Source organism: Pseudomonas sp. S2_F07 (genome assembly GCF_054668325.1).
Genome location: NZ_CP162758.1, coordinates 1,828,495 through 1,886,165 on the forward strand (window position 1 = coordinate 1,828,495; position 57,671 = coordinate 1,886,165).

Annotated in this window: 44 protein-coding genes and 3 pseudogenes (2 of these 47 only partly in view); 24 read left to right on the forward strand and 23 right to left on the reverse strand. The window is 60.1% G+C overall.

Features of this window, described 5'->3' with window-relative positions; translation table 11 throughout:
- The 3 genes from AB4O40_RS08250 to AB4O40_RS08260 form a co-directional block, all read right to left on the reverse strand.
- On the reverse strand, positions 1–1,816 hold the 5' portion of the coding sequence (locus tag AB4O40_RS08250) for a TonB-dependent siderophore receptor (protein WP_056722525.1). Its footprint begins 608 nt before the window's first position; only the first 1,816 of its 2,424 coding nucleotides appear in the window; its start codon is at positions 1,814–1,816; the stop codon falls past the left edge of the window.
- Between the two features lie 98 nt (positions 1,817–1,914).
- Positions 1,915–2,898: a FecR family protein gene (locus tag AB4O40_RS08255; protein WP_460055064.1), complete on the reverse strand. Its 984-nt coding sequence runs from the start codon at positions 2,896–2,898 to the stop codon at positions 1,915–1,917.
- A 145-nt stretch (positions 2,899–3,043) separates the two neighbouring features.
- Complete coding sequence (locus tag AB4O40_RS08260) at positions 3,044–3,544, reverse strand: sigma-70 family RNA polymerase sigma factor (protein ID WP_460055061.1); 501 nt, start codon at positions 3,542–3,544, stop codon at positions 3,044–3,046.
- A 233-nt stretch (positions 3,545–3,777) separates the two neighbouring features.
- On the opposite strand from AB4O40_RS08260, the gene tynA reads away from it, so the two are divergent.
- Positions 3,778–6,066 (forward strand): primary-amine oxidase, encoded by a 2,289-nt coding sequence (tynA, locus tag AB4O40_RS08265; protein ID WP_460160142.1) that lies wholly within the window; start codon positions 3,778–3,780, stop codon positions 6,064–6,066.
- Between the two features lie 172 nt (positions 6,067–6,238).
- Here tynA and AB4O40_RS08270 read toward each other — a convergent pair whose 3' ends face one another.
- Positions 6,239–6,586 carry a DUF6124 family protein gene (locus AB4O40_RS08270; RefSeq protein WP_056722534.1) on the reverse strand — a complete coding sequence of 116 codons (348 nt, stop codon included), beginning with the start codon at positions 6,584–6,586 and terminating at the stop codon, positions 6,239–6,241.
- A 595-nt stretch (positions 6,587–7,181) separates the two neighbouring features.
- On the opposite strand from AB4O40_RS08270, the gene AB4O40_RS08275 reads away from it, so the two are divergent.
- From AB4O40_RS08275 to AB4O40_RS08290, 4 genes and pseudogenes are all read left to right on the forward strand, one after another.
- On the forward strand, positions 7,182–9,917 hold the full coding sequence (locus tag AB4O40_RS08275; protein ID WP_460055055.1) for a type VI secretion system Vgr family protein: 2,736 nt from the start codon (positions 7,182–7,184) through the stop codon (positions 9,915–9,917).
- Positions 9,918–9,919: 2 nt separating this feature from the next.
- Positions 9,920–10,696, forward strand: a complete 777-nt coding sequence (locus AB4O40_RS08280; RefSeq protein WP_201783873.1) for a hypothetical protein — start codon at positions 9,920–9,922, stop codon at positions 10,694–10,696.
- A 65-nt stretch (positions 10,697–10,761) separates the two neighbouring features.
- Positions 10,762–11,145 carry a hypothetical protein gene (locus AB4O40_RS08285; RefSeq protein WP_156385722.1) on the forward strand — a complete coding sequence of 128 codons (384 nt, stop codon included), beginning with the start codon at positions 10,762–10,764 and terminating at the stop codon, positions 11,143–11,145.
- Positions 11,146–11,765: 620 nt separating this feature from the next.
- A pseudogene (locus AB4O40_RS08290) lies at positions 11,766–11,993 on the forward strand (DUF6124 family protein); the annotation flags it as partial.
- A gap of 218 nt (positions 11,994–12,211) precedes the next feature.
- Here AB4O40_RS08290 and feaR read toward each other — a convergent pair.
- The 3 genes from feaR to paaY form a co-directional block, all read right to left on the reverse strand.
- Positions 12,212–13,126 carry a transcriptional regulator FeaR gene (gene feaR / locus AB4O40_RS08295; protein ID WP_056722536.1) on the reverse strand — a complete coding sequence of 305 codons (915 nt, stop codon included), beginning with the start codon at positions 13,124–13,126 and terminating at the stop codon, positions 12,212–12,214.
- A 101-nt stretch (positions 13,127–13,227) separates the two neighbouring features.
- A complete protein-coding gene (gene paaX / locus AB4O40_RS08300; protein ID WP_008003007.1) occupies positions 13,228–14,151 on the reverse strand; it encodes a phenylacetic acid degradation operon negative regulatory protein PaaX in 924 nt (307 codons plus the stop codon).
- A gap of 139 nt (positions 14,152–14,290) precedes the next feature.
- A complete protein-coding gene (gene paaY, locus AB4O40_RS08305; protein ID WP_414912794.1) occupies positions 14,291–14,887 on the reverse strand; it encodes a phenylacetic acid degradation protein PaaY in 597 nt (198 codons plus the stop codon).
- A 349-nt stretch (positions 14,888–15,236) separates the two neighbouring features.
- Here paaY and paaF point away from each other — a divergent pair, with 349 nt between their 5' ends.
- The 15 genes and pseudogenes from paaF (at position 15,237) to paaZ (ending at position 31,802) form a co-directional block, all read left to right on the forward strand.
- Positions 15,237–16,010 (forward strand): 2,3-dehydroadipyl-CoA hydratase PaaF, encoded by a 774-nt coding sequence (paaF, locus tag AB4O40_RS08310; RefSeq protein ID WP_056722539.1) that lies wholly within the window; start codon positions 15,237–15,239, stop codon positions 16,008–16,010.
- Positions 16,011–16,061: 51 nt separating this feature from the next.
- On the forward strand, positions 16,062–16,853 hold the full coding sequence (paaG, locus tag AB4O40_RS08315) for a 2-(1,2-epoxy-1,2-dihydrophenyl)acetyl-CoA isomerase PaaG (RefSeq protein ID WP_056722541.1): 792 nt from the start codon (positions 16,062–16,064) through the stop codon (positions 16,851–16,853).
- Between the two features lie 3 nt (positions 16,854–16,856).
- The gene (paaH, locus tag AB4O40_RS08320; RefSeq protein ID WP_056722543.1) at positions 16,857–18,374 is read left to right on the forward strand and encodes a 3-hydroxyacyl-CoA dehydrogenase PaaH; all 1,518 of its coding nucleotides are present in this window, start codon (positions 16,857–16,859) and stop codon (positions 18,372–18,374) included.
- The gene (paaI, locus tag AB4O40_RS08325; protein WP_046042837.1) at positions 18,367–18,816 is read left to right on the forward strand and encodes a hydroxyphenylacetyl-CoA thioesterase PaaI; all 450 of its coding nucleotides are present in this window, start codon (positions 18,367–18,369) and stop codon (positions 18,814–18,816) included. Before paaH ends, paaI begins: the two co-directional genes overlap by 8 nt.
- Positions 18,809–20,020: a 3-oxoadipyl-CoA thiolase gene (gene pcaF / locus AB4O40_RS08330; protein ID WP_460055046.1), complete on the forward strand. Its 1,212-nt coding sequence runs from the start codon at positions 18,809–18,811 to the stop codon at positions 20,018–20,020. The genes paaI and pcaF overlap by 8 nt, the downstream gene beginning before the upstream one ends.
- A 99-nt stretch (positions 20,021–20,119) precedes the next feature.
- Positions 20,120–21,445 carry a phenylacetate--CoA ligase PaaK gene (gene paaK, locus AB4O40_RS08335; protein ID WP_056722547.1) on the forward strand — a complete coding sequence of 442 codons (1,326 nt, stop codon included), beginning with the start codon at positions 20,120–20,122 and terminating at the stop codon, positions 21,443–21,445.
- 1,059 nt (positions 21,446–22,504) lie between these two features.
- Positions 22,505–23,494 (forward strand): 1,2-phenylacetyl-CoA epoxidase subunit PaaA, encoded by a 990-nt coding sequence (paaA, locus tag AB4O40_RS08340; RefSeq protein ID WP_056722549.1) that lies wholly within the window; start codon positions 22,505–22,507, stop codon positions 23,492–23,494.
- Between the two features lie 132 nt (positions 23,495–23,626).
- Entirely contained in the window at positions 23,627–23,908 is a 282-nt protein-coding gene (gene paaB, locus AB4O40_RS08345) for a 1,2-phenylacetyl-CoA epoxidase subunit PaaB (protein WP_007943393.1), read from the forward strand.
- Positions 23,909–23,916: 8 nt separating this feature from the next.
- Positions 23,917–24,678: a 1,2-phenylacetyl-CoA epoxidase subunit PaaC gene (paaC, locus tag AB4O40_RS08350; protein WP_460055041.1), complete on the forward strand. Its 762-nt coding sequence runs from the start codon at positions 23,917–23,919 to the stop codon at positions 24,676–24,678.
- Positions 24,665–25,198 (forward strand): 1,2-phenylacetyl-CoA epoxidase subunit PaaD, encoded by a 534-nt coding sequence (gene paaD, locus AB4O40_RS08355; RefSeq protein ID WP_056722553.1) that lies wholly within the window; start codon positions 24,665–24,667, stop codon positions 25,196–25,198. The genes paaC and paaD overlap by 14 nt, the downstream gene beginning before the upstream one ends.
- A 34-nt stretch (positions 25,199–25,232) precedes the next feature.
- Positions 25,233–26,309: a 1,2-phenylacetyl-CoA epoxidase subunit PaaE gene (paaE, locus tag AB4O40_RS08360; protein ID WP_223541393.1), complete on the forward strand. Its 1,077-nt coding sequence runs from the start codon at positions 25,233–25,235 to the stop codon at positions 26,307–26,309.
- A gap of 126 nt (positions 26,310–26,435) precedes the next feature.
- The gene (locus tag AB4O40_RS08365) at positions 26,436–26,744 is read left to right on the forward strand and encodes a DUF485 domain-containing protein (protein WP_046042846.1); all 309 of its coding nucleotides are present in this window, start codon (positions 26,436–26,438) and stop codon (positions 26,742–26,744) included.
- Positions 26,741–28,387 carry a cation acetate symporter gene (locus tag AB4O40_RS08370; protein WP_056722557.1) on the forward strand — a complete coding sequence of 549 codons (1,647 nt, stop codon included), beginning with the start codon at positions 26,741–26,743 and terminating at the stop codon, positions 28,385–28,387. Before AB4O40_RS08365 ends, AB4O40_RS08370 begins: the two co-directional genes overlap by 4 nt.
- Positions 28,388–28,421: 34 nt before the next feature.
- Complete coding sequence (locus AB4O40_RS08375) at positions 28,422–29,675, forward strand: OprD family porin (protein ID WP_460055036.1); 1,254 nt, start codon at positions 28,422–28,424, stop codon at positions 29,673–29,675.
- 58 nt (positions 29,676–29,733) lie between these two features.
- Positions 29,734–31,802 (forward strand): annotated as a pseudogene (paaZ, locus tag AB4O40_RS08380) (phenylacetic acid degradation bifunctional protein PaaZ).
- Positions 31,803–31,920: 118 nt separating this feature from the next.
- On the opposite strand, the gene AB4O40_RS08385 reads toward paaZ, so the two are convergent.
- The 3 genes from AB4O40_RS08385 to AB4O40_RS08395 are packed head-to-tail and all read right to left on the reverse strand — an operon-like array spanning position 31,921 to position 35,390.
- On the reverse strand, positions 31,921–32,829 hold the full coding sequence (locus tag AB4O40_RS08385) for a helix-turn-helix domain-containing protein (protein WP_460055033.1): 909 nt from the start codon (positions 32,827–32,829) through the stop codon (positions 31,921–31,923).
- Positions 32,826–34,244: an aminotransferase gene (locus tag AB4O40_RS08390; protein WP_409078897.1), complete on the reverse strand. Its 1,419-nt coding sequence runs from the start codon at positions 34,242–34,244 to the stop codon at positions 32,826–32,828. The genes AB4O40_RS08385 and AB4O40_RS08390 overlap by 4 nt, the downstream gene beginning before the upstream one ends.
- A 39-nt stretch (positions 34,245–34,283) precedes the next feature.
- A complete protein-coding gene (locus AB4O40_RS08395; RefSeq protein WP_056722567.1) occupies positions 34,284–35,390 on the reverse strand; it encodes a polyamine ABC transporter substrate-binding protein in 1,107 nt (368 codons plus the stop codon).
- Positions 35,391–35,607: 217 nt separating this feature from the next.
- On the opposite strand from AB4O40_RS08395, the gene AB4O40_RS08400 reads away from it, so the two are divergent.
- Both AB4O40_RS08400 and AB4O40_RS08405 read left to right on the forward strand, forming a co-directional pair.
- Complete coding sequence (locus tag AB4O40_RS08400; RefSeq protein WP_460055029.1) at positions 35,608–36,390, forward strand: enoyl-CoA hydratase-related protein; 783 nt, start codon at positions 35,608–35,610, stop codon at positions 36,388–36,390.
- On the forward strand, positions 36,387–37,568 hold the full coding sequence (locus AB4O40_RS08405) for an acetyl-CoA C-acyltransferase family protein (protein ID WP_223541391.1): 1,182 nt from the start codon (positions 36,387–36,389) through the stop codon (positions 37,566–37,568). Before AB4O40_RS08400 ends, AB4O40_RS08405 begins: the two co-directional genes overlap by 4 nt.
- A 159-nt stretch (positions 37,569–37,727) precedes the next feature.
- Here AB4O40_RS08405 and AB4O40_RS08410 read toward each other — a convergent pair whose 3' ends face one another.
- The 11 genes and pseudogenes from AB4O40_RS08410 to AB4O40_RS08460 all read right to left on the reverse strand — a co-directional run bounded on the left by AB4O40_RS08410 (position 37,728) and on the right by AB4O40_RS08460 (position 51,604).
- Complete coding sequence (locus AB4O40_RS08410; protein ID WP_460160143.1) at positions 37,728–41,096, reverse strand: ImcF-related family protein; 3,369 nt, start codon at positions 41,094–41,096, stop codon at positions 37,728–37,730.
- A complete protein-coding gene (locus AB4O40_RS08415) occupies positions 41,089–42,078 on the reverse strand; it encodes a hypothetical protein (protein ID WP_056722751.1) in 990 nt (329 codons plus the stop codon). Before AB4O40_RS08415 ends, AB4O40_RS08410 begins: the two co-directional genes overlap by 8 nt.
- A 140-nt stretch (positions 42,079–42,218) precedes the next feature.
- The gene (locus AB4O40_RS08420) at positions 42,219–42,482 is read right to left on the reverse strand and encodes a PAAR domain-containing protein (protein ID WP_056722572.1); all 264 of its coding nucleotides are present in this window, start codon (positions 42,480–42,482) and stop codon (positions 42,219–42,221) included.
- On the reverse strand, positions 42,479–44,809 hold the full coding sequence (locus AB4O40_RS08425) for a T6SS phospholipase effector Tle1-like catalytic domain-containing protein (protein ID WP_460055025.1): 2,331 nt from the start codon (positions 44,807–44,809) through the stop codon (positions 42,479–42,481). The genes AB4O40_RS08420 and AB4O40_RS08425 overlap by 4 nt, the downstream gene beginning before the upstream one ends.
- Positions 44,797–45,331, reverse strand: a pseudogene (locus AB4O40_RS08430) (DUF3304 domain-containing protein). The gene AB4O40_RS08425 and the pseudogene AB4O40_RS08430 overlap by 13 nt, the downstream one beginning before the upstream one ends.
- The gene (locus AB4O40_RS08435) at positions 45,324–46,367 is read right to left on the reverse strand and encodes a DUF2235 domain-containing protein (protein ID WP_082562900.1); all 1,044 of its coding nucleotides are present in this window, start codon (positions 46,365–46,367) and stop codon (positions 45,324–45,326) included. The pseudogene AB4O40_RS08430 and the gene AB4O40_RS08435 overlap by 8 nt, the downstream one beginning before the upstream one ends.
- Positions 46,355–46,882, reverse strand: a complete 528-nt coding sequence (locus AB4O40_RS08440; protein WP_056722576.1) for a DUF3304 domain-containing protein — start codon at positions 46,880–46,882, stop codon at positions 46,355–46,357. Before AB4O40_RS08440 ends, AB4O40_RS08435 begins: the two co-directional genes overlap by 13 nt.
- Positions 46,883–46,967: 85 nt before the next feature.
- Positions 46,968–47,501: a DUF3304 domain-containing protein gene (locus AB4O40_RS08445; protein WP_460055021.1), complete on the reverse strand. Its 534-nt coding sequence runs from the start codon at positions 47,499–47,501 to the stop codon at positions 46,968–46,970.
- A gap of 141 nt (positions 47,502–47,642) precedes the next feature.
- Positions 47,643–48,416: a hypothetical protein gene (locus tag AB4O40_RS08450; RefSeq protein WP_414918410.1), complete on the reverse strand. Its 774-nt coding sequence runs from the start codon at positions 48,414–48,416 to the stop codon at positions 47,643–47,645.
- Complete coding sequence (locus AB4O40_RS08455; protein ID WP_082562902.1) at positions 48,413–49,201, reverse strand: DUF4123 domain-containing protein; 789 nt, start codon at positions 49,199–49,201, stop codon at positions 48,413–48,415. The genes AB4O40_RS08450 and AB4O40_RS08455 overlap by 4 nt, the downstream gene beginning before the upstream one ends.
- A complete protein-coding gene (locus AB4O40_RS08460) occupies positions 49,202–51,604 on the reverse strand; it encodes a type VI secretion system Vgr family protein (protein WP_460055017.1) in 2,403 nt (800 codons plus the stop codon). It lies immediately after the preceding gene.
- A gap of 334 nt (positions 51,605–51,938) precedes the next feature.
- Here AB4O40_RS08460 and AB4O40_RS08465 point away from each other — a divergent pair, with 334 nt between their 5' ends.
- Both AB4O40_RS08465 and AB4O40_RS08470 read left to right on the forward strand, forming a co-directional pair.
- Positions 51,939–53,060: an HlyD family secretion protein gene (locus AB4O40_RS08465; RefSeq protein WP_460055016.1), complete on the forward strand. Its 1,122-nt coding sequence runs from the start codon at positions 51,939–51,941 to the stop codon at positions 53,058–53,060.
- Entirely contained in the window at positions 53,057–54,649 is a 1,593-nt protein-coding gene (locus tag AB4O40_RS08470) for a DHA2 family efflux MFS transporter permease subunit (protein WP_056722586.1), read from the forward strand. The genes AB4O40_RS08465 and AB4O40_RS08470 overlap by 4 nt, the downstream gene beginning before the upstream one ends.
- A gap of 12 nt (positions 54,650–54,661) precedes the next feature.
- Here AB4O40_RS08470 and AB4O40_RS08475 read toward each other — a convergent pair whose 3' ends face one another.
- Together AB4O40_RS08475 and AB4O40_RS08480 are read right to left on the reverse strand one after the other, a co-directional pair.
- Positions 54,662–55,102, reverse strand: a complete 441-nt coding sequence (locus tag AB4O40_RS08475) for a carboxymuconolactone decarboxylase family protein (RefSeq protein ID WP_056722587.1) — start codon at positions 55,100–55,102, stop codon at positions 54,662–54,664.
- 273 nt (positions 55,103–55,375) lie between these two features.
- A protein-coding gene (locus AB4O40_RS08480; RefSeq protein WP_460055012.1) for a putative mucin/carbohydrate-binding domain-containing protein crosses the window boundary here: on the reverse strand, positions 55,376–57,671 show its 3' portion. The gene runs 308 nt beyond the window's last position; the window shows 2,296 of its 2,604 coding nt (coding positions 309–2,604); its start codon lies beyond the right edge, outside the window; the stop codon is at positions 55,376–55,378.

The following is a 57,671-nucleotide window of genomic DNA, read 5'->3' on the forward strand; positions in this document are numbered from 1 at the left end:
ACACGTCATCGTTGTAGCGCGTACCGATCTCGTAGGTCTTGGCCTTTTCCGGCTCCAGGCCGTTGGCGGGCTCATCACCGATACCGCCCTGCCCCAGCTGGAAATACTGCAGCGCGCCGAATGAGGTTTCGTAGTTGGCGAACAGTTTCCAGGCATCGGACATGTGATACATCACGCTCAGGGCCGGCAGCGGTTCGTTGCTTTCGATGCTGCGTTTTTTCTCCGGCACCCGCTTACCGGCGTTATCCAGCACCGGGCGGTCGTGCCAGTCGGTGCTGATGTGCTCGAAGCGAATACCCGGGGTGACGGTCCAGTTGCCAACGTCGATCTTGTTGTCGACGTAGACCGAATTGGCCTCGGTGCCACCGGTGCGGTCCTGATAGACATGGCCGTCCGCCCCCGGACGCACCACTGGCTGGTTGTCGACCAGCGCCACTCGGCTGGCCTCTTCGTGCATGGCCTCTTTCAGGTAGCGATAACCGACACTGACTTCCTGGGTGGTCGGGCCCACATCAAACACATGGGACACCCGTGGTTCGATACCGTAGGTGTAGTAGCTGCGCGGATAGGAGTTGAGTGTGTTCAGGTCCCGCGAGGCAATGGTGCTGCCACGAAAGCTGTCGGTGTAATAGGTCAGCACTTCGGCCTGGGTGCGATCGTCGATCTGCCGCGCCCACTTGAACGACACATCCTTGCGCCGGCCGCTGAAGCTGTCGTAGTCGCGTACCGACTGGAACGGGTCGGCGTCGTACTGCGCCTGGTTCAGGCCGCCGGGCATGTCGGCCTTGGCATCGTAGTAGTGGAAGTTGAGGCTGAAATCGTCGACATCGGTCGGCGCCCAATGGGTCTTGAGGATCACGTCGTCGATGTCGTTGCCGTTGTTGCTTTCACGGTAACCGTTGCCGTTCACCCCGGAGTACAACAACGCCACGCCCATGCCGTTGTCGGCGGTACCACCCATGAACGCGGTGTCGATGTGCTTCCAGCCACCGTGCCGGGAAGTTTCCAGGGTGGTGCCGATTTCCGCCGAGGCTTGCTCCGGGATCGCGCGGGTCACGAAATTGATCACGCCACCGACGTTTTGCGGCCCGTAGCGTACGGAACCGGCACCGCGCACCACGTCGATGCTGTCGAGGTTGCCGGAGGAAATCGGCGCCATGGACAGTTGCGGCTGGCCGTAAGGCGCGAACGCCGCCGGGATGCCGTCGATCAGCACGGTGGAGCGTGGCGACAGGCGCGAAGTCAGGCCGCGCACGCCGACGTTCAGGGAAATGTCGCTGCCACCGGTACCGTTGGCGTCCTGCACTTGCACGCCCGGGACACGTTTGAGTACGTCGCCGACGTTCATCGCGCCCTGCTCGACCATGGCTTCGCGGCGCACCACGGTGCGTGCGCCGGGGTGGTTCTGCACCACGGCGGCATCGGCGTCGCCGAGCCAGTCGCCGACCACCTTGATGTCAGTCACGCCCAGTTCCAGTGGGCCGTTGGCCGCCGAAGCGGGCGCCGGCATCAAGGTCACCGAACCTTCATCAATCTGGTATTGCAGGCCGCTGCCTTGCAGCAACTGGCGCAACGCGTCTTCCGGGGAAAGGTTGCCATCCACCGCCGGGGCCTGCTTGCCGGCAACCAGTTCAGGGCTGAAGAACACCTGAAGCGAGGTTTGCTGGCCCAACTGACTCAGGGCTTGTCCCAGAGGTTGCGCCGGGATACGGATGCCATCGGCGGCAAAGGCCTGGGGCAGCGCAATATTGACCGCGAGCGCAAGGGCCAGCGGCAACCAGGGGAGTTTGTTGTTTTTAGCGGTGGAGATTTTCACGTCGAACGTAATCCTGTGGATCGCAAGAGTGTGCGTTTGTTAATGCAAACCAGTTGCAGTTGAACAGGAAGACGATGAACTCGAAAAAAACCTGAATTTTATTTTGAAATTATTTCCTGGCTGCCATCGCCAAGGGTGCGCACGGCCACCGGCAGGATGCTCGGCAAGGCCTTGAGCAGCGCATCGGTGTTGTCGGATTTGAACACGCTGGTCAGGCGCAGATCGCCCACCGCTGCGCTGGCGACCTTGAGCGGCTTCTCGCGATAGCGCGAGACCTGCTCGGCGACATCGGCCAGGCTGGCGTTGTTGAACACCAGTTTGCCGCTGCGCCACGCGGTCATTTCCGCCGGGTTGACGGCATAGGCGGCGGCAACTTTGCCCTGGGCATCGACGTGGGTGCCGAGGCCCGCCGTCAGATTGATGAAATCGTTATCGCCGGCATCGCGCCCTTGAACCTTGACGGTGCCCTGCTCCACCACCACCTGGGTTTCGCGGGCGCCATGGCGCACGTCGAAGCGGGTGCCGGTGACCGTGACCTTGCCGCTGCCCGCCGCGACAACAAAGGGTCGGCTGGTGTCATGCTCGACGCTGAACATCGCTTCGCCTTCGGTCAGCTCAACGTGGCGTTGCCCCTTTTCAAAGCGCACCTGGATCCGGCTGCGGCTGTCCAGGTCGACCACCGAGCCGTCCGGCAACGCCACATGGCGGCGCTCATTCAGGGCTGTTGAAAACTCGGCGGTGTAAGGCACCGGATAATTCAGGCCGCTGAACAAGCCCAGGCCGAGCGCCACGGCCAGCACGCTGGCGGCCACCGCATAGCGCAGCACCGGACGAGGTTTTTTCAGCACCGGCGGAGATTCACACAGGGCCTGCAAACGCGCGGCCGGCACCAGGTCGGCGGCACTCCACAAGCCCTGGAGCACTTCGAATTCGTTGCGGTGCTGGGGGTGTTGGTCCAGCCAGAGCTCAAACCGGTGCCGCACTTCGACATCCACAACAGGCTCCTGCAAACGCACAAACCACTGCGCCGCGTCATCGCGAACCGCTGTCTGCCCGCACGCACAATCACGAGTATCCATCATGGAAGTTCCTGTTTGGCTGGGGAGGAGAATTCACGCCGCATCCTGGTGTAGGAGCTGCCGCAGGCTGCGATCTTTTGGCTGCTTTGAGACCGCTGAAGATCAAAAGATCGCAGCCTTCGGCAGCTCCTACGCAAGCCACCACACATCATGATTGCAGTCCTTCAAGGCGATCACGCAGGTGCCGAAGCGTGCGGATCATATACTTTTCCACCATGTTCCTGGACAGTCCCAGGCGTTCGGCGATTTCTGCCTGGGTCAGGCCCTCGATTTTCTGCCAGACAAACACCTTGCGGCAGTTGACCGGCAACTCGGTGAGCGCCTGCTCGATGGAATCAGCCAGCTGGATCGCATGCATGAAATGCTCCGGGTCGCCGGTCGGCGACTCACTGAGATCAATCGCCTCCGACTCCATGGCGCCCCGCCGGTCCTCACGCCGATAACCATCCACGGCAATATTGCGCGCGGTCTGGTGCAAATACGCCCGGGGCTGTTGCACCACCGCCGAATCGGACTCAAGCACCCGCACGAAGGTGTCGTGGGCCAGGTCCTCGGCCTGCTGACGATTCCTCAGGCGACGGGGCCAGGTGCCAACCAACTCTTCGTAATGCTCGAAAAAGCCGTGTCTGCGGGGCAGCTTGAGGGTCATTGCGGCGTGCTGTGGAGACGGGGCGTGAATAGTAATGCTTCCTATTAACTTGAAGCAATGGTTTGCGGCCCCGTGGACGGGTACTTTGTCTGCTTGCCAATCTGCCTTCCGTCAGGAATGCTCAATTGCGGCACGCAACCAAAGAAATCTGGCAGGCATTCAAATGCAGCCATTGACGGGTTGTAACAAAGTGCAGGAATGCCCGTACCCGGCTTTTCCCCAGGAATTCACCCATGTTCAGCCCCAATGCGTCGCCCAAAAGAACACCGCTTGCCCGTCTGGCCCTGGCCATCACCCTGAGCACCCTCGGCCTGCCTTTCTGGGCGAACACTGCCCAGGCCCACGGCGGTCAAGCAGAAATGGTGCCGCTGCAAGCGGGCCTTGAGGAGTTTGGCGCCACGGTGAAATGGGACGATTACGCCAATCTGTTCACCATTGCCAAGGACGGGGTCTACCTCAAGGTCAAGCCCGACAGCAAAGTGGCGATGCTCAACGGCAAGCGTATCGAGCTGACGGTGCCGGTGGTGTTCAAGGACCATACGGCGTTCATGTCCAAGGACTTTATCAACCAGGTGTTCCAGTCCGGGCTGGACAAGACCTTCGTCGTCGAGACCCGCCCCAACCCGCTCAATCCCCTGAGTGCAGCCGAAATCAACACGGCCGTGGACATCGTCAGGAAATCGGAAAACTACAAGCCCGGTTTCCGCTTCACCGAAGTCTCGGTCAAGGAGCCGCCGAAGGATCAGGTGTGGAACTTCGTCTTCACCGGGCAGAACGTCGCCCAGGCGCGTGAGGCTTCAATCGTGGTGCTCGACGGCAAGCACGTGATCGAAGCCCTGGTCGACCTCGACAAGAAAGAACTCAAATCCTGGAAACCGATCGAGGGCGCCCACGGCATGGTACTGCTGGACGATTTCGCAACGGTGCAAACCGCCGTCGAGACCAGCCCGGAATATGCACAGGCCCTGGCCAAGCGCGGCATCGACGACGTGAAGAAGGTCGTAGCCACGCCGTTGACCGTCGGCTACTTCGACGGCAAGGACGGCCTGGCGCAGGACAAGCGCCTGCTGAAAATCGTCAGCTACCTCAATACCGGTGACGGCAACTACTGGGCGCACCCGATCGAGGGCCTGGTGGCGATTGTCGACCTGGAACAGAAAAAGCTGATCAAGATCGAAGACGAAGCGCTCATTCCGGTGCCGATGAAACCCACGCCTTATGACGGGCGCGGACGCCAGGGCGTGGCAGTCAAACCGCTGGAAATCATCGAGCCCGAGGGCAAGAACTACACCATCAGCGGCAACAGCATTCACTGGCAGAACTGGGACTTCCACGTTCGCCTCGATTCGCGGGTCGGCCCGATCCTGTCCACCGTCACCTACGACGACAAGGGCAGGAAGCGCAAAATCATGTACGAAGGTTCGCTGGGCGGCATGATCGTGCCTTACGGCGACCCGGACGTCGGCTGGTACTTCAAGGCCTACCTCGACTCCGGCGACTACGGCATGGGCACCCTGACGTCACCGATTGCCCGTGGCAAAGACGCGCCGCAAAACGCCGTGCTGCTGGACGCGACCATCGCCGACTACACCGGCGCACCGACCGCGATCCCGCGCGCCATGGCGGTGTTCGAGCGCTACGCCGGCCCCGAATACAAACACCAGGAAATGGGCCAGCCCAACCTCAGCACCGAGCGCCGTGAACTGGTGGTGCGCTGGATCAGCACCGTGGGCAACTACGACTACATCTTCGACTGGGTGTTCCAGCAGAACGGCACTATCGGCATCGACGCCGGCGCCACCGGCATCGAAGCGGTCAAGGGCGTGAAGTCCAAAACCATGCACGAAGACACCGCCGTGGAAGACACGCGCTACGGCACCCTGCTGGACCACAACATCGTCGGCACCACGCACCAGCACATCTACAACTTCCGCCTCGACATGGACGTGGACGGCGAGCAGAACTCACTGGTGGAAGTGAACCCGGTCGTGTTGCCGAACGACCGTGGCGGCCCGCGCACCAGCACCATGCAGACCGAAACCAAAGTCGTCACAACCGAGCAACAGGCGGCGCAGAAATTCGACCCGTCGACCGTGCGCCTGCTGACCAACTTCAGCAAGGAGAACAAGGTCGGCAACCCGGTTTCCTATCAGTTGATTCCCTATGCCGGCGGCACCCACCCGGTGGCCAAGGGTGCCAACTTCGGCCAGGACGAATGGCTCTACCACCGCCTCAGCTTCATGGACAAGCAGCTGTGGGTGACGCAATACAACCCGGAAGAAAAATACCCGGAAGGCAAGTACCCGAACCGCTCGGACAAGGACTCGGGCCTGGGGCAGTTCACCCAGGACAACCACTCCATCGAGAACACCGACGATGTGGTCTGGCTGACCACCGGCACTACCCACATCGCCCGCGCCGAAGAGTGGCCGATCATGCCGACCGAGTGGGTGCATGTGCTGCTCAAGCCGTGGAACTTCTTCGATGAAACGCCGACGCTGAACCTCAGCTCGCCGAAGTAAACAGGTCGTATGCAATACCTGTGGGAGCGAGCTTGCTCGCGAAAGCGGTGTATCAGATGACAATGATGTCGACTGACACTCCGCTTTCGCGAGCAGGCTCGCTCCCACAAGGGTCCATCAGTATTCAGGCAATTCCATCAGTGTGTCCCGCAACATCCCGATCGCTGATCCTCTACCCAACCGCATCGATCCGGTCCAGCGCCCGGTTCACCGCCAACTCCCCCAACAGGATGACTTGCGCGATGCCCAGCAGGGTATTGCGACTTGTCCCATCCGTTCGATCCGCCAGATCCATGGTCATGACATTGGCCGATGCCAGTGACTCGCAGGCATGGGCCAGCAGGGTTGCGGTATCGAGTTCCGGGTTGACGAAAAACATCGCGCACAGTTTGCGTGGAGTGGCTCGGATGTCGGCGGCTGAGGGGATGCGGTCGGCGGGTTCGTGGGGGGTGTTTGAGTCGAATTCTACTGATGAGGATGTCGGACCGGTGTCCGGCGGATTCGGTGTGACCTTGAACATGGGAATTTTCTCCAGTAAGGGCCACAACCATCTCGCGACTAAACAAAAGGGTGGTGGCCGTGCGCAAGTTAGTCGACCGGTAAAGTTTCCCAAAACCCGGCGCGCCCGAAGACGCCATGCGCACAGCCACCATCAAGTGCAGGCGGATGCCTGACTGGATGACACTGGTACAACCGAGGAAAACTAGCCGGGCGACTAAACCCGATCACTGACAATCAGTGACGCGGAGCAAGTTACCGAGCGGTCCCAAAGCGCACAAGCCGGCGGATTCTGGGGTAACTGTAGGCAACGACGCAAGGCGCTGTGGCTTTCACGAAGTAACCTTGAGGGCTTTTAAACAAGCAGGCTTTGCGCTCTGCAGTAGCGTTCGATCCGAACGGTTCAACCCTGTCGAAAAGCAGCCGCTGCACCTGGCGCCGACAAAATCGCGAACGGTCCTACAGGTACGCAGCATCAACACTCGGATGCATCCTACGCGAGCGTCGGAATCTTCCTATATCAACCTTTTTTACCTTCCTGAAAGCTGTCGAGCGCTTGAACGCGGGCGGCAACGAAGCCTCCCCGCCTGCATCGATAGACTAGGGAGGTCTGCAACATGCACCCCGTATTGCCCGTTTTCTTCGACCACAGCCGCCACACACTCTGGGTCCGAGAGGTAGACGCCCCCCTCGACGTCCTGGCCTTCCACGGCGAAGAACACCTCAGCCAACCCTTCAGCTACCACATCGAGTTCACCTCCAGCCAGCTCGACATCGACGCTGAACTCATGCTCGGCCAACCCGCCAGCTTCAGCCTGCACGCGCTACCGGAAAAGGTCTCGTCGCTGATCTTCGAGCCGTCCGAGGTCAAGCCGCTGCGCACCTTGCACGGGGTGATCGGAGGCTTCAAACGCCTGTCCGGTTCCGTCGACGAGGCGCGCTACGAAGTCACCCTGCAACCGCGTCTGGCGCTGCTCGCGCGGGGCCGGCAATACCGGATCTACCAGCACCGGTCGGTGCCGGAAATCGTCGAGCACATCCTGCGCAGTCGCCACGATTTCAGGGGCCAGGACTTCCTCTTCCACCTGCACCGCGAATACCCCCGGCGCGAGCAGGTGATGCAATACGGCGAAAGCGACCTGGCCTTCATTGCCGGGTTGCTGGCCGAAGTCGGCATCTGGTACCGCTTCACCAGCGACGAACGCCTGAGTATCGACGTCGTCGAATTCCACGACTCCCCGCGCGCCTACCAGTTCGACGTCGAACTGCCGCTGCGTCCGCTCTCCGGGTTGAGCAGCAGCGGCGAGGACAGCGTCTGGGCCTTGCAGTCGGAACACCAGGTGGTGGAGCAGCACGTGAACATCCGCGCCTACCACCACCGTGACTCCCGCGCGCACCTCGACGGCGACATCGACCAGACGCGCGGCGCCAAGGGCACCTACGGCGAGGCCTATCACTACGCCGAACCCTACACCGCGCTCGGCGACCGCCATGCCTTCCCCGAAGACGTGCAGTGCGAAAGCGGCTACTTCTATGCGCGCCTGCGCCACGAGCGTTACCTCAACCGCCGCACCCGCCTGCGCGGCATGAGCAGCAGTCCCCGCCTGGCGCCGGGGCAGGTGCTGGAAGTCACCGACGGCGCGCCCCAGGCCTTCGCGCCGCGGGCGGTGATCATCGCGCTCAAGGCCGGCGCCGCCCGCGACCGCAGCTTCGAGTGCAGCTTCCAGGCCATCCCCTATGCGCAGACGGTGTGCTTTCGCCCTGATGTGCCGCCAAAACCCTTGATCGCCGGCACCGTGCCGGCCCGGGTGACCAGCGCGCAGGCAAACAACCCCTACGCCGATACCGACGCCGAAGGCCGCTACCGGGTGCAATTCCTGTTCGACCGCGACACCTGGGACGCCGGTCGCGAAAGCACCTGGCTGCGCCTGGCCCGGGCATACGCCGGCGACACCCACGGCTTGCACCTGCCGCTGATCGCCGGCACCGAAGTGGCGGTGGCCTTCGAACAGGGCGACCCGGACCGGCCCTACATCGCCCACGCCTTGCACGACAGCCAGCACCCCGACCACGTCACCATGTACAACGAAAAGCGCAACGTGCTGCGCACCCCGGCCAACAACAAACTGCGGCTGGACGATACCCGCGGGCAGGAGCACATCAAGCTCAGCACCGAACACAGCGGCAAGAGCCAGCTCAACCTCGGGCATGTGGTGGATGCCGAGCGGCAGAAGCGTGGCGAGGGGTTTGAGTTGCGCACCGATGCCTGGGGGGCGATTCGGGCGGGCAAGGGCATTTTCATCAGCGCGGACAAACAGGAGAAGGCTCAGGGCGTGCAACTCGACATGGACGCCGCCATAACGCAGCTGGAAAGTGCATTGTCGCTGGCGCGATCCCTGGCCGAGGCGGCCCGCGGGGCCAAGGTCACCCCCGGCGACACCGCCAGCCAACAGCGGCTGACCCAGGCCCTCAATGGCTTGGCCGAACCGGGCCTGTTGCTGCATGCCCCGGCCGGTATAGGTCTGCTCAGCCCTGAGGCGGTGTGCCTGTCCTCGGGTAGCGAAAGCGTGGCCATCGTTGCCGCGCACAACGTCGATCTCAGCGCCGGCCAGAACATCACCGCCACTGCCGAGGATGGAATCAGCCTGCTCGCGCACAGTGCGGACATGCAGCTCAAGGCGACCAAGGGCAACCTCGATTTGCATGCTCTTGAGGGCCTTCTGAACGCCCTGGCGAAGGGCGATATCAGGATCGAGAGCGTGGATGGCCGAGTGCACATCCGCGCTGAGAAAGAGCTGATATTGGAATGCGGAGGGGTCTTTGTCCGCTTGAAGGACGGCGACCTCGACCAGGGCGCCCCCGGCAATATCTATCACCGTGCCAAGCATGTGCAAAAGCTCGGACCTGCCAGTCTGGATACACCAACAACACCGCTACCCGGAGGCTACTCCGGGGAATACGTCCTGAAAGATGAGGCTCAGGAACCGGCAGCATTTACACGCTACCGGATCACTACTGAACAGGGCGAGGTGTTTACCGGTGTAACCGACAAGGAAGGGCGAACCATGAGCGCTCATACCTTGTTGCCGGGCGGGCTGAAGATTGAGTTTCCGCAGTCAACAAAATGGATCAGTTTTTCTGCCCCGCCTGAATTGAACTACCAGGGCATAAAGTGCACAGCCACCATGGATGACGGGGCGACTCTGCAAGGTGAATTTGATAGCGATAATAAGGTGAACTTTTATTCTTTTTCTGGAAAATCTTGCGTCAAATTTGAAGTGGAGTGCCCGAACAAGCAAGAAAACACGATCATCAGTGGCACTGAAAAATTGCTAAAGGAACTTGCGGAGTAACTATGATGGATTCTTTTTATCGCCACTATCTTGCTGGAAAAATACACGAAATTGATGATGACACTCTAGAAAAAGCTATTGAAAGCTTTGAGGGGGCGGCCCTAAAGTTTTCTGCAGATTTTATAAGTGACGCAAGGCAGCGTGATAATTACAATCGAAATGTAAGCAGGGTTAAAGCTGAAGTTCTAACCCAGGTGAAGTCCGGCAAAGTCTCGGTCAAGGAGGCGGCAGAGTTCTGCTACGAGATGCGAAACAAAATTATGATTGAGGTCCGAGCGAAAACCTCTTCGCATGGATTATCCATCGCAGAACGTAAAAAAATGATTTCTAAAACCTTAGAGGATCTGTTGGATAGTAAGGCAATTGACAAATTTGGCAAAAAGTTCGTTGATCTGGAACTTCGTCAAAAAACATCAATTCACTATGAGATTATTGAGTCTTCGGCGCGGCCGAATGCTCAGTACAATACGCGAAATAAGGTGTTAAGGGTCGCTGGTAAGGTGTTGATTGTTGTTACTATTACCTATGCTGCATACGAAATCGCGAACGCGGAAAATAAATCGAAAGAAGTGATCAAACAAGGGGCTGTAATTGGAGGGGGTGTGGTGGGGACTATTTTGGCAGGCAGTGCCGTTATTGCAGTGTGTGGGCCAGGGGCACCGGTATGCACAATTGCACTACTGCTTGCCGGGGGCACTTCATTTAGCTGGCTTGCATCAAGTACGGTGAATTTTTTCGATGAGGAATTAGATGAGTTCACCAAGTGGCAGATTAACTAATGTTGGCGTCAGATTTGTTGGGGCTGCGAACTGAAAAATAGTATAAAGGGGCAGAGGGTGATCAATTGACTTTTACTGTTTTAAAATTGTCTTTGTTTTTTGGGCCTTTGATGCTGGCTTTAACGGGTGTTGCTATTAATTGTTATATCGCATTTCGCGACTTGGATGTGGTGCTGGGTAATTTTAAAAATAGTCATGTAATAACTTCATTCGGGGGTGGCGGACGTTCATTTTTTTCACGCTGTATATTGGCATCTATTGTGTCAGGTGGTGTGCTTTGGCCCAGCAGGCATATACGAAATGGCACGCTTGACCCTGAAGAGTTGGCTCGATTACCAGTCTCAATAAAATGCCGTATGAAGTGGGCGGTAGTGCTCGTTTATTCGGGCGTAATATGCCTTTTTGCGGTATTCATTGGTGCTGAGATTTTTAGGAGGTCGGTTGCATGAGAAAACCAGCCGGACGGCTAAGTGACTTTCCAAGAAGACAGCATCGAAACAGAAATTATTCAGAGAAAGTTGCTTGTCGGCTACCGAACTACCAACCAGCAGGGGCAGGTGTTCAAGGGGTTGGCCGGTGGCGATATACATACCTGGAGATAAATACCGTGCTACCGGGTGTGCCTAAGTTCGAGTTTCAAAAAGAGCCGTTAGAGTCGGGTCCGGGGTACTGGATGACAATTGATCACAATTATGTGCTTGTCGGACATGACTGTAGGATCAGGAGCAAGGCTACACCGCCCTGCGTCGCTGCCTACAACTACGCCAGAATCCGCCGGCTTGTGCGCCTTGGCCCTGGTCTTTATCGTTTCCGTGTCGCTGCTAATTTAGCGACCCGAACAGTTACAGGGGCATCAGCACTACAGTCTTGATTGCATACGTATTTATGTCTGCAATCTGATTATGGCGGCTGTGCGTCGGAGACCTTTGGGTCTGCCGGGTTTGCCTGTAACCGGTTCGCTAACCTTCGTACAGTCGCCACCCTTACTTGTTTAGCGACAGGTCTTGGTGGTTCCAATGTCTACAGGAGCTCCACCACGCCCAAACCCACACCCAATCCCCCCGAATCAATATCCGACAACCCTGCCGCCAATCTCCACCTAAAACCCGCCATCCTCAACACCTGCGCCCCCCACAACCCCAGCACAATGTTCGTCATTGCCTCGGACATCAGTACTGAAGACCTGCTGGCCCACGCCTGCGAATCCCTGGCATCCGCCAGCATCATGGCCACCGATTTCGCCACGTTCGTGGATGGCACTCAACGCAGCATGTTGTTGGGTATCCAGCAGGTGATCAGGCACGTTTATTACGCGAGAGTCGATATAAACGTTACGAATCCAACAGGGCAAAGTGTCTTGTTTTACGACGCGTTTTTTTGTGTAGTTCAGAAGCATGATGATGGACTTTTTTATCTGCAATACATATACGATCAAAACGGAAAGGAAGTCGGGCCTTCACTTTGTCCAGTATAGGATGAAGCTCCCACAGGGGGTATTCGGTGATCCGAAGCCCATCAACCATGCCGCTTGCGATACTCCCCCGGCGCAATGCCGAAGCGCGATTTGAACGCAGTGGAAAAGTAGCTCGAATCGGAAAACCCCCACGAATACCCCAGCACCGACAACTTCTCCTCCTTGCCTGACCGGCGCAGGGATTCGGCGCACAAATCCAGGCGTCGGTTCTTGATGTAGCGCGCCACCACCAATCCTTTCTTGGCAAACATCCGGTACAGGCCACGGGTGGACATGCCGACTTCCCGCGCCAGCCATTCCGGGCACAGGTCTTCGGAGCGAATGTTGTCGTCGATGCAGGTCAGCGTCTTGCGGAAGATCCGCTCATGGGCATCGCTGCTGTCGTCGGTCTGGCTGATCGCCGGGCGCAGCAGGCTGACGATCGCTTCCAGGGTCGCTTCGCTTTCCTGGCGGGTCAGGTGCTGCTGGCGGGTGGCATCGAGGATCAGCCGGTGCGAGAGCATTGCAATGGGCGATGTGGCGGCGATCCGGTGGCCGCACTTGACCTGATTGAAGCGCAGGGTTTGCTCGACCAGTTGATACGGCAGGATCAGCGACAACTGCCGGGAGTTTTCGCCGTAGGTGAAGTCGCTGGGCCGCGCGGCATCGATCAGCGTGATGTCGCCGGGGGACAGCAAGACCTTGTCGTTGCCCTGGGCCATGCCCGCTGTGCCTTCGAGCTGGAACACCGCGAAATACTTGCCGCCCTCGCCCGCCGCGACCTCCTGGGGCGTACGGTACAAACGCGCCTGGCACGCGTCGACGAAACTGAGCTTGAGCGCGTCGCTCTGGTATTCGCGGATGCGCCCGGCAAATTCGCTGCCCAGGGGTTGTGCGTTGAAGGCGCCACAGATCTGGTTGATCTGATGGATCCACTGGTCGAACCCATCATGGCGCTGTGCTGTTGTAGAAATCATGTCAGGCCTCACGCAGGCTTATTTTTATTGTCTACGTCAATCCACACGACATCGGATGCTTCGAATCTCCTGAACCGCACCATTCCCTGAACAATGACGTGCTATTTCAGTCCGCCAAAACGCCGATAGAAGCTTTCACCCACATCCGGCAACGGGCCGTCGGCCGTTTCCAGCGCGGCGTTCAGCCATTCTTCGGCCTTGGCATAGATCAAACGGTAAATGTTGCGGCACAACTGGCGGGCGGCGCGGCCTTCCCAATCGCCGGGCAGCAACTCATCCGGCAGTTGCGGGTCGCGCAGCAGCAGCTTGCGGTACTCGTGAATCAACAGCACCCGCGCCAGGAAACAGTCGGCCGGTTGCAGGTTTTCCTGCTCGCGCAGGGCTTGCCATAGCGGTCGGAACAACTGGATGAACTCGCTGTAGTGCGCGGCCAGTTCCTCGATGTTCCAGCTCTCGCGCACCTGCAGGCGCAGCGCCTTGGAGGCCAGTACGTCCTGGGCGGTGGTTTCGAAGACGATGGTGTCCTCCTGGACGCCGAGGTCGAGCAGGGTCGCGTTGACGTCGGAACGGTCGCTGCGCGGACAGGCCAGCACCACCGGCGAAATCGCGCCGAAGCCCTGCCACTCCAGCTCCTCGCGCACCTGTTTGCGTTTGTCCTGGGTCAGCTGCGAGAGCATCACCAGGCACCAGGAACCGTCCCAGGCCGGCATCGTGGTGCTGTAGACCCGCTTGAAGGCCTTGTCGAAACGCCGGCGACCGGTGCCGGTCAGGCTGTAGTAACTGCGACGACCGACTTTCTCGGCGGTCAGCCAGCCTTCCTTGGTCAGGCGGAAAATAGAGGTACGGATCAGCCGCTCGTTGATGCCGATGGGCTCGAGCAACTGAATCAGGCTGCCCAGCCACACAGTGCCGCCATGGGGTTCGATGGCATCCCCGTACAACGTGATGATCAAGGAACTGGCGCGGATCGGCGTCTGCTCCTGGAAGCGGGTAATCAGATGGTTCAAGGGAGTCAGGGACGACATGGGCGTTCCGTGGGAAAAAAGAAAAGGAATATACCGAAACTCCGTAGGAGCTGCCGAAGGCTGCGATCTTTTGATTTTGTTTTTTGAAAGATCAAGATCAAAAGATCGCAGCCTTCGGCAGCTCCTACAGGGGTGGTGTTCATGAGGTACTGTCCTTTGGCCGCAACCCACTGTCACTGATCCGCGGGCGATCAGGCTCCGGTTCGCTCAGCGGTTCGCAGACCTGCATCTGCGTCAGGCAACGCTGGGCCAGTTGCTGATATTCCCGGGTGCCGGCCTGTTTCCATGCCACTTCCTGATCGCTGAGGCTGCGCTTGATGCTGGCCGGTGCGCCCATGACCAGCGACTGCTCCGGGCATTCGAAACCGGCCTTGACGAACGCCGCCGCCGAAACGAATGAACGCGGGCCGATCCGGGCGTTGTCCATCACCACCGCATTCATGCCCACCAGCGCATCGGCGCCGATCCGGCAACCGTGCAGCACCGCGCCGTGGCCGATGTGGCCGTTGCGTTCGACCACGGTGTCGCTGTCGGGAAAACCGTGCATCACGCAGGTGTCCTGCAGGTTGGCGCCCTCCTCCAGCACGATCCGCCCGAAGTCACCGCGCAGACTGGCCAGCGGACCGACATAGCAATGGGGGCCGATGATCACGTCACCGATCAATACGGCGGACGGGTGCACATAAGCGCTCGGATCAACCACCGGAGTCAGGCCATCAAGGCTGTAGCAGGTCATGGAAGCTTCCTTCACAAAGCGATGCAAATAATGACTCATCTTGTATCACATCACTTTTAACAGCACAAAGACTAAAAACCGTATCACTTGAAACGCACCTTTCCGACGAATACCCGTGCTCCCCTAAAATCGCCATAAAACCCAATGTTTTCTGGGTAAAACCCGCTATCCACCACCTTTAAGCAGAAAGCCTTAAAATCAAAACCACCACCAATAAGACACATTAAATCTATTTTTGTATTGCATTTACGTATCACGTTATAGCTATACTTGGGCAAAACCGGCCCCCTGCGGCCGATCCAATAACGAGCCGGCACCACGCCGAGCGTGCACCGTGAGAGCATCCGCCATGCCTCTGACCCTTGCCGTCGAATTGATCGAGCCTGGCGTCCGCCTGATTACCCTGCAGCGCCCGCAAGCCCTGAACGCCCTGACCACCGAGTTGCTGGGCGAGCTGGCCGCTGAACTGAACATCGCCCAAGCCGACCCCGACACCCGGGCCGTGGTCCTTACCGGCAGCCGCAAGGCCTTCGCCGCCGGTGCCGACATCAAGGAAATGGCCGAGCGCAACCTGGTCGGCATCCTCGACGACCCGCGCCAGGCTTCGTGGCAAACCATCACCTGCTTCAGCAAACCGCTGATCGCCGCGGTCAACGGCTTCGCCCTCGGTGGTGGCTGCGAACTGGCGATGCACGCCGACATCATCATTGCCGGTGAAGACGCCCGCTTCGGCCAGCCGGAAATCAACCTCGGAATCATGCCCGGCGCCGGTGGCACCCAACGCCTGCTGCGTGCCGTCGGCAAATCCATGGCCATGCAAATGGTGCTGACCGGCGAGCCGATCGACGCCCGCCAGGCCCAGCGCGCCGGCCTGGTCAGCGAAGTCACCCAGCCGGAATTCACCGTCGAGCGCGCCCTGCACATCGCCCGCAGCATTGCGGCCAAGGCACCGTTGGCGGTGCGCCTGGCCAAGGAAGCACTGCTCAAGGCCATGGACACCGACCTGGCCAGCGGTCTGCGTTTCGAGCGCCACGCCTTCACCGTGCTGGCCGGCACCCGCGACCGCGACGAGGGCATTGCAGCCTTCCAGGAAAAACGCAGCCCGACTTACACCGGGCAATAAAGCGGCCACTGACATCCGAATTCGAACGACTGCCAAGAGAACGCCAAGACCATGAACTTCGAACACATCCTGTTTTCCATCGACGCCGGCGTCGCGCTGCTCAGCCTCAATCGGCCGGAACAGCTCAATAGCTTCAACACCCAGATGCACGGCGAAGTGAAGGAAGCGCTCAAGCAAGTGCGGCAGAACCCGGACGTGCGCGTACTGCTGCTGACCGGTGAAGGGCGCGGCTTCTGTGCCGGGCAAGACCTGAGCGACCGCAATGTCGCGCCGGGCAGCGCCGTGCCGGACCTGGGCGAGTCCATCGAGAAGTTCTACAACCCGTTGATCCGCCAGTTGCGCGACCTGCCGCTGCCGGTGATCTGCGCGGTCAACGGTGTGGCGGCCGGGGCTGGCGCCAACATTCCGCTGGCCTGCGATCTGGTACTGGCGGCACGTTCGGCCAGTTTCATCCAGGCGTTCTGCAAGATCGGCCTGATCCCGGACTCCGGCGGCACCTGGACCCTGCCGCGTCTTGTCGGCATGGCTCGGGCCAAGGCTTTGACACTGCTGGGCAATCGCCTTAGCGCCGAACAAGCCGAGCAATGGGGCTTGATCTACCAGTGTGTGGACGACGCCGATTTGCGCGACGAAGCGCTGAAACTGGCCCGCCACCTGGCGACCCAGCCGACCTACGGCCTGGCGCTGATCAAGCGCAGCCTCAACGCCAGCCTGAGCAACAGCTTCGACGAACAGCTTGAGCTGGAAAAAGACCTGCAACGCCTGGCCGGGCGCAGCGAGGACTACCGTGAAGGCGTCGGTGCCTTCATGGAAAAACGCGCCCCAAGTTTCAAGGGGCGCTGAGTCATGAGCGCACTGAACACCAACGCACGCATCGCCGTGATCGGCGCCGGGGCCATGGGTGCCGGTATCGCCCAGATCGCGGCCCAGGCCGGCCATCCGGTATTGCTGCTGGACAATCGTCCCGGCGCTGCTGCTCAAGCGATTGAAGGCATTGATCGGCAACTGGGCAAGCGAGTCGAGAGCGGCAAGCTGTCCGCCGAATCGCGCAGCGCGACGATTGCCCGCCTGCAAGCGGTGGAAGCCATCGAAGTCCTGGCCGACTGCGACCTGATCATCGAAGCCATCGTCGAGAACCTCGAGGTCAAGCGCGCGCTGTTCCGCCAGCTCGAAGGCATCTGCGGCGAGCATTGCATCCTCGCCAGCAACACCTCGTCGCTGTCGATCACCAGCATCGCCGCGCAGCTTGAACATCCACAACGCCTGCTCGGCCTGCACTTCTTCAACCCGGCACCGGTCATGGCGCTGGTGGAAGTGGTCTGCGGCCTGGCCAGCGATCCGGCGCTCGCCGAGTGCCTGTACGACACCACCAGGGCCTGGGGCAAAAAACCGGTGCACACCCGCTCCACGCCGGGCTTTATCGTCAACCGCGTGGCCCGGCCGTTCTATGCCGAAAGTCTGCGTCTGTTGCAGGAAGGCGCGGCCGATTGCCCGACCCTGGATGCGCTGATGCGCGAAGCCGGTGGTTTTGCCATGGGCGCGTTCGAACTGACGGATTTGATCGGCCACGACGTCAACTACGCCGTGACCTGCTCGGTGTTCGACGCCTATTACCAGGACACGCGCTTCCTGCCGTCGCTGATCCAGAAAGAACTGGTGGACGGCGGGCGCCTGGGACGCAAGAGCGGCCAGGGTTTCTACAGCTACGCCCAAGGCGCGGAGCGCCCGCACGCCACTGAAATCAGCAGCGCTGCAAAGGTCGGGGTTTGTGCCGTGGAAGGCGACCTCGGTATCGCCAAAGGCTTGCTCCCACGCTTGCATGAACAAGGCGTCGAGATCGTCCAGCGCGACGGCCAAGGCTTGCTGCGGGTCGGTGATGCCGTGCTGGCCTTGAGCGACGGGCGCACGGCCTGCCAGCGGGCTCGCGAAGACGGGCTGCGCAACCTGATCCTGCTGGACCTGGCGTTCGATTACGGCAATGCCAAACGCATCGCCATCAGCCATGCGGCAGGCATTGATCCGCAGGCCCTCGAACAAGGCGTTGCCCTGCTGCAACGGGCCGGCCTCAAGGTCAGCCTGCTCAGCGACAGCCCGGCCCTCGCCGTCCTGCGCACCGTGGCGATGCTCGCCAACGAGGCCGCCGACGCCCTGCTGCAAGGCGTGGCCTCGGCCGCCGACATCGACCTGGCTATGCGCGCCGGGGTCAATTATCCGCAAGGGCCGCTGGCCTGGGCCGATGCCATTGGCCTGTCGCACATTCTTGAAACGCTGGAAAACCTGCAAGCCAGTTATGGCGAAGAACGCTACCGGCCGTCGCTGCTGCTGCGCCGTCGCGTCGCCGAAGGGAGAACATTCCATGACTAACCATGAATCCATGACCCTGGCCAGTGAATGCGCGCAATCGCTGTTCCAGCGCGACGCCGCCAGCCAGGGCATGGGCATGCGCCTGCTCTCGGCCGGGCCCGGTTGCTCGCGAGTGGGCATGACCGTGCGCGCCGACATGGTCCAGGGCCACGGCACCTGCCACGGCGGCTACCTGTTCGCGCTGGCTGATTCGGCGTTCGCCTTTGCCTGCAACAGCTACAACGAAGCCACCGTGGCCATCGGTTGCAGCATCGACTACATCGCCCCGGCACGCCTGGGTGACACGCTGAACGCCGACTGCATCGAGCAGAGCCGTTCCGGTCGCACCGGCAACTATGACGTGCGCATCGAAAACCAGCAGGGCCAGTTGATCGCCCTGTTCCACGGCAAATCCTACAAAGTGCGCGGCCCGGTGCTGACGCAGGAGACCCCCAATGAATGACGCCTTGATCATCGACGCAGTCCGGACCCCGATTGGCCGTTACGCCGGCGTCCTGAGCAGCGTGCGCGCCGACGACCTCGGTGCGGTGCCCCTGCGCGAACTGCTGCGCCGTCACCCACAAGTGGACTGGAACACGGTCGATGATGTGATCTACGGCTGCGCCAACCAGGCCGGCGAAGACAACCGCAACGTCGCGCGCATGTCGGCGTTGCTGGCCGGGTTGCCGGTCAGCGTGCCGGGCACCACCCTCAATCGCCTGTGCGGCTCCGGACTCGATGCCATCGGCACCGCCGCCCGGGCCATTCGCAGCGGCGAAACCGGGCTGATGCTGGTCGGTGGCGTCGAATCCATGTCCCGCGCGCCGCTGGTGATGGGCAAGGCCGAGCAGGCGTTTTCCCGGTCGGCCGAAATCTTCGACACCACCATCGGCTGGCGCTTCGTCAATCCGCTGATGAAAAAGGCCTACGGCATCGACTCCATGCCGGAAACGGCAGAGAACGTCGCCGAACAGTTCAACATCTCCCGGGCAGATCAAGATGCGTTCGCCCTGCGTAGCCAGCAACGCGCTGCTGCCGCCCAGGCCAACGGACGTCTGGCCGGGGAAATCGTCGCGGTGGAAATCCCACAGCGCAAAGGCCCGGCCAAAGTGGTCGAGCACGACGAACACCCGCGTGGCGACACCACCCTTGAACAGTTGGCCAAACTCGGCACGCCGTTCCGCGAAGGCGGCAGCATCACCGCCGGCAACGCCTCCGGAGTCAACGACGGGGCCTGCGCCCTGCTGCTGGCCAGCCCGGAAGTCGCCAAACGCCACGGCCTGACCGCCCGTGGTCGGGTCGTGGCCATGGCCACTGCCGGCGTTGAACCACGGATCATGGGCATCGGCCCGGTGCCGGCCACCCGCAAGGTGCTGGAGGTGGCCAACCTGAGCCTGGCCGACATGGACGTGATCGAACTCAACGAAGCCTTCGCCGCACAAGGCCTGGCGGTGCTGCGCGAGCTGGGCCTGAGCGACACCGATCCACGGGTCAACCCCAACGGCGGCGCCATCGCCCTGGGCCATCCACTGGGCATGAGCGGCGCACGTTTGGTCACTACTGCCCTGCACGAACTGGAAGAACGTAACGGCCGCTACGCCCTGTGCACCATGTGCATCGGTGTAGGCCAGGGGATCGCGCTGATCATCGAGCGTCTATCCCACTAAAGAATCGCGATTCCCAAGGAGCCGAGAGGTATCCTTGGGGCATGCACTCAAAGCCCTTGTGCAAAAGGGCTGGAACACAAAAACAATTCGAGTGAACACATGAACATGCCAATAGCCAAAGCCGTGCTGGATCCTGTGCTGGACCCGCTGGAAACCGCCAGCATCGACGAGTTGCGCCAGCATCAGCTGGAGCGCCTGCGCTGGAGCCTGAACCACGCCTACAACAACGTGCCGCTGTACCGTCAGCGTTTCGATGCGTTGGGCGTGCACCCGGACGACATCAAGTCCCTGGACGACCTGGCGAAATTCCCTTTCACCACCAAGTCCGACCTGCGGGACAACTACCCCTATGGCATGTTTGCCGTGCCGATGCACGACATCGTGCGCCTGCACGCCTCCAGCGGCACCACCGGCAAACCCACCGTGGTCGGCTACACCCAGAATGACATCGACACCTGGGCCAACGTGGTGGCGCGCTCGATCCGCGCTGGCGGTGGCCGACGTGGCGACAAGGTGCACATTTCCTATGGCTACGGCCTGTTCACCGGCGGCCTCGGCGCGCACTACGGCGCCGAACGCCTGGGTTGCACGGTAATTCCGATGTCCGGTGGCCAGACCGAAAAACAGGTGCAACTGATCAAGGATTTCCAGCCGGACATCATCATGGTCACGCCGTCCTACATGCTCAACATCGCCGATGAAATCGAGCGCCAGGGCATCGACCCGCACAAACTGGCCCTGCGCCTGGGCATCTTCGGCGCCGAGCCGTGGACCGCCGAACTGCGCAGCGCCATCGAACAACGCCTGGGCATCACCGCCCTGGACATCTACGGCCTGTCGGAAATCATGGGGCCAGGTGTCGCCATGGAATGCGCGGAAACCAAGGACGGCCCGACCATCTGGGAAGACCACTTCTACCCGGAAATCATCGACCCGGTCACCGGCGAAGTGCTGCCGGACGGGCAGATGGGCGAACTGGTGTTCACGTCCCTGAGCAAAGAAGCCCTGCCGATGATCCGCTACCGCACCCGCGACCTGACGCGCCTGCTGCCGGGCACCGCACGGCCGATGCGACGCATCGACAAGATCACAGGGCGCAGCGATGACATGCTGATCATCCGCGGGGTCAACGTGTTTCCGACGCAGATCGAGGAACAGGTTCTGAAAGTCAAACAACTTGCCGAGTGCTATGAGATCCATCTGTATCGCAATGGCAACCTGGACAGCGTGGATGTGCATGTCGAGCTCAAGGCTGAGCACCAGCACCTGACCGATGAACAGCAGAAGGCTGTTTGCGGGGAGTTGAGCAAGCACATCAAGACGTACATCGGGATCAGTTCGCGGATTGTTTTGCAGCCGTTTCATTCGATCAAGCGGTCGGAGGGCAAGGCTTGCCACGTGCTGGATAAACGTCCTAAAGCATGACTGCTGCACCCTTTATGGCCCCGCTTTTTGCGGGGCTTTTTTTTGCCGGGGCTTTACTGGCTCTGGAGCCGAGCGCAATCCCTGTGGGAGCGAGCTTGCTCGCGATGGCTTTGTGTCAGTCGATGATTGTTTTGTGGGTGTACATATCCGTTGCTGCGGTAACGGCCACTTAGGGTTTCGCTCTTACAGCGAGTCACTTGGAAAAGCGGAACGCCGCCCGGCCCCAAGTAACCAAGGGCTCTTGCCCCTGACATTCGGCCTCACGAGGGGGCGTACACCGCAACAGCGTCCGAGGTGGCCTACCGGCCGGCCTGTTTGCTGGGGTCGTTCGTCTGGGAGGTACCTGGTCAGCCGGTAGACCGCTATCGTCGGAACGCCGCCCGGACCAAGCTCACTCCCGCAGGTACTCAGTACATCAGCAAGATTTCGGTCGGCTGGCAGGCCGTCTTCGCGAGCAAGCCCGCTCCGACAATTGGACCGTATGCAGCAGCAAAACCAGGTCGGCTGGCAGGCCGCCATCGTCGGAACGCCGCCCGGACCAAGCTCGCTCCCACAGAAGAGCAAAAGCAGAGCAGCTCACACCGCGCCGCTTCTCACCACTCATCAGGCCGAGCGTTAGCTCGCCTGCAGCTCTTGATCTTGATCCACCCGCCCCCTCGGCAGGCTGAGCGGAGGCGTTCATCCGGGGATGGGCGCGCAGCGCCGTTCGGCGCAGCCGAACACATCGAGAGGAGGTCGAGCGAAGCCGACCGGAGGCGATGCCCCCGGATGAATGCCGGAGCGAAGGAACCCCGAGCCTTAGCGAGGGGCCGTACGTTCGGGGCGAGCGTTTTTTTGCTTACTTTTTTTAGGCGCTTGTAAAAAAAGTAAGTCGCCGTAAGGGCGAAACCGCCAGCCGCCGCTACCCAAGAAACGGATATGTACCCCCTCCCAAAGAACCACCCCCCCAAAGCGATACAAAAAACAAATACGACACGTCATTTTGTGTTTGATATTAAATTCTGTATCGCTTATAAAGTCCCCCATGCCCCAGAACAGATTCAAGGCGGGAACTCAAAAATGTACGCACAGCTCGTAGAAACAGGCGTCAAGCGCATCAAGGACCTCTCGGAGATGTCCGAACAGGAACGCGCCTTCCAGGAAAAAATCGATTCAGAAATCAAGATCGAAGCCAAGAACTGGATGCCAGATGCCTATCGCCAGACCCTGGTCCGGCAGATTTCCCAGCACGCCCACTCCGAAATCGTCGGCATGCTGCCCGAAGGCAACTGGGTCACCCGCGCGCCGTCGCTCAAACGCAAACTGCAACTGATGGCCAAGATCCAGGACGAAGCCGGCCACGGCCTGTACCTGTACAGCGCCATGGAAACCCTGGGCGCCGACCGCGACGAAGAAGTCGCCAAGCTGCACAGCGGCAAGGCCAAGTACTCGAGCATCTTCAATTACCCGACGCTGAACTGGGCCGACATGGGCGCGGTGGGCTGGCTGGTGGATGGCGCGGCGATCGTCAACCAGGTGGTGCTGCAGCGCACCTCCTACGGCCCGTACTCCCGGGCGATGATCCGCATCTGCAAGGAAGAGAGCTTCCACCAGCGCCAGGGCTACGAAATCCTCCTGACCATGATGCGCCACGGCAACCAGGCGCAAAAAGACATGGTCCAGGACGCGATCAACCGCCTGTGGTGGCCGTCGCTGATGATGTTTGGCCCGAGCGACGAACACTCGCCGAACAGCGCCCAGTCCATGGCCTGGAAAATCAAGCGCCAGAGCAACGACGAACTGCGCCAGCGCTTCATCGACCAGACCATCCCGCAACTGGAGCTGCTGGGCTGCACCTGCCCCGACCCGGACCTGAAATGGAACGCCGAACGCGGTCATTACGACTTCGGCGAAATCCAGTGGAACGAATTCTACGAAGTGCTCAAGGGCAACGGCCCGTGCAACCAGGAACGCGTCGCCACCCGCCGCAAGGCGATTGAAGACGGTGCCTGGGTCCGTGAAGCCGCCGTCGCCCACGCCCGCAAAAAACAAAACAAGAACGCCGCATAAGGCAATCCGCCCCCCTGTAGGAGCTGCCGAAGGCTGCGATCTTTTGATCTTGATCTTCAGCGGTTTCGAAGCCGCCAAAAGATCGCAGCCTGCGGCAGCTCCTACAGAAGCAATCGATGTGGAGTAACTGAAATGTCCGAGTGGACCCTCTTCGAAGTCTTCGTGCGCAGCAAGCACGGCCTCAACCACAAGCACGTCGGCAGCGTACATGCCGCCGACACCACCATGGCCATCGAGAACGCGCGCGAGCTCTACACCCGTCGCAGTGAAGGCGTGAGCCTGTGGGTGGTGCCTTCGGCATTGATCACCGCCTCGTCGCCAGACGAAAAAGACCCGCTGTTCGATCCGTCGGACGACAAGGTCTACCGCCACGCCAGCTTCTACGAGCTGCCGGCCGAAGTCGGGCACATGTGAGGTCGACCATGGACAACAAGACTGATCTGATCGAATACCTGCTGCGCCTCGGCGACAGCACCCTGATCCAGGGCCAGCGCCTGTGCCAATGGTGCGGCAAGGCCCCGGCGCTGGAAGAAGAGCTGGCGCTGATGAACGTCGGCCTCGACCTGGTGGGCCAGGCGCGCAACTGGCTAGAATACGCCGCTGAACTGCTGGACGACGGCCACGATGCCGATCACCTGGCGTTCCGTCGTGACGAGCGCGCTTATCGCAACCTGCTGCTGGTGGAACAACCCAACGGGGACTTCGCGGTGACCATGCTCAAACAGTTCCTGTATGACGCCTGGCATCTGCCGGTGCTGCAGGGCCTGAGCCAGTCCAGCGACGAACGCATTGCCGGGATCGCCGCCAAGGCGGTGAAGGAAGTGACTTACCACCTGCGCCGCTCCGGCGAGTGGATCGAGCGTATGGGTGACGGCACCGAGGAAAGCCACAAGCGCATGCTCGCGGCCATCCCCGAAGTCTGGCGCTTCACCGTCGAACTGATCGCCTTTGATGCCAGCGAGCAGCACTTGTGCGAAGCCGGCATCACCCCGGACATCGCCAGCGTGGCCGCCCAGTGGCAGGCCAAGGTCGAGCAGATTTTCACCAGCGCTACCCTGCCCGTTCCTGCGGCGCCGAACTACTTCTATCTGAATGCACGCAAGGGCCTGCACACCGAACACCTGGGCATCCTGCTGGCCGAAATGCAGTTCCTGCCACGAGCGTACCCCGATGCAACCTGGTGAGCTGATCGCCAGCGACCTCGGTGCCCGGCCGGCTCAACCGACCGACCTGGCTGCCGCGTGGGCGATTCTGGCAGAGGTCATGGACCCGGAAGTGCCCGTGGTCAGCGTGGTCGACCTGGGCATCGTCCGGGACCTGGACTGGCAGGCCGGCCACCTGCACGTGGTGGTCACGCCGACCTACTCCGGTTGCCCCGCCACCGAAGTGATCGAGAGCGACATCCGCGAAGCGCTGGAACTCGCCGGATTCAAGGCGCCGCAATTGGAGCGCAAGTTGACCCCGGCCTGGACCACCGACTGGATCAGCGCCAGCGGTCGCGAACGCCTGCGCGCCTACGGCATCGCACCGCCCGAGGGCAGCACCAGCAAACGCAGCCTGCTCGGCGAAAGCCCGCAGGTTGTGTGCCCGCAATGCGGCAGCGCCCACACCGAGGTCCTCAGCCAGTTCGGCTCCACCGCCTGCAAGGCGCTGTACCGCTGCGTCGATTGCCGGGAACCGTTCGACTATTTCAAGTGCATCTGAGCGGCGAATCGGCCGTCCCAGCTGGAGAACAACAATGAGCAAATTTCACAGCCTGACCATCAAGGACGTGCGCGCCGAGACCCGTGACGCGGTGTCCATCGCCTTCGAGATTCCGCAGCACTTGCAGGACAGCTTCCACTTCACCCAGGGCCAGCACCTGGTGATGCGCACCCAACTGGACGGCGAAGAAGTACGCCGCTCCTATTCGATCTGCACAGGGGTCAACGACGGTGAACTGCGCATTGCCGTCAAACGTGTCACCGGCGGACGTTTCTCGGCGTTTGCCAACGAACAGCTGAAAGCCGGACACACCCTGGAAGTGATGCCGCCCGCCGGGCACTTCTGCGTCGAACTCGACCCGGCACGCCATGGCAATTACCTGGCCGTGGCGGCGGGCAGCGGCATCACGCCGATCCTGTCGATCATCAAGACCACCCTGCAAACCGAGCTCCACAGCCGCGTCACCCTGCTGTACGGCAACCGCTCCAGCTCCGGCGCGCTGTTCCGCGAGCAGCTCGAAGACCTGAAAAACCGCTACCTGCAACGCCTGAACCTGATCTTCGTGTTCAGCCGCGAGCAGCAGGATGTCGACCTGTACAACGGCCGGATCAACGCCGACAAGTGCGAGCAACTGTTCAGCCGCTGGCTCGACGTCAAAGCCCTCGACGCGGCATTCATCTGTGGCCCGCAGGAAATGACCGAGACCGTGCGCGACAGCCTCAAGGCCAAGGGCATGCAACCTGAGCGCATCCATTTCGAACTGTTCGCCGCCGCCGGCAGCGAGCAAAAACGCGCCGCCCGCGAAGCCGCCCGGCAAGTGGATGCGGCGGTCAGCCAGATCACCGTGATCAGCGACGGCCGCGCCCTGGCCTTCGACCTGCCGCGCAACAGCATGAGCATCCTCGAAGCGGGCAACGAGCAAGGTGCGGAGCTGCCCTACTCGTGCAAGGCCGGCGTGTGCTCGACCTGCAAGTGCAAGGTCATCGAAGGCGAAGTGGAAATGGACAGCAACCACGCCCTGGAAGACTACGAAGTGGCCGCCGGCTACGTGCTGTCGTGCCAGGCCTTCCCGATCAGCGACAAGGTGGTGCTGGATTTCGATCAGCTCTGAAAGATCGCAGCCTTCGGCAGCTCCTACAGGGGATGTGCTTGCCCGGATGCCTGTGTAGGAGCTGCCGCAGGCTGCGATCTTTTCAACCGTTTCACCCAAAACAAAAACAACAAAGGAGCGCGCGTCATGACACCCCAGGAAGTAGAACTCATTCGCCAGCACCCGGATTTCATCCAGCTGGTTCGCCGTAAACAGAAGCTGTACTGGTCACTGAGCCTGGCCATGCTGGTGATTTACTACGGCTTCGTGCTGTTGGTGGCTTTCTCCCCTTCTACCCTCGGCCAATCCTTGAGCGGCGGCGTGACCACCGTGGGCATGCTGGTGGGTGTCGTCATCGTCGGGCTGGCCTTTGCGCTGACCGGGTTCTATGTCTATCGCGCCAACAACGTGATCGACCCGCTGAATGAAAAACTCAAGCAGGAGTGCGCCCGATGAACCGCCTTCTCGCGCTGTTCCTGCTGCCGCTGGCGGCTGTCACTGATGTTGCGATGGCCGCCGACGGCGCGTCCCGTCCGCTGAACTGGAACGCCATCGGCATGTTCCTGGTGTTCGTACTGTTCACCCTTGGCGTCACTCGCTGGGCGGCACTTCGCACCCGCTCAACCAGCGACTTTTACACCGCTGGCGGCGGCATGACCGGTTTCCAGAACGGCCTGGCGATTGCCGGCGACATGATCTCGGCAGCCTCGTTCCTCGGCATTTCCGCGATGATGTTCCTCAATGGCTACGACGGTTTGCTCTACGCCTTGGGCGTGCTGGCCGGCTGGCCGATCATCCTGTTCCTGATTGCCGAACGCCTGCGTAACCTGGGCAAGTACACCTTTGCCGACGTGGTTTCCTATCGCCTGGAACAGACCCCGGTGCGCCTGACCTCGGCCTTCGGCACCCTGACCGTGGCCCTGATGTACCTTGTGGCGCAAATGGTCGGCGCCGGCAAGCTGATCGAGTTGCTGTTCGGCATCGACTACCTCTATGCGGTGATGCTGGTCGGCGTGTTGATGGTGTTCTACGTGACCTTCGGCGGCATGCTCGCCACCACCTGGGTGCAGATCATCAAGGCGGTGATGCTGTTGTTCGGCACCAGCTTCATGGCGTTCATGGTGCTCAAGCACTTCGGTTTCAGCACTGAGGCGATGTTTGCCGGTGCCACCGCCGTGCATGCCAAGGGCAACGCGATCATGGCCCCCGGCGGTTTGCTGTCCAACCCGATCGACGCGATTTCCCTGGGGCTGGGCATGATGTTCGGCACCGCCGGCCTGCCGCACATCCTGATGCGCTTCTTCACCGTCAGCGATGCCAGGGAAGCGCGTAAAAGCGTGTTCTACGCCACCGGTTTCATCGGCTACTTCTACTTGCTGCTGATCATCGTCGGCTTCGGCGCCATCGTCATGGTCGGCACCGATCCGGCGTTCCGTGACGCCAGCGGCGCGATCATCGGCGGCGGCAACATGATCGCCGTGCACCTGGCCCAGGCAGTAGGCGGCAACCTGTTCCTCGGCTTCATCTCGGCGGTCGCCTTCGCCACCATCCTGGCGGTGGTTGCCGGGCTGGCGCTGTCCGGCGCCTCGGCCGTGTCCCACGACCTGTATGCCTGCGTGATGCGCAAGGGCCAGGCGAGCGAGCAGCAAGAGATGCGCGTGTCGCGAATCGCCACCCTGTGCATCGGTGTGCTGGCGATCATCCTCGGCCTGCTGTTCGAATCGCAGAACATCGCCTTCCTCTCAGGCCTGGTGCTGGCCATCGCCGCGTCGGTGAATTTCCCGGTGCTGTTCCTCTCGATGTACTGGAAAGGCCTGACCACCCGCGGCGCGGTCCTCGGCAGTCTGTCCGGACTGGTTTCGGCGATTGTGTTGCTGGTGCTGAGCCCCGCGGTGTGGGTCAACGTGATGCATCACGACAAGGCGCTGTTCCCGTACTCCAACCCGGCACTGTTTTCCATGAGCCTGGCGTTCTTCAGTGCATGGCTGTTTTCCGTCACCGACACCTCGCCCCGTGCAGCCCTTGAGCGTGGCCGTTATCTGGCGCAGTTCATCCGCTCGATGACCGGCATCGGTGCCACCGGCGCCAGCAAACACTAAACGACGACCGAACAGTTGGCAGGGAATAAAAATAATGACACCCGCACGTACCACGTCTTACCCATCACTGTTTTCACTGGCCGCCGCATTGACTCTGCCCATGATCGCGCCTTGCGCCATGGCCGACTTCATCGGCGACAGCAAGGCCCGTATTGATATGCGCAACCAATACATCAACCGTGACTTCCGTCAGGACAACGCGCCGCAATCCAAGGCCGAAGAATGGGCCCAGGGATTCACTGCGCGCATTGAGTCCGGGTTCACCGACGGCACCTTCGGTTTCGGTCTCGACGCACTGGGGGAGCTGGGGCTCAAGCTCGACTCCAGCCCGGACCGCCGTGGTACCGGCCTGCTGCCGTTCGGCCCGCAGAGCCATGAGCCCGACGACAATTACAGCGAACTGGGCCTGACCGGCAAATTGCGGGTCTCCAAAAGCGTGTTGAAGCTCGGCACCCTGCAACCCTTGTTGCCAGTGGTGACCTACAACGACACACGCTTGTTGAGCTCGACCTTTGAAGGTGGCTTGCTGACCAGCCAGGAAATCGACGGCCTGACGGTAAATGCCGGACGCCTGACCAAGGCCAACCTGCGCGACTCCTCCAGCAACGATGACATCGGCTACGCCGCCGCCACCAGCGATAGCTTCGACTTCGGCGGCGGCAGCTACGCGTTCAGTCCGCAACTGAACCTGAGCTACTACTACGGCAAGCTCGACCAGATCTATCGCCAGCAATTCGCCGGACTGGTGCATACGCAACCGCTGGGCAACGGCTTCAACCTGCGCAGCGACCTGCGTTATTTCGACAGCCGGGGCGACGGCGCCGAACGGGCCGGGCGCATCGACAACCGCAACTTCAACGGCATGTTCACGCTGTCCCACGGAGCCCACAAGGTCAGTGCCGCCTACCAGCAATTGTCCGGCGACAGCGCCTTTCCGTTCCTCAACGGCGGCGATCCGTACGTGGTCAACCTGGTGACCTTCAACACCTTTACCCGCGCCGACGAGGATTCCTGGCAGCTGCGTTACGACTATGACTTCGCGGCGCAAGGCATTCCCGGCCTGACCTTCATGACCCGCTACACCGACGGCAGCCATGTCAACGCGGGCAGGGTCGACAACGGCAGCGAATGGGAGCGCGACACCGATATCAACTACGTCATCCAGAGCGGTGTGTTCAAGAACGTCAGCCTGCGCTGGCGCAACGTGACCTTCCGTTCCGGCAATGGCTTGACGACCGACCTGGATGAAAACCGGCTGATCGTCGGCTACACCCTGGCGCTTTGGTAATTCCCGAATGGCGCGGTCGCGACCGCGCCACACCCCTTCATAACCAGGAGCAATCGTGATGTCTCACGCCCCTACCCTGCATGCCCCTACCCTGCAGAGTTTCATCGCCGGTCGCTGGATCGGCCAACAGGGCGCACAAGTGCTGCGCAGTGCCATTGACGGCCATGAAATCGCCCGCACCCATGAGGAGCGCCCGGACTTCGCCGAGGCCATCGAACATGGCCGTCGCCAGGGCATCAGCGGCTTGATGGCGCTGGACTTCCAGCAACGCGCCCAGCGTCTCAAGGCTTTGGCCTTGTACCTGAGCGAGCGCAAAGAACAGCTCTACGCGATTTCCCACCACAGCGGCGCGACCCGCGCCGACAGCTGGATCGACATCGAGGGCGGCAACAGCACGCTGTTTACCTATGCCAGCCTCGGTTCGCGGGAGCTGCCGTCGGGCAATATTGTCCACGAAGGCCCGGCCATGCAGCTGAGCAAAATGGGCACCTTCGCCGGCACTCATATTCTGGTGCCTCGCGGCGGTCTGGCGGTGCACATCAACGCGTTCAACTTCCCGATCTGGGGCATGCTGGAAAAGTTCGCCCCGAGCTTCCTCGCCGGCATGCCGTGCATCGTCAAACCGGCCAGCGCCACCAGCTACCTGACCGAAGCCGTGGTGCGCCTGATGGACGAATCCGGCCTGCTGCCAGCGGGCAGCCTGCAACTGATCATCGGCAGCACCGGCGACCTGCTTGACCGCCTGCAAGGCCAGGACGTGGTGACCTTCACCGGTTCCGCCGACACCGCGGCCAAGCTGCGGGTCAACCCGAACCTGATCCGCAATTCGGTGCCGTTCAACGCCGAAGCCGACTCACTGAACTGCGCCATTCTCGCCCCGGACGTGACCCCGGATGATGAAGAGTTCGAGCTGTTCATCAAGGAAGTCGCCCGGGAAATGACCACCAAGGCCGGGCAGAAATGCACCGCCATCCGCCGCGCCATCGTGCCGGCCAAACACATCGATGCAGTTGCTACCCGCTTGCGTGATCGCCTGGCCAAAGTGGTGGTCGGTGATCCGTCGGTGGAAGGCGTGCGCATGGGCGCACTGGCTTCCCACGACCAGCACAAAGACGTGGCCGAACGCCTGGAAGCGCTGTTGCAGAGCAGTGACATGCTGTTCGGTGCCCGCGATGGTTTCGAACCCCGTGGTGAAAATGTCGACAAAGGCGCGTTCTTTGCTCCGACCCTGTTGCAGGCCCGCGACCCCCATGCCGAGGGCGGTGCCCACGACATCGAAGCGTTCGGCCCGGTCAGCACCCTGATGGCCTACGACGATCTGGACGAAGCACTGGCCCTGGCCGCGCGCGGCAAAGGCAGCCTGGTGGCCAGCCTGGTGACCAAGGATCCGCAAATCGCCGCCAAGGCCATCCCGGTCGCGGCGGCCTGGCACGGTCGTTTGCTGGTACTGGATCGCCATTGTGCCGGCGAATCCACCGGCCACGGCTCGCCGCTGCCACAACTCAAGCACGGCGGCCCGGGGCGTGCCGGCGGTGGTGAAGAACTCGGCGGCCTGCGCGCGGTGAAACACTACCTGCAACGCGCGGCGGTGCAAGGTTCGCCAACCATGCTGGCGGCGGTCACCGGTGAGTACGTGCGCGGGGCCAAGGTCATCGAGACCGAGGTACATCCGTTCCGTCGCCACTTCCAGGACCTGCAGATCGGCGAATCGCTGCTGACTCACCGCCGCACCGTCACCGAAGCGGACCTGGTGAATTTCGGCTGCCTGTCGGGCGACCACTTCTACATGCACTTCGACGACATCGCCGCCAAGGAATCGCAGTTCGGCAAGCGCATCGCCCACGGCTACTTCGTACTGTCGGCGGCGGCCGGCCTGTTCGTCTCCCCGGCGTCGGCCCGGTGCTGGCCAACTACGGCCTCGACACCCTGCGCTTCATCAACCCGGTCGGCATCGGCGACACCATCCAGGCGCGCCTGACCTGCAAACGCAAGATCGACCAGGGCAAGAAGAGCCCGCAAGGCGTTCCGCAAGGGGTGGTGGCTTGGGATGTGGAAGTGACCAACCAGTTGGGAGAGTTGGTAGCCAGTTATGACATTTTGACTTTGGTGGTCAAGCGTGAGGACTAATCCTTAAAGTCAAAAGATCGCAGCCTGCGGCAGCTCCTACAGGGATTGGGTGCATTCGCGAAATGGCGGTTGTACCGGATCGGTGTAGGAGCTGCCGCAGGCTGCGATCTTTTGCTTGTTAATGCCTGCGCAACCACTCGATAAACAGTGCAAACAACTCCGACTGCGAACCCACCTCCAGCTTCAGGTACAGGTTCTTGCGGTGCATGCGCACGGTTTCCGGTGAGATGTTCATCTGGCTGGCCGTGGATTTCACCGAATGCCCGCGCAACACCATGTGCGCCACCTGCCGCTCACGCTCGGTGAGCAAGTCGCTGCCGAAATGCTCGAACGCCGACTGCACCCGGTGCTTGAGATCATCGCGCACGCCCTGCTCTTTATCGCACTGGATCTCGCCACTGCGCAGCAATCCACGCTGACTGAACTCGCTGATGAATTCACGCACCAGCGGTTCCACGGCGCGCAGCAGGTTCAGCTGTTCGGCGCTCAGGCATTCACCGCCGAAGCCCTGATAGAGGCTGACGGAAATCTTCGTGTCATTGCCGGTATCGACGATGTAGTAGCTGTCTTCCGAACAGCCAGCCTTCAGGTAATAGGATTTGTAGTAGTCACTGTCGAAGAAATTGTCCGGGGCAATTTCCTCCAGGTGATAGAAGCCTTGCGCCAAGCCCTGCTCCACCGCCAGGCAGAACGGGTCGAGCAAATAACCCCCGGCAAAATAGCGTTCCAGGATCGACACCTGATACTCCTGGGCGATCCCGCGCTGATGCAGCAACTGGGGCGCGCGGTCCTTGCGCTCCAGGCTGATCATCATCGACTCGACGGACACCAGTTGCGCCAACGCTGACGCCAGGTGTTGCAGGGCGTCGGGCTCATCGACATGGGCGAATGCCTCGCGCATTCCCCCATGCCATTTGTGCAATGCCCCGAAGGGCACCGCGATCAGCGTATCGTCGTCTGGTTTGCTCATGCCCCGCAGTCTAGCGGCTGGACAAGCCCTTGGTAACAGCCTGACTGACGAAATCATTGGCCCGCGTACTGTCCGCTCGCTTCAAGCTCGGCGGCCACCTCCAGAATGCATTCGCGCAGGGTCTCGACGATTTCATCGACCTGGGCAAACGTCAGGATCAATGGTGGCGACATCACGTTGAGGTGCATGATCGGCCGCACCAGCAAGCCCCGGGCCTGGGCCCGCACATGGATTTTCTCGCCAATGTTGATCTCGTCGGGGAACAGCGCCTTGGTGCGTTTATCGGCGACGAACTCCACGCAGGCCATGAGTTTCTGGCAGCGCACATCCCCCACCAGCGGCAAGCCTCGCAGGGTTGCCAGGCGCTCCTCCAGATAAGCGCCCACCGTATCGACATGGGCCAGCAGGTTTTCCCGCTCGATGATCTCGATGTTCTTCAGCGCCGCCGTGCAGCACACCGGATGCCCGCTGTAGGTGAAACCGTGGGTGAAGCAGCGGCCCTTGCCCGGTTCGGCGATGACTTTCCAGATGCGTTCGGAAAAGATGCACGCACCCAGTGGCAGGTAGGCCGAGGTCAGGCCCTTGGCGGTGGTGATGATGTCGGGCTGCACGTCGAACACATCATAAGAGGCAAAGAACTTGCCCAGGCGCCCGAACGAGGTCACCACTTCGTCGGCGACGAACAAAATGTCGTAGCGCTGGCAGACGTCCCACATGCGCTTGAGATAGCCCTGGGGCGGAATGATCACTCCGCCCGAGCCCATGATCGGCTCGGCGAAAAACCCGGCGACCTTGTCCGCGCCAATCGAGAGGATCTTGTCTTCGAATTCCTTGACCAGGAACTCGAGGAACTGCGCCTCGTCCATTCCATCAGGGGCGCGGTACGGGTTGGGGTTGGAGACGTGGTGGATCAGCGGGTTGGCGTAATCGAACTCCGGCACCCGGTCGGCCGCCTTGTTGCCGATCGACATGGTCAGGGTGGTGGAGCCGTGATAGGCGTTGAACCGTGCGATGACGTGCTTCTTCTCGGGTTTGCCACGGCAGTTCTGGTAGTACTGGATCAGCCGGTAGGCAGTGTCCACGGCGGTGGAGCCGCCGGTGGTGAGGAACACATGGTCGAGGTCGCCGGGGGCCAGGCTTGCGAGTTTTTCGCACAGCTGAATCGCCACGTTGTTCGACATGTCGGAAAACGGATTCGAATAGGCCAACTGACGGACCTGGTCAGCGATGGCCTCGGCCATTTCTTCACGGCCCAAACCGATGTTGGTGCACCACATGCCGCCCACCGCATCGAGAAAGCGGTTGCCTTGGGTGTCGTAGATATAGGCGCCATCGCCTGCGACGATGTTCAAGGAACCCTGCTCGGCGTGTTCGTCGAACACGTGATAGCCGTGCATATGGTGAGCCTTGTCGGCCTTGACCAGCCGGGACTCGTCCGCTGGGGAAAAAACGCTGCGTGTAGGCGTTGCCATAAATAAACCTCTAATCGAAATGACTAACGATCGAACCCATCAGATGCCGCTTTTCACCGTGCTCCAGACCCGGGTAATCGCCCGCATGTCCTTGGCGTCCTGGGTCTTCTGCGGAAACAGCCGCTCGCGAGTTTGCGCATCGGGATAGATCGCCGGGTTGTTGCGCACATCGGCGTTCAACAACGGCGTGGCGGCGGCGTTGCTGTTGGCGTAGTTGATGAAATCGCTCACGTCCGCCATCACCTGCGGCTGCATCAGGTACTCGAGAAACTTGTGGGCATTAACGACGTGGGGCGCGTCGGCGGGGATGTACAGGTTGTCGAACCAGATCAGCGAGCCTTCCTTGGGGATGAAGTAGGCCAGGTCGATCTTCTTCTTGGCTTCCGCGGCGCGGGCCATGGCGGTGGCGTAGTCGCCGGACCAGGTCATGGCCATGCACACGTCGCCGTTGGGCAGGCTGGTCAGGTAATTGACCGAGTCGAACTTGCGGATGTACGGCCGTACCGACAGCAGCAAGTCCTGGGCGGCTTTCAGATCCTCCGGTGCGGCGCTTCTCGGGTCGCGTCCCAGGTACTTCAGGGCCATGGGGATGACTTCGGTCGGGGCATCGAGCAGGGTCACGCCGCAATCGGCGAAGCGCGAGACGATCTTGGGGTCGAAGATCATCGCCAGCGAGCCGATCGGCGCGTCCGGCATGCGTTCCTTGATCTTGTCGACGTTGTAGGTGACGCCGTTGCTGCCCCAGGTATAAGGCGCCGAGTAGGCGGTGCCCGGGTCATACCCTTGCAGATCCTCCAGGACTTTCGGGTCCAGGTTGGTCCAGCCCGGCAGCAGCTTCTTGTCCAGCGGCTGGAACACCTTGGCCTTGATCAGCGGTGGCGCCAGGGAGGCGTTCAACACGATCAGGTCATAACCGGAGTGGCCGGTGAGCAGCTTGGCCTGTACCGTTTCATAAGAATCGAAGGTGTCGTAGACCACCTTGATACCGCTGGCCTTTTCGAAATCGGCGATGGTTTTTTCACCGATGTAGTCCGCCCAGTTGTACAGCCGCAGCGTATTACTGCCGTCCACCTCGGCGGCGTAGGCATGAAAGGTCAGCGGTACAACAAACAGACTGGAAATCACCTTAAGCAGCGTCTTGCCCATAGCAAATGCACCTTATAGCGAGTTCGGCTCTGGATGAGCGGATGCCCTCACTATTGGTCGATTCGCCGGGCGCGGCCATACCCCGAATGGGTGTGTGTCGCTTTTTGGCGCACCGGCATGGCAAAAAGCGGCAGTGCAGTTGACCCGTTTTGCCATAGATCCGGAGTTTGTCCGGCGCTTAAAGTGGCAGCCCTGAACCGACCCTGCAGAGCCTGCGATGACCGACCTGATCAAACACGAGCAACGCGACGGCGTGTTGACGCTGACCATCGACCGTCCGGACAAGCTCAACGCACTGAACAACGCTATGTACACGCAACTGGCCGAGCTGTTGCTGGCCGCCGACGAAGACCCGCAGACCGGCGTGATCATCCTCACCGGTGGCCCGGCGTGCTTCACCAGCGGCAACGACCTGGTGGATTTCCTGCAAAATCCGCCCACTCATCTGGACGCCCCGGCGTTCTATTTGATGAAGGTCGTTACGCGCCTGCAAAAACCGCTGATCGCGGCAGTCTGCGGGGCGGCCATCGGCATCGGCACCACCTTGCTGCTGCATTGCGATCAGGTACTGGTCACCCGCAACGCCAAGCTGCGCATGCCGTTCGTCAACATCGGCCTGTGCCCCGAATTCGGCGCCAGCCTGTTGCTGCCCCGCCGCCTCGGCCACGCCCGCGCCGCGAGCCTGCTGCTGTTGGGCAACGGCCTGGACGGCAACGAAGCGGTGGCCTGGGGCCTGGCCAACGAAGCCTTCGATGACGGCGAACAATGCCTGGCGGCGGCGACAAAAATCGCCCAGCGCTTCCTGGCCGTCCCCCAGCAAGCCTTGCGCCAGTCCCGGCAGCTGATGAAACAGGCTTCCCTGGCCGAACTGGAAGCCACCCTGCGCGAAGAAAACACGCTGTTCATTCAGCGCCTGAACACCGACGAGGCGAAAACCGCCTTGAACGCCCTGCTCAATCGCAGTACAGATAAGAATCCACCGAAAGGAAACCAGCCATGAACACTCCAGAAATCTACGTCGTCAGCGCCGCCCGTACCGCCATCGGTACATTCGGCGGTTCGCTCAAGGACGTGCCACCGGCCGACCTCGCGACCACGGCCGTAAAGGCCGCCCTGGAGCGAGCCGCCGTGGACCCGGCGCTCGTTGGCCATCTGGTGATGGGCAACGTGATCCCGACCGAAACCCGCGATGCCTACATCTCCCGCGTCGCGGCGATGAACGCCGGCATTCCGAAGGAAACCCCGGCCTACAACGTCAACCGCCTGTGCGGTTCGGGCCTGCAAGCGATCATCAACGCCGCCCAGACCCTGATGCTCGGCGATGCCGACATCGTCGTCGGTGCCGGTGCCGAATCCATGAGCCGCGGCCCGTACCTGATGCCATCCGCCCGTTGGGGTTCGCGCATGGGCAACGCCCAGGTCATCGACTACATGCTCGGCATCCTGCATGACCCCTTCCATGGCATCCACATGGGCATCACCGCCGAGAACGTCGCCGCACGCAACGGCATCACCCGCGAAATGCAGGACGCCCTGGCATTCGAAGACCAGAAACGCGCGGCCCACGCGATTGCCAACGGCTACTTCAGCGAGCAGATCGCGACCGTGGAAATCCAGGATCGCAAAGGCGTCAAACTGTTCAGCGTCGACGAGCATCCGCGCGCCACGTCCCTGGAACAGCTGGCGGCGATGAAGCCTGCGTTCAAGAAGGACGGCTCGGTCACCGCCGGCAACGCCTCGGGCCTCAACGACGGCGCCGCCGCACTGGTCATGGCCAGCGGCAACGCGGTCCAGGCCAACAACCTGAAACCCCTCGCCCGCCTGGTCAGCTACGCCCACGCCGGCGTAGAACCGGAATTCATGGGCCTGGGCCCGATCCCGGCCACCCGCCTGGCGCTCAAGCGCGCTGGCCTGACCGTCGCCGACCTGGACGTGATCGAAGCCAACATCGCCTTCGCCGCCCAGGCCTGCGCCGTCAGCCAGGAACTCGATCTTGATCCGGCCAAGGTCAACCCGAACGGTTCGGGCATCGCCCTGGGCCACCCGGTGGGCGCAACCGGCGCGATCATCGCCACCAAGGCCATCCACGAACTGCACCGCACCGGCGGCCGTTACGCGCTGGTGACCATGTGCATCGGTGGTGGCCAGGGGATTGCGGCGATTTTTGAACGCGTCTAAGCAACAGCTGTAAAAAAGGCCGGTGATCGCGCAGATCACCGGCCTTTTTTACATTTCCGCGAGCCGATTGTTTGCTACCTGACCACCGGCAGTAAAAATCAACTACCTGACCCACTCCATCGCACGCTTCACCAACAAATATGTTGCCAGGGGTCGAAATCAGCGCGGCACCTTTTCACCCTCGGCAAGAAAAATCTGCGTCGGCAGCTTGAAGCCGCGCAGCTTGAGCAGCGCCAGCGGTCCCGCGCCCAGTTCGGTGCGCAGGTGCCAGGTCAGGCCCAGGCCGTCCGGGGCCTTGAGCTGCACGCGGTAGTGGCTGTCGCCGTCGTCCAGCGTGGTGACCCGAGCCTGTTCCAGAAGGCGGATCAAGCCCCAAGTGCCTTGGTAATCACCAAACAGACGCTCGCCGGCCTGCACGCTGGTCCAGGTCAGGCTCACCCCCGGACGGTCGCTGTAGCCTGGCCAGCTGAAGCGTTGCCAGCTTTCCTTCTGGTTGAAGTAGTGGTGTTTTTCGCCGTTGAGGATGAAGGTGGTCTGCACCACGTCGCGCACCGGCTTGGCCCGTAGCTCGAACCCCAGGCCGAGACCGCCGTCGGTGAACAGCACATCGGCCAGGTGGCTGAGCTGATTGAGCGCCGCGAGAAACCGCGGGTTGATGCGCAAGCCCTGGCTGTGCCGCGAGTCGGCCACCCAGCGCTGGCCTTCCTTGCGCAACACACCGCCCAGTTGCTGTTGCAGGAACTGCTCGATGCGTCCGGAGTCGGCACGGATCATTTGCCCCAGCATCGGCAATGACGCATCGCTGGTGGTCGCCACGAACGGGTAACGCCCGGCAAACGCGCCGTGCCAGTCGCTGACGATCGCCCGTTGCCACTGGCGATTGAGGCTTGCCGCCGACGGCTGCAGCACCCTTTGCCAGGCCTGTTCCAGCGGCTGCACGAACAGGGTCTGGCCGACCCCGCCCCACTCCGCCCCCAGGCTGGCGGCGATCAGGCTGCCGTAGGCGCGGGTGTCGGTGAGGTCGACGCTTTTGCCCTGGAACACGGTTTGCGCCAGGGCCTGGGTCATCTCCTGCGGATCGGCGGCGCTGCTTACCTGTTGCAGCTTCAGGCGTACCCGGGTGACTTGGGTGAGGAAGGCCTGCAGGCTCAGCCGGTCGTTGTCGTTCTTGCCTTCGGCCTCCTTGCCCAACAGCGCCAGCAGCGGACCGAAGGTGGCGTCCAGCGGACCGCTCGCGCCGCGGACTTGTTGGTCGATCAGCGGCACCTTGTCCTGGGTCATCAGCTTCTGCGCGGAGTGGATCAACGACGCACCCAGGGCCGGGCCGCGAGTGCCGGCCTGGCCCTGATACGCCAGGGTATTCATCAGCGCGATCAGCGGCGACTGGCGCACGTCGCTCATCAGGGTCAACTGGTCGATCACCTGATCCAGGCTGCCTGCCGGTTGCCAGTCCAGGCGATTGAGGAAGTCCAGCCAGGCGCTGGCGTAGTCCTGAAAGTAGCGCTCGGTCAGGCGTTCCTTGAGTTGCTCCGGGCTCAAGTCGGCGGCGAGGCTGGCGGGATTGTCGCTGAGCACCCAGTCAATCTCCTCGCGGCGCGCCTCGGCCACCTCGTCGATGGCTTGGCGGACCTGGCCCTCCCAGGCCTGGCGGGTGAGCACCCCGGGCACGCTGGCCGTGGTGGTGAACAGCGCGCGGGCGTCGGTGTCGCCGACCATCTGCGGCAAGCTCAGGGCCGGGTAGTGATTGGCCGCCGCATCGAGCACCTGGCGGTACAGGCTGGCTTCGGCATTGCGCTGGCCAAGCTGGCCGAGCAGTACCTGACGGGCCTGGGCCACCAGCGTCGGGTCAGCCTCGATACGCCAGGCCGGATGGGCGGCCAGTTGCTCGGCATAAAACTGCCAGAGGCCGGGTGACAGGCCCTGCCAGAGCCCCGGCGTCATGTCGGCGCGCTGCGCCTGGGTCTCGACCAGCACCTTGGCGAGGAAAGCCGCGTCGGCTTTTTCCGGGCGCGCCATCATCAGGTAGGCCTTGAGCTGCGCGTAGGCTTGCGGGGCACGCCTGGCGCGTTCGGGGCTGTCCGGCGGCAACTGGATCAGCGCCTTGAGTTGCTGCTGCAGCCTGGCCACGGCCGGGTCGCGCAGCAACCGCTGGTTGGCGTCGACGTAGCGCGGCCACAGCGTCGCCAGCAATGGGTCGTTCTGGTTGAGGCCGAAGCGCAGGTACCAGGGCGTGCCGTGCTCGGCGCGGTAGTCCAGGCGCCCCAGCTCGCGGGTCAACTCGTTGAACGCCAGCAGTTGTTCGTCGGGGCTCTGCGACTGTTCGAGAGAGACCAACGTGCTCTGCATCTGGGCAATGTGCACGCGGTTGCTGGCGAAGGACAGCAGCAGGCCGGCGCCCCAGATCAGCGCCAGCCCCATTGCTAGTGAATAACTGATCCGCGTGGCGCCCCAGCCCAAACGGCGACGGTGAACAGTCTTGTCACCGAGCACGCCCTCCCAGGGCGGTGTGGCGTGCCAAAAGTGCTCAGTATTTCCCTTTTTTTCTTCGCCACCCGGCACCGGCAGGCTGAACCACAACCCGCGCAACGGCACGCCACGGGCAAACACCCGGAACAACGGCGTCAGCGCCTGCCGCCAACGGGCAATGCCCTCGACCTGCAAATCGCGGGACAGGCGCAGCAGGAAGTCATGATGAATGGCTCCATGCATCTGCGCCCATCCGGAGTCGCGCAGGGGTTCCAACAGGTCTTGCAGAGCATTCTCCACGGCCACCGGCGTCAACCGTGTCGGCAACAGACAACCCACCGCCTGGGTCTGGCGTGTTTTCTGGTCCCACTGACTGTCGCAGACCTGCCACAGGTGCAGCGGTAACTGCCAGCGCAGCTTGTGGGCCAGGGTTTGCAGGTGGCGTATGCCATGGTCCATGGCGCGGGGGTCGGCGCTTTGTGGTTTGTCGAGGGCCCAGATGACGCCGTCAAGGGGGCGCCAGCGGGTCAGGTTGCGCCACGCTTCGAGGCGTGAATCATCGAATTTGCTTTGCAGGCTACCGCCCCAAAGCAGGATGGTGTCGTGACCTTCCAGCCATTTTTGTACTGCCAGTTTGGGGGCGATGGCTTCGACCTGCTCGGGTTCGCCGACGACCAACAGAAAGCGAACCTTTGGCCGTTTGAGAAAACTGTAGTTCTCGCGCAGGTGCTCCTTTAATTCGGGGAACCAGGAAATGTCGGGGGAATCGCTCGGTTTGCTCAAGGGTGAAACCGGTGTTTCAGCGACCATTCCGATTATCCGATTCGACCGAGTCCCTGCCAGCCGATCCCAGGCCAGCAGAATGGTCGGGCAGGTCCAGCCGATGGCAAACCAGATGCCGAAACCGCGCAGCGCCAAGTCTTTGAGCGACAGTTGCGGCCAGCCGAAGTGAGTGCCGCTCAAGGCATACAGCAGACAACCCAGTATCACCAGTAATGCCAGGATCAGCAGATAACCCAATCCCACGCGAATCAAAGAACCCTTGTACTTTGCGTTATTCATTGCCATGAGGCACCGCCATTCCAATAGCCAATCGCTTGTTTCCATCCTGACTCAGCCAACCGCAAGGTTGTCCGGCCTTCCCCGCCTGTAACAGCGCCAGGGACATACCAATGAATGGTGCGATATGCGCCAGTCCCCCCCAGTGTCTTGCCAATTGATGTTCGCCAGCCGACCACCCGCCTTCCACGAAGGCTTCCTGGCTTTCCTTATCCATTGCAAGGCAGGTTGGGGGGGCCGAGTCGATCCCGGCATATCGCTGCATTTGTGTACAGAGGCCTACAGCTGTCTGGTGCGTCTCATTCAAGTACTCTCCCCGGTGCAACACCTGGCGCCCCTGCGAACTCACCAGCCAGAGAAAGCCCGCCTCGCCGGGCAGTTCTGTGCCTTCAGCACTTTCGACCGAGATCACGCCAGCGCACAGCACCCAATCATCCTTGTCACGACAATCGTGGAAAAAGGCATCGATCAGAGCGTCCAGATCGGTCAGATCGTCCAAAGGCAAGCGTGCTTCGGGCAGCACCACTCCCCCCTTGCCCAGTGCCGTTGTGAAGGCGGTCTGGCTGCTCTCATCCCCCATCCAGGCAACACCTCGCAATGCCGGCCAACGTTCTTTCAATTCCGGGAGTTCAAGGGTCATCCGAGCCAGATACCGAGCCAGGGCCGGTGCGCGCAGGGTGGTCTTGGTCAGCGAAAGCGGGCAACAAAACCGTACCTGTGAGGCCTCCCGCAGTTTCGATGGCTTCGGCAAAGAGGTGCCTGCCATCAACCCTTGGTAATTGTCCTGGACATCGCCCGCTGGACCAATCAACCACACCTGCTGCACCGGCAAACCCAGACTGCGGCGCCGCCACCAGCGCTGAACCGCGGCGTCCACGCTACGGTGATACACGCCGTTGCCAAACAGGCCGATTTGCCATGCCAACACGCGCAGGGCCAATGCCAACGCCCAACACAACGGCAGCACGGCACTCCATAACCACAGCTCCAGCCGTGGCTGATCCTCAGGCCACAGCGTGAGCAAGGCGGCCGCCTGCAGGCCCCATAGCCACAGTAAAACCAGCCACCAGCGCCGCCACTGTGGAACACTTGGCGCCACTACCTCGGGGTACTCCGGCGGCCGATTCATGGCACCACCCCCATGGAGGAAACCGCCAGGGTGCTGACCAACCGGCAACCACAGTCACAGCGGTAGCCATCCAGCGCCAACAATTTGCCTTCCATGGTGAACCCCGAGGCACCCTCGCTGATACGCGTCGTGCCGTGTTTGTCGCAGCGCACCTTGTCACCCATGCAAGCCACCGGCATGCCGAAGGCTTCGAAGTGACCTTCCAGCACCTCGCCGCCATAAGGGCGCAGCGGATCGCCCCTACGCACCAAGGGCATCAAGACACCACCTCCTTCACCCGCTCGACCAACCCGCCACTGCGGGTCAGGTAGTCGAGCATCTTCTCCATGCGCAGCGCGTCTTCGGCTTTGACAATGGCCTGCTTTTGCTGCGCCACGACCTGGCCGATGGCCAACGTCGATTTCAGGATCTGCTCCGCGCCCGGCAGGAAGGGTTCCACTTCGCCCGTGGCGGCGTTGATCACCTGATAACCCACTGATGCCGCGACCATCGTCCCGGCAAAGGCTTTGCCGCCGTAACGACGAATGCTGTACGCCCCGCCCAACACCAGGGCAATGCCCACCACGCGTCCCGCCACCACGACCGGCGTCCAGCGCTTGTTGGATTCATCGCCGAAATACACCGCGCGATAACGGAAGTAATCACCAAACATCTCCCGCGAATTCATGAAGTCATGCAGGAACCAGGCGCGGGAGTCGTGTACCTGATCGTCGAACATGGCGACTACCGCAGCGATCGACGCTGAGTCACTCACTTCAAACCGATTGTCCCTACGTTCGATGAACAGTTCCTTGGCGCGCAACTCTCCGGCCGCCTTGATCTGCGCGTACTCGCGCTGCTCGTCATCCTCGCTGAGCAGATACACCGTGTCCCTCAGCACGCCATCGAATACCAATCCCCCAAAGCTGGTCTGATCTCGGCGCCACTGCTGATAGTCGTGTTCGAACTCGACGGCGGCCTCGCGGATTTGCTGCTGGTCCAGCACTGGTTCGTAAGGCGGTGGGCCGGCAAGGGCGGCCAGATTTTGCGTTTCGACGGGTTGGCCTCGAACGCCCGCGCGGGCCCCTTTGGCCTTCTTCGTATCCATCTGACGCTGGGCTTTCTGCTCGGCTTGCAGGGTCGCGTTGGTTTGCACGGCCTGGCCGTAAAAAGGCTGATTGGCATAACTGCCCCGGGCGAATCGCTCGATTCGCCAACCAGTGAGCCAGGCCAGTTGCGCGGCCATGGTGTCTTCCAGGTTGTGGCCAAGGCGTAGGGGTTCGCTGGTGGTTGGAGTTGAAGTAGGGTCTTCGTCCAAGCCCAGGGTGGTGCGCCAGGCGTTGAAGCGGTTGATGAGCGAATCGTCCAGTGCAAACTCTTTTTCGGTTGCCGTCGACATGGCTCGTGTCGGTTGAATTTGTCGAAGGTCATCCGGGACTATTGCTTCGGACACAGTCAATGGCGCGCCCGCCGAGAAGGCCGCTGCATACAAGTTATGCAGAACAATCTGCGACAACAACTCGCCCGCCCCACCGCGGGCCTTGCCCTGATCCCCAGGTGGGTATCCACCGCCAACGTCCGAATGCATGCCGGGGTAAACCACTTCAGTGGCATAGGGCGGGTAACGGCCGTCGGCATAACGGATCGAGTCCAGCGGGAAACACAACCGCTGCTCGTGGGCGGCGACGAAGTGCCGGCAGTCCTTGATCCACTCAGGGAAACGCGCGACATCCGGCAGTGACTGTGTGCCATCAGCCCAGTCCATATGCCCTTCGGCAAAGGGCGCGGCACGGGCGCTGCCCACCGAGGCCACAGTGTCCAGCAGGCCGAGGAATTCGATGCTCAACGGCAGGCCCAACAGCTTTTGCTCCGGGAGTTCGACGCCTTGCGGGGTATCGAACAGCTCGCTCAACCAGGTGACGAAAGTACGCGCCTCGGCGGCGCCGCGAGAAAAGCCATAGACGAACAATTTGATCGCCAGCACTTTGGGTTGCGCCGTCGCGACCTTGGCCCGCAACGGCTCCAGCAGCGAAGCCATGGCCTGGCGGCGGCTGCTTTTGCCCAATGCGGTCATGGGCCAGGTGGTGGCCATGGCTTTGAGCTTGGTCTGCATCGTGGTCAGCGATAAATCATCTTTAGTCAGTGCAACGGACAACGCGTTTGCGATCTGAAGCAATCCCCAATTGATCCGGTCCTCGCCCCGGTTGGCGAACGCCATACCCATGGTACTGAAATCCAGTTCGCCAATCTCGGGAAAGGGGGTGCCCACGCCAGGAATGTAATAGCGGAAATAACCGCTTTCCGGCTGAAGAATGCTGGCGTGAAAAAGCCGTGCAATATTGGTCGGGTGTGGCGGCTCGGCCACACGAGTGTCGTTGTGCTCGTTGTTATTAGTGCCATCGAAAAACAAGCTGATGTGCAACGCGCGCGCGCACGTGGAAGCCCCACGAAATCCGCGCTGGGCATTTAACTCCTGGCGATACAACTCCACTTCAGCCGTTTGCCGTTGGTAATTCTCCCTTACCGCTTCAGGATCGCTGGGTAAACGCCGCTCCTTGGGAAATAGGGCCGGGACATATACAGAATCACGATTCTTTATTTCGGACATACGGCTGGTTCCTGCATGTTCAGAGGTTCCTTGATCGGATAGGCAGGTTGACCATAAGCCATGCAGGCAGTGGTAGCTTTAACCTGATTACAAGGTAAAAAATGAATTTTTAACGAACACAAATTCTCTGCTTCATATGGTGGAAGCTCCACGATGGCAGTGTGTCTTCCGTAATTGGCTTCATGTTTAGCCAATGCAGATTCATCAAAATTAAACCCATCGGGTTTACGTTTAATTTTTTCATAGGGGGCTGGATCAGTTTCCCACTCCACCTTGAACTTCAAATCCGGCGACCATTGGCTGGGCAACATCACACAACACACTCCCCCCGTATCCATTAGGACTGGCATTGCCCCCCCCATAACCATTTACCGAAAAACTATTGATGGCTGCGGACGTATGGTTAACCGCATTCAAATTACCGCCCAAATATTTTGGCGTCCCCGGAGAGCACCCGGTCAGCAACAACAGCAAACTACCGACAGCCCACTGCCGCCCAGCCTTCCCTTTCTCATTACTCATTAAACTCCTCCCTGTTTATTAAGTTGCGCACGAAAAATGCCTGCGACAGGCAACTTTCGTTCACTACCTTTTCTTGAGACGGGAAACACAGACGCTTCTCATGGGCGGCGACGAAGTGCCGGCAGTCCTTGATCCATTCGGGGAAACGCCCGACATCGGGCAGTGATTGAGTGCCATCGGCCCAGTCCATATGCCCTTCGGCGAAGGGCGCGGCACGGGCGCTGCCCACCGAGGCCACGGTATCCAGCAAACCAAGGAATTCGATACTCAATGGCAGGCCAAGGAGCTTTTGTTCTGGAAGCTCGGCGCCTTGCGGCGTGTCAAACAACTCGCTCAACCAGGTGATGAAGGTGCGCGCCTCGGCGGCCCCCCGGGAAAAGCCATAAACGAACAACTTGATCGCCAGCACCGTGGGTTGCGCCGTCGACACCTTGACCCGCAACGGCTCCAGCAGCGAAACCATGGCCTGGCGGCGGCTGCTTTTGCCCAAGGCGGTCATGGGCCAGGTGGTGGCCATGGCTTTGAGCTTGGTCTGGGCGACCGGGAGCGCCAAGCCCTTCTTGTTATCTAACGCAAAAGACAACGCGTCGGCGATTCTCAGCAGTCCCCAGTTGATCCGGTCCTCGCCCCGGTTGGCAAACGCCATACCCATGATACTGAAGTCCAGTTCGCCAATCTCGGGAAAGGGGGTGCCCACGCCGGGGATGTAGTAACCAAAATAACCGTTTTCCGGTTGATCCAGACTGGCGTGAAACAGCCGCGCGATATTGGTCGGGTGGGGCGGTTTGGCCTCGCGGGTATCGTAGGGCTCGTTGTTGTTGGTGCCATCGAAAAACAGGCTGATGTGCAGGGCACGCGCGCAGGTGGAAGCGCCGCGAAACCCGCGTTGGGCATTCAACTGCTGACGGTACAACTCCACTTCGGCCGTTTGCCGATCGTAATTGTCCCTCACAACTGCTGGATCGCTGGGCAACCGCCCTTCCTTGGGAAACAGGGACGGGACATACACGGAATCACGATTCTTTACTTCGGACATACGGCTGGCTCCTGCATGTTCAGAGGTTCCTTGATCGGACTGTTGGGTGACGGGTAGCGCCAGCAGGAAGTGGACACCTTGACCTGATGACAAGGTAGAAAGTGCACTTCCAACGCACACAGTTCGTCTTCATAGGGCGGAAGTTCCACAATCGCAGTGTGTTGCTGGTACTTGGCTTTATGCTTGACCATAAAGGCCCGAAACTCATCGGTTCCCAATGGAGGGGATTTAGCATAAGGATCAGAATCAGTTTCCCACTCCACTTTGAATTTCAAACCCGGTGACCATTGGCTGGGCAACATCACACAACACACTCCCCCTCCATAACCAAACGGAGAGATGTTTCTTCCACCATAACCATTTACGGAAAAATGATTGATCGCCGCCGACGTGTGATTAACCCCGTTCAAATCCCCGGCCAGGAACTTCGGCGTCCCCGGAGAACACCCGGCCAGTAACAACAGCAAACTACCGACAGCCCATTGCCGCCCGACCTTCCCTTTCTCATTACTCATTAAACGCCTCCCTGTTTATTAAGCTGCGCACGAAAAATGCCTGCGGCAGGCAACTTTCGTTCACTACCTACGGCATCACGGGTCTTTACTTCGGACATACGGCAGGCTCCTTCATTTTTATTGGCTCTTTGATCGGACTATTGGGTGAGGGATAAGCCCAACAGGAAGTGGACACCTTGACTTGATGACACGGCAGAAAATGCACTTCCAACGCACACAGTTCGTCTTCATAAGGCGGAAGTTCCACAATGGCAGTGTGTTGCTGGTACTTGGCTTTATGCTGATCGTATGCATCTGGATCGAATCCATAACCCGATGTTTTGCGTTTTATTTTTGCGTTTGGATTCGGATCGGCTTCCCACTCCACTTTGAACTTCAAACCCGGCGACCATTGGCTGGGCAACATCACACAACACACTCCACCCCCGTATCCATTAGGACTGGCATTCCCTCCTCCATAAGCATTCACCATGAAGTAATTAATAGCCACCGACGTGTGATTAACCCCATTCAAATCCCCGGCCAGATACTTCGGAGTCCCCGGAGAGCACCCGCCCAGCAACAACAGCAAACTACCGACAGCCCATTGCCGCCCAGCCTTCCCTTTCTCGTTACCCATTAAACGCTCCCTGTTTATTAAGTCGCGTACGACAAACACCCGGAATGAAAATTTTTTCGCTTAAACCTACATATACCTGCAACAAACACATTGGCTACGCATAGATACAGACACCCCTTAAACCACAGATAATCCGCCCACTTAATAAGTATGTGAGCTTGGACGCCAGCGTGGCTCAACCGAAAACTTTACATCCGGATATTTTATAGCTGGCGAAATTGAAACTTTACTTTCCTTGTCTTCTACCCCTTGCCTACCATCATAGAAAACAAAAGTATTGTTATTTGAATGCAGCCAATCGTTTACTTTTGAGCTGTTGACAGAAGACGCAGAAAGCTTATCTGGAAAAACAAACCTAACCTTTACATCATCATAACGCTCTCCATAATACATCCACATTAAATCAGGCAAGTATCCTTTGAAGGCCGGTATATAAGCCGTCATCGAAGAGTCAACAAGGGGAGCACCATCAACATATAACCTCAGGTCTTTTTTAGTGCCATTCTTATACTCCACCCCATACCTAATTGATTGCGCAGAAGCTCGGAAGCTTTTTGAACCACCAAAGTCAAACTTAATATACCCATGATTCGGCTCCATTCTCGCCTGGATATCAGTCATTTCTTCTTTTCTATCTGCACGCGCGTAGTCATGGGGAATGCTCAGCGTATCGACCGCCAGATCGACTGGAATACTGGCCAGCACGACAACCGGACAAATAATTGTTATATAACAAAGCACGGATGCAAGATCCGCATTAAATGTTAGTACCTGAACATCTGTTACTACCCCCCTGTAATAATCTGCATCGCTGGCAAAACCCAAGTTTTCAATCCGCGCCGCATTTGTTCCGCACCCCATAAGAGATGAGACAAGCAGCCCCACCAATATTAATTTCGCTATAAATTTAGTCACTCTTGCTCCTCTCCACTCGCACCAGACAACACAGCAAATTTGTCCACCGCACAAGCATTCAAACCCCCGAAATAATTTTCGCAACTTGCTTGAAGCACAACGTGGTAACAGCGAGAAAAACACTCCTCACTGGATAGTTGTGAAAACGCTTTCACTGCAAACCCGAGCAACTTTTGCGCATCACTGATGCAGCCCAACCGATCAAACTGCGCATCCGTCAACTCAACCGGAGTGTTTGCTTCTCCAAGTACCTGATCCGAGCCATAGGTGCCCGGTTGCCAGGCAATCCGTTGATCCCGATCCAGCCAACTCCAGAACAGCGCCAGGCTCAGAAACCGTTGTTTCTGTTCCGGATCCAGGACGCTTGCCAACAATTGCGGTAGCACACGCGGATCGTAGAAACGCAGCAAGCCAGACTCTCCTCCCCATTCAAGCTGTGAAAGTCCTTGCAGGGTCTTGGTCAGAACATCGAACGGGATGGGGGAAATCAACAACATGAGTCTCGGCATGTGCCCCATCTGCTCGATGATTTCTTCCAGCCAGGCTTTGTGGTGCCAATCGTCCAGACTGATGCGCATCAGGATCGGCGCCTGAGGCAACAACGTCTCCTCCGGCGTTGTGCTGAAAAATGAAAACCAGGGAATGGCTGGCTCGATGGCTTCGAGTGCTGGTAGCAGGGAAACATCGGAGCCCGCTTGGTCGACGATTAAATCAACATGATCGAGGTCCGCTGCACGGCACAGGCCTTCCAACTGGTCGAGCCACTGTTCATAAGTTTCTTGCATTTATCGTCCCCCACTGGTCGTGCGCATCACTGCGCCCGCCGCCTCGGCTTGAGCAATTTTCAGGCACTCTTCACACACCGACTTCGGCAACACCATCAACGGAAAACTCTGGCCGCCAGGTCCCTCCCAGATATGCTGCCCCCGAGACGTCAGCTTGCTGGAACTTTCCTGAGTGATGCCGTCGTTCGGATCGATGCGGATGAAATTTTCTCCACTGGCCAGCGTGATGCCTTTTTTGGCCGTGAACAGCAGATGCCCCTGCACCGACTGCATCGTGACGTCCAGTTGGGCAATCAGATTCAGTAGATCGTCGTGGGACTCGATTTCCAGCGGACCCTTGCCGGAGACCACGCGCAGGCCTCCCTGCTGGGCCAGCAGGGAGATGCCTTGAATGGCGTGGGCTAAAAGTCGCTGGACGGCGGCCAGATTGATGTCGTCGTCACTTTGCAGGTGGAGCGCGTCGCCACTTTTCAGAAGCAGGCTGGCCGGCGTCACCGCACCGATGCCCTTGGGTGCGCTGAGCAAGATGGCCGCGTCGGCCAGGTCTTTCGCGGCGGTTTGCAACTGCTGCAAGCCGTCGAGAGTGGGCTGGCGGCTGTGGTGGGCCAGGGCGATATCTTGCCAGTAGGCTATCTGCCCTTTCGCCCCCTCGATCAGGCTGGATGCGGCCCCCATCTCCAGCACCTGCCCTTGGGCTTTGCTCTGTTCATCGGAGCTGATAAACAACCCCTTGCCCGCCCGAATCGCCCCCCAGGCATCGGTGCGCAACTCAAACCCCTCGCCACGCTTCTGCCGCTCGGCATCCACCACATGCCCGAGGTTGAGCTGGCTCTTTCCGCTGTGGTCGGTGCTGAGCTTGATGTGCTCCTGACCACGGGTGTCGTCCAGCCGCAGCTTGTTGTTGGCCGGGGTGCGCAGCACGTTGCGCTTTTCGTTGTACATGGTGACGTGGTCGGGGTGCTGGCTGTCGTGCAGGGCGTGGGCGATATAGGGGCGGTCGGGGTCGCCCTGTTCGAAGGCCACCGCCACTTCGGTGCCGGCGATCAGCGGCAGGTGCAGGCCGTGGGTGTCGCCCGCGTACGCCCGGGCCAGGCGCAGCCAGGTGCTTTCGCGACCGGCGTCCCAGGTGTCGCGGTCGAACAGGAACTGCACCCGGTAGCGGCCCTCGGCGTCGGTATCGGCGTAGGGGTTGTGGGCCTGCGCGCTGGTCACCCGCGCCGGCACGGTGCCGGCGATCAAGGGTTTGGGCGGCACCTCAGGGCGGAAGCACACCGTCTTCGCGTAGGGGATGGCCTGGAAGCTGCACTCGAAACTGCGGTCGCGGGCGGCGCCGGCCTTGAGCCCGATGATCACCGCCCGCGGCGCGAAGGCCTGGGGCGCGCCGTCGGTGACTTCCAGTACCTGGCCTGGCGCCAGGCGGGCGCTGCTGCTCATGCCGCTGAGGCGAGTGCGGCGGTTGAGGTAACGCTCGTGGCGCAGGCGCGCATAGAAGTAGCCGCTTTCGCACTGCACGTCTTCGGGGAAGGCATGGCGGTCGCCGAGCGCAGTGTAGGGTTCGGCGTAGTGATAGGCCTCGCCGTAGGTGCCCTTGGCGCCGCGCGTCTGGTCGATGTCGCCGTCGAGGTACGCGCGGGCGTCACGGTGCTGGTAGGCGCGGATGTTCACGTGCTGCTCCACCACCTGGTGTTCCGACTGCAGGGCCCAGACGCTGTCCTCACCGCTGCTGCTCAACCCGCAGAGCGGACGCAGCGGCAACTCGACGTCGAACTGGTAGGCGCGCGGGGAGTCGTGGAATTCGACGACGTCGATACTCAGGCGTTCGTCGCTGGTGAAGCGGTACCAGATGCCGACTTCGGCCAGCAACCGGGCGATGAAGGCCAGGTCGCTTTCGCCGTATTGCATCACCTGCTCGCGCCGGGGGTATTCGCGGTGCAGGTGGAAGAGGAAGTCCTGGCCCCTGAAATCGTGGCGACTGCGCAGGATGTGCTCGACGATTTCCGGCACCGACCGGTGCTGGTAGATCCGGTATTGCCGGCCCCGCGCGAGCAGCGCCAGGCGCGGTTGCAGGGTGACTTCGTAGCGTGCCTCGTCGATGGAAGCGGACAGGCGTTTGAAGCCGCTGATTACCCCGTGCAAGCTGCGCAGCGGCTTGACTTCGGACGGTTCGAAGATCAGCGACGAGACCTTTTCCGGCAGCGCGTGCAGGCTGAAGCTGGCGGGTTGGCCAAGCATGAGCTCGGCGTCGATGTCGAGTTGGCTGGAGGTGAACTCGATGCAGTAGCTGAAGGGTTGGCTGAGGTGTTCTTCGCCGTGGAAGGCCAGGACGTCGAGGGGGGCGTCTACCTCTCGGACCCAGAGTGTGTGGCGGCTGTGGTCGAAGAAGGTGCGCGGTGCGTTGGACAAAATCAGGCCTCCCTGGGCTGTTGAAGCGGACGGGGAGGCTTCGTTGCCGCCCTCGCTCGAGCGCCGGGAAGCTTTCAAGAAGCTGACAATGGTTGATATAGGACGCTTCTAATGAGCGTGTAGGGTGTTTCCGAATTATGCGGCAGACCACAACGCCCTAAGACTCTGCCTACAACAGCAAAAAAATCCTCGGCATCTCGACAGTGGCCATGAATGAGTCTTCCTGATCAGAACTCCACCTGACGACCGGCAGCAAAAACCACTTGTCACGAAATATTACATACATCATATTATATCCATCATAATTAAACGCCGCCCCGACAGGTACCCCTCCATGACCAGCATGTCCACCGTAGAACCCGATCTGGACGCCCCGGTGAAACCAGCAAAACCTCCCCTGCTCAAACGCCTGCTGTTGCCAACCGTTGGCATCGCGGCACTGATGCTGGCTGGTGTGTACGGTGCGCATTGGTGGAGCGTCGGGCGCTTCATCGAGGAAACCGACGACGCCTACATCGGCGGTGATGTGACGGTGATCGGGCCGAAAGTGGCGGGTTACATCGACGAAGTGCTGGTGACCGACAACCAGAAGGTCAAGGCCGGCGATGTGCTGATCCGTCTCGATTCGCGCGACTACCGCGCCAACCTGGCCAAGGCCGAAGGCGCAGTGGCCGCCCAGGAGGCCTTGCTGGCCAACCTCGACGCCACCGAACAACTGCAACAGGCCGTCATCGGCCAGGCCCGTGCCGGCATCGACGCCGCCGGTGCCGAAACCGCCCGCTCCCGGGACGACGATAGCCGCTACAAAAAACTGGTGACCACCAACGCCGTCTCGGTGGAAAGCGCCCAGCGGGCCAACGCCACGTTCAAGACGGCCCAGGCCCAAAGCAACCGCGCCCAGGCTGAATTGCTGGCCGCGCAGCGCCAGTTGAATGTGATCGACACCCAGAAACAACAAGCCCGGGCCGCCTTGATCCAGGCCAAGGCGGAACGCGACCTGGCGCAATTGAATGTCGGCTACACCGAACTGAAGGCACCAGTCGACGGTGTGATCGGCAATCGCCGGGCCCGGGTCGGCGCCTATGCCCAGGCCGGCTCGCAATTGCTCTCGGTGGTGCCGACCAGCGGCCTGTGGGTCGATGCCAACTTCAAGGAAGACCAACTGGCACACATGGTGCCGGGGCAACGGGTAGTGATCCGTGCCGACGTGCTCTCGGGGCAGGAATTCCATGGTCACCTGGACAGCCTCGCCCCCGCCAGCGGTTCGCAATTCAGTGTGTTGCCGCCGGAAAACGCCACCGGCAACTTCACCAAGATCGTGCAGCGGGTGCCGGTGCGGATTCACCTCGACCCGGCCGACAGTGTGCTCGGCCACCTGCGTCCGGGGTTGTCGGTGACCGCTGAAGTGGACACGCGCAAGGAGCCTGAGGCGCCAGCCATGGCCAGCGCGCCATGAGTCGCGCCCTTGCCGCCCCGGCGCAACCGTTCAATGCCGCGAGCATGGCGACGGCGACCAAGGTCTTCGCCTTTGCCAGCATGTGCATCGGCATGTTCATTGCGCTGCTGGATATCCAGATCGTCTCGGCTTCGTTGCGTGACATCGGCGGCGGGCTCTCCGCCGGCACCGACGAAACCGCGTGGGTGCAAACCAGTTACCTGATCGCCGAAATCATCGTGATCCCGCTGTCGGGCTGGCTGTCCCGGGTGTTCTCGACGCGCTGGCTGTTCTGCGCCTCGGCGGTGGGCTTTACCCTGGCCAGCCTGTTGTGCGGCGTGGCCTGGAACATCCAGAGCATGATTGCCTTCCGTGCCCTGCAAGGGTTTCTGGGCGGCTCGATGATTCCACTGGTGTTCACCACGGCCTTCGTGTTCTTCACCGGCAAGCAACGGGTGATCGCCGCCGCGACCATCGGCGCAGTGGCGTCCCTGGCACCGACCCTGGGGCCGGTGATCGGTGGCTGGATCACCGACATATCCTCCTGGCACTGGCTGTTCTACATAAACCTGCTCCCCGGCATCTTTGTCGCCGTGGCCGTGCCGATGCTGGTGAAAATCGACCAGCCGGAACTGTCGCTGCTCAAAGGCGCGGATTACTTGAGCATGGTGTTTCTGGCGCTGTTCCTCGGCTGCCTGGAATACACCCTCGAAGAAGGCCCGCGCTGGAACTGGTTCAGCGACCGCACGATCCTGACCACCGCATGGATCAGCGGCCTGGCCGGACTGGCATTCATCGGCCGGACCTTGCACGTGGCCAATCCGATTGTCGATCTGCGCGCCTTGAAGGATCGCAACTTTGCCCTCGGCTGTTTCTTCTCGTTCGTCACCGGCATCGGCCTGTTCGCCACCATTTACCTGACGCCGCTGTTCCTCGGCCGGGTGCGTGGCTACGGAGCGCTGGACATTGGTCTGGCGGTTTTCTCCACCGGGGTGTTCCAGATCATGGCGATTCCGCTGTACGCCTTTCTGGCCAATCGCATCGACCTGCGCTGGATCATGATGACCGGCCTTGGGCTGTTCGCGTTATCGATGTGGGATTTCAGCCCGATCACCCATGACTGGGGGGCCAAGGAATTGATGCTGCCGCAAGCCCTGCGCGGGATTGCCCAGCAATTGGCGGTACCACCGGCGGTGACTTTGACCCTTGGCGGCCTGGCACCGGCGCGGCTAAAGCATGCGTCGGGGTTGTTCAACCTGATGCGCAACCTGGGCGGGGCTATCGGCATCGCCGCGTGCGCAACCATCCTCAACGACCGCACCAATCTGCACTTCACCCGGTTGGCGGAGAACCTCAACAGCACCAACGAGGCACTCAACCAATGGCTGTCCCAGGTCGGCAACAATTTTGCCGCCTTTGGCCAGAGCGGTGACGCAGGGGTCACTGCCAGCCTGCATCAGCTATGGTTGCTGACATACCGCGAAGCCCAGACGCAAACCTATGGCGATGCGTTCCTGATGATCATGGTCTGCTTCATTATCGCCACGGCGATGGTGCCCCTGATGCGCAAGGTGCAACCACCGGCCGCGCCGAGTGCCGATGCTCATTGATGTTTTTGCGGGTCAGGCCTGGGGCATTTTGCGAAAGCCGATGGCCAGGCGGTTCCAGGCGTTGATGGTGGTGATGGCGACGGTCAGGTCGACCAATTCCTTGGCATCGAACTGGGCGCTAGCCAGTTCATAGTCTTCGTCCGGGGCGTGGGTCTGGCTGATCAGGGTCAGGGATTCGGTCCAGGCCAGTGCGGCGCGTTCACGCTCGGTGAAGAACGGCGTTTCGCGCCAGGCCGACAGTGTCGCCAGGCGACGCTCGGACTCACCACCCTTGCGCGCATCGGCGCTGTGCATGTCCAGGCAAAAGGCGCAGCCGTTGATTTGCGAGGTACGCAGCTTGACCAGTTCGATCAGGTTTTTTTCCAGTGGCAATTTCGACACTGCTGTTTCCAGGGCGATCATCGCTTTGAGGGCATCAGGGGAAGCGGTGTAGAAATCGATCCGGGTTTTCATGGTGTGTTCCAGGGCAAATGGGTGTGTCACTACGTTAGTGCCACGACCGGTCTGCACAAATAGCCAATCTTTCAAAAGTCGAGGAGGCCATTGGCTGTGCTTTCTTGAAAGAAAGTGCTATTTGAGCCGGCAAGTCCACAACCTCTACTCCGAACACCACGGTTGGCTGCAGATTTGCAGCGCGAGTGGCATGGTGAAGAAAGTTACTCCCACACTAGATCTGCATCATTCACAAATCTACTGTGGGAGATACTATGGTTGGAGGTGAAGGCTTCAAGCACCGCCAGGCTCAGAATCCGTCGTTGCCGCTGGCCAATAACTGGCCAGTTCCAATCTACGTAGCCCTCTATTGGTCACATGTTGTACAAGCCCCGTATTAATCCATCGGCCGTTGGCGTCCGCCTCCATAACGCTACGCGAGGGTTCTTTGTGCATGACACTGACGGTATCGTCTATGTTCAAGGGCAGCACTACCGACTCCGCCTCCGCCAAAACATCGCCACGCAGTTCACGAAGATAACGAACTCCACCATCGGCTGACTTCAGGGCAACAGCCAGGTACACCGAAGCAACATACATGTGAGGGACAACCTTAAAGAATTCAAACCTAACGACGTTATCATCAAAGTCAAACTTCACATACCCGACAACTTGATCGTAGTATCCTTTGAGAAGCCAAGTAATTCTCGCACCACCAACACCATCGCTAACTGGAGGACGAACAAACTCTATTTTTTTGTAACGCATCAACAACTCGTCACGCACAGGTCCGGAAAACGAATTAATGGCCAGCTCAAAATCCTTTTTCAATGGAGACGCCTCACGTAACACCAAATGAGGAGACTGTTCAAAAAGTGTAGATTTTTTTTCCATTTCTGCTTGCAGATTGGCACCTGCATTAGTGGTCAGCTCAACATTCACAAGTCCTTGCTCAGTCACTCTCAAATGATTGGTTTTTTTTGCATCATCAATAACCTTCGATGCATCACTACCAGTAGATTTCATACGTGAAGGTTCTTCATGAAAAATCTCAATGGAAAATCCTGGCTCGATGGGTATCTCCTGAGAAAACAACTCTGTTTTATCCCCCATCATTTGCCGATCAAAAACCACCAAACCTTGCATATTACGTACTGTCACCTGCCCATATAACTTTGCTCCGGCATATTCATGCGGTACCTCCAGAATTACATCCACCATCAATTTTCCGAGCGAAACTGCCACAGAAATAGTGCAAAAATCACCATAGAATCCGCCAAGCATGATTTTTTGATCGGCAAGAGAGCTGGCATGCTTACGGAAATAAATGCAATCGTAGCTAGTCGACCCTTGTTTGACGATTACATATCGACTGGTTGGCTGATATTCTCCGTTTGCTGCGAAAGGCAACTGCAAGGCATATACCCCTACTGGCAAATCGAGTACAGACACGCTCAGTTGATCAATTTTTACACACCGAGATTTACCACTACCACTCTTTAGAACAAGCATCTGCCCGACCACTTCTCCGAACACATCCGAATCAAACTTCAAGGTCACACTTCCCGTCAAATCAGTTACCGCCGCCAGCTGTGCCGCACTGACCAAATGCAGAGGGCTCCTCACCGCCAACAGTTGCTGAAGAGGCTCTATCATGCTTGCAGGCACAAGTGCATAAAGCGGATAGACTGGAGTAGCCCCGCTATATGAGTTTTCATCAATTTGCCGCTGGCTCAGTTCGATGTTCGCATGCTCCATGAACGCAGACACATCCGAATCAGCGACATCAATGGCAGTACGGCTCAAATGATCCATCATGGGGTTATCCGCAAGTGAAAATCCGACGCTGTTGCACAGCTTCCGATAACGCTTATGAAACTGAACAAGGCATTGCTCACCTGCACGGTGAAATACCAGCATCAAAAAAAACAATGCCATATATATATCAAGAGGTCTTTCACTGTCGAACTCTGTCATCGCCCTTGAATAAAGATTCTGTTCCCCACCGTCATACAACCAACCATCTCGATAAACATCCTCCCCCATAAACTTGTGCTGATAACTTGCTGCAAAAACATTATTCCAAACCTCCCCCATTACCAAGGAACTGTTAGACATAAACGCGCCTTGATAACCATGCCCTATCTCGTGCAAGGCTCCCCAATTGGTCGGCTTGGTATCCAAAGAAAAATCAGCAACTGAGTCCGCAGCAACCGCCGTCCATCCGCCAGAATAATAGGCGAAGGGGCTGGCAGATTTGTCTGCTTTCATAAAAAAACGATTAGGAATATTCTTATTTTCTGGTGTATCCGGTGTAAATGAAAGCCCTTCCAAGTGATTATAATATTCAAAAAGACCATTATAATAGTTCACCAAGTGCTGCAAACCAACATTCTGACTCAACGCTTTCACTGCATCCTTGTCTTTTGCTGGAATCAAAATATTCATATAGACAGAACTAAACAATGCAAATTCAGCCTCTGACTGATCCCACAATGAAAGAAAAGAACTGTCCGGTATGGCCTCTGTATAAACCGGTAAAAACTTCCATCCCCCGCTAACTTCAATTTCAACCTCAGTCAACTCTCCT

Coding starts and splice junctions, on each gene's coding strand:
- tynA (WP_460160142.1), top strand. CDS start 3,778: ATGTTCAGCCCCAATGCGTCGCCCAAAAGAACACCGCTTGCCCGTCTG.
- AB4O40_RS08475 (WP_056722587.1), bottom strand. CDS start 55,102: ATGAAAACCCGGATCGATTTCTACACCGCTTCCCCTGATGCCCTCAAA.
- AB4O40_RS08280 (WP_201783873.1), top strand. CDS start 9,920: ATGATGGATTCTTTTTATCGCCACTATCTTGCTGGAAAAATACACGAA.
- AB4O40_RS08425 (WP_460055025.1), bottom strand. CDS start 44,809: ATGTCCGAAATAAAGAATCGTGATTCTGTATATGTCCCGGCCCTATTT.
- paaB (WP_007943393.1), top strand. CDS start 23,627: ATGTCCGAGTGGACCCTCTTCGAAGTCTTCGTGCGCAGCAAGCACGGC.
- AB4O40_RS08260 (WP_460055061.1), bottom strand. CDS start 3,544: ATGACCCTCAAGCTGCCCCGCAGACACGGCTTTTTCGAGCATTACGAA.
- AB4O40_RS08275 (WP_460055055.1), top strand. CDS start 7,182: ATGCACCCCGTATTGCCCGTTTTCTTCGACCACAGCCGCCACACACTC.
- AB4O40_RS08255 (WP_460055064.1), bottom strand. CDS start 2,898: ATGATGGATACTCGTGATTGTGCGTGCGGGCAGACAGCGGTTCGCGAT.
- AB4O40_RS08385 (WP_460055033.1), bottom strand. CDS start 32,829: ATGATTTCGTCAGTCAGGCTGTTACCAAGGGCTTGTCCAGCCGCTAGA.
- AB4O40_RS08390 (WP_409078897.1), bottom strand. CDS start 34,244: ATGGCAACGCCTACACGCAGCGTTTTTTCCCCAGCGGACGAGTCCCGG.
- AB4O40_RS08410 (WP_460160143.1), bottom strand. CDS start 41,096: ATGAATAACGCAAAGTACAAGGGTTCTTTGATTCGCGTGGGATTGGGT.
- paaC (WP_460055041.1), top strand. CDS start 23,917: ATGGACAACAAGACTGATCTGATCGAATACCTGCTGCGCCTCGGCGAC.
- feaR (WP_056722536.1), bottom strand. CDS start 13,126: ATGATTTCTACAACAGCACAGCGCCATGATGGGTTCGACCAGTGGATC.
- paaY (WP_414912794.1), bottom strand. CDS start 14,887: ATGACCTGCTACAGCCTTGATGGCCTGACTCCGGTGGTTGATCCGAGC.
- paaK (WP_056722547.1), top strand. CDS start 20,120: ATGAACATGCCAATAGCCAAAGCCGTGCTGGATCCTGTGCTGGACCCG.
- AB4O40_RS08270 (WP_056722534.1), bottom strand. CDS start 6,586: ATGTTCAAGGTCACACCGAATCCGCCGGACACCGGTCCGACATCCTCA.
- AB4O40_RS08465 (WP_460055016.1), top strand. CDS start 51,939: ATGACCAGCATGTCCACCGTAGAACCCGATCTGGACGCCCCGGTGAAA.
- AB4O40_RS08445 (WP_460055021.1), bottom strand. CDS start 47,501: ATGGGTAACGAGAAAGGGAAGGCTGGGCGGCAATGGGCTGTCGGTAGT.
- AB4O40_RS08365 (WP_046042846.1), top strand. CDS start 26,436: ATGACACCCCAGGAAGTAGAACTCATTCGCCAGCACCCGGATTTCATC.
- AB4O40_RS08395 (WP_056722567.1), bottom strand. CDS start 35,390: ATGGGCAAGACGCTGCTTAAGGTGATTTCCAGTCTGTTTGTTGTACCG.
- paaG (WP_056722541.1), top strand. CDS start 16,062: ATGAACTTCGAACACATCCTGTTTTCCATCGACGCCGGCGTCGCGCTG.
- AB4O40_RS08370 (WP_056722557.1), top strand. CDS start 26,741: ATGAACCGCCTTCTCGCGCTGTTCCTGCTGCCGCTGGCGGCTGTCACT.
- paaI (WP_046042837.1), top strand. CDS start 18,367: ATGACTAACCATGAATCCATGACCCTGGCCAGTGAATGCGCGCAATCG.
- AB4O40_RS08405 (WP_223541391.1), top strand. CDS start 36,387: ATGAACACTCCAGAAATCTACGTCGTCAGCGCCGCCCGTACCGCCATC.
- paaF (WP_056722539.1), top strand. CDS start 15,237: ATGCCTCTGACCCTTGCCGTCGAATTGATCGAGCCTGGCGTCCGCCTG.
- paaD (WP_056722553.1), top strand. CDS start 24,665: ATGCAACCTGGTGAGCTGATCGCCAGCGACCTCGGTGCCCGGCCGGCT.
- AB4O40_RS08440 (WP_056722576.1), bottom strand. CDS start 46,882: ATGAGTAATGAGAAAGGGAAGGTCGGGCGGCAATGGGCTGTCGGTAGT.
- paaE (WP_223541393.1), top strand. CDS start 25,233: ATGAGCAAATTTCACAGCCTGACCATCAAGGACGTGCGCGCCGAGACC.
- pcaF (WP_460055046.1), top strand. CDS start 18,809: ATGAATGACGCCTTGATCATCGACGCAGTCCGGACCCCGATTGGCCGT.
- AB4O40_RS08435 (WP_082562900.1), bottom strand. CDS start 46,367: ATGTCCGAAGTAAAGAATCGTGATTCCGTGTATGTCCCGTCCCTGTTT.
- AB4O40_RS08375 (WP_460055036.1), top strand. CDS start 28,422: ATGACACCCGCACGTACCACGTCTTACCCATCACTGTTTTCACTGGCC.
- AB4O40_RS08455 (WP_082562902.1), bottom strand. CDS start 49,201: ATGCAAGAAACTTATGAACAGTGGCTCGACCAGTTGGAAGGCCTGTGC.
- paaA (WP_056722549.1), top strand. CDS start 22,505: ATGTACGCACAGCTCGTAGAAACAGGCGTCAAGCGCATCAAGGACCTC.
- AB4O40_RS08400 (WP_460055029.1), top strand. CDS start 35,608: ATGACCGACCTGATCAAACACGAGCAACGCGACGGCGTGTTGACGCTG.
- AB4O40_RS08470 (WP_056722586.1), top strand. CDS start 53,057: ATGAGTCGCGCCCTTGCCGCCCCGGCGCAACCGTTCAATGCCGCGAGC.
- paaH (WP_056722543.1), top strand. CDS start 16,857: ATGAGCGCACTGAACACCAACGCACGCATCGCCGTGATCGGCGCCGGG.
- paaX (WP_008003007.1), bottom strand. CDS start 14,151: ATGTCGTCCCTGACTCCCTTGAACCATCTGATTACCCGCTTCCAGGAG.